Origin of the sequence: Massilia genomosp. 1, from assembly GCF_011682185.1 — a bacterium.
GTDB classification, from domain to species: Bacteria; Pseudomonadota; Gammaproteobacteria; order Burkholderiales; family Burkholderiaceae_D; genus Telluria_A; species Telluria_A rubra.
Genome location: NZ_WHJF01000014.1, coordinates 1 through 57,671 on the forward strand (window position 1 = coordinate 1; position 57,671 = coordinate 57,671).

Below are 57,671 nucleotides of genomic sequence, written 5' to 3' on the forward strand. Positions count from 1 at the left end.
GCGAACCGTTCTAACCGCACGATCAAAAACAGCGCCGTGGCCGGCGCTGTCAAGACGCTAAAATCGCTCGGGGTAGGACCATCGTTTTACGTGAAAACCGGGCCATCAACTCGCGTGATCACACTCAATAGACGGGCCATTATACGAGGAAGGAATTGTCGTAACGCTATCTTTTGCGGTCGGCCGGCGGCTGCGCGCGGGGTAGCGCGGCCCTGTACCGCCGGTATCGGAGCGCCATCCTTCTTGCGCGCCGGCTCAAAAATATTCGGGATGCTCGCGCAGCAGGTTCTGCTCGTGCCGGTTCACCGCTTTGAACAAGTCCAGCGCGGGCGCCATGCGCCGTCCCGCGTCCCAGCTGCGCCAGGCGCGCGGCGACTCGTAGGCCAGGTGCAGGGCGTCGCCCATATCCTTGTAGGCTCCGGCGAGCCCCGGATTGACGCGCAGGACGCTGGCGTACAAGGGCAGCGCGCCGCGCACGTCGCCCAGCTTGGCGCGCATGTTGGCTTCGAACAGCATCACGATGTGCTGTTTGCGCGTGGTGGACTTGCGCAGTTCCTGCATCTGCGCGACCGTCGTTTCCAGCTCCGCCCTGGTCTTGTACCGTATCGCGCGATAGGCCTGGATCGTCGGATCGGCCCGAAACAGGGCCATTTGTTCCGCGCTCGGCTTCACCTGCACGCCGCTGGTGAAACTCCACTCGGCCATGCCGAGCAGGGCGTCGAAGATGCGCTTCTCGGCGAACGCTTGCGCAATCTCGGCCTCGAACGCCTGCTTGACGGCCGCCGATGCGGGCGCCGCATTCGCCTGCGCCTTGTCGAGCAACTGGTCGATCTCGTTGCCCTGTGCGGTGCGCGCCGTGTACGGCTTGAGGTCGTAGCTGGCCGGGGCGCTGTGCACGAGCGCGCTGATGGTATAGGTGCGTGCTTCGCTGTAGCCAATCTGCTTGTGATGCATGACGAAGCCGGCCGGCACCCGCTTTTCGCCCGACAGGCGCGCCAGCACCAGCGCATGGCCGCCGAAACGGTAGCGCATCATGCGCTCGAACTGGGCCGCGTCGCTGGCGCTGATGCTGGTGCCGCCGGCCGGGATGCGCGCCAGCGGGTTGCCGTCCACCGCCAGCACGGTGGCGCCGGCCTCGGTCGATTCGGACAGCTTGCGCCCGGCCGCAGTGAGCGACAGATTATGCTCGTCGAAGACCGGGTCGAACACCGGCCCGACCCCGGCCTTGCGCAGGTTCTCGCCGAGGACGGCGCGGTGAAGCAGTTCCGGCTTGCGAAAGCCGATGCCGTCGAACAGCGAATAGTCGACATAGCTGGCGCTGGCCAGGTCGACCCGATAGCGGCGTCGCTGCGCAAAATCGTAGATCATCGATTCGCCCGCCGCGCTCACCGACACATAGCGTTCGCCCAGCACCACCTTGTACTGCTTGATGTCGTCCGGCGGCGGGTTGTCGCCATGCGTGGCCACCGTGAATTTGGTGCTCACGCTCATGTCGAAACTGAGAACGGCCAGGGCCGGCGCGGCGGCGGCGCACAGGGCGCCGGCCAGGGCCAGGCGCAGCAGGAAATGGGGGGCGGTTCGCTTGAACATGATCGGCTCGGATAAATGGCGGGGGGACGATTCTAGGCGAAACCGCCGGCCGCAAAACGATGATCCGCTTTCTGCTACTTTTCGATCCCGCCGGTATCGCGAGCTTATACCGCACAGAATATATCGGGTATTTTCCCTTGAATCTTTCCCGGTTTGTGCTTACCTTGTGCTATGCCAAATAACTGATACACTTGGTTCTACACGAGATAAAGTTGCTCGGGTACAAAATTGAAGGAGTTGAATCCCATTAAACCTATTAATCGATTGGCAATTTTGCGGACGTAACAGCATCACATCGTCCGTGCGGTAATAGAGCTGTTCCTCTGCGCTGCCAAGCGTACGAACCGACAGTAACAAGAAGTGCCATTATCATTAGGAGTGTGTGTATGAATCTCACAATCAGTGGACATCATCTTGAAGTAACGCCAGCCATCCGTGAATACGTACAGAGCAAGCTTGAGCGCGTAAGGCGCCATTTCGATCAAGTGATCGATATCGCAGTCATCCTCACCGTCGATAACCTGACGGAAAAAGAAAAACGTCAAAAGGCCGAGATCAACCTGCGCCTGTCGGGCAAAACCGTGTATGTGGAAAGCCTGTCGCACGATCTCTACGCCGCCATCGATGCCCTGGTCGACAAACTGGATCGCCAGGTCATGAAGTACAAAAACAAGGTCCAGGACCACAATCACCAGGCCATCAAGCACATGCCTGAAGAAATGCCTGAAGAAGAGACGCCGTCGGCCGCATAAGCAGGCCCCGTCCCATTCGTCAAAGGGCGCCCGCGTGGCGCCCTTTTTGCATCCATGCGCGATAAAATAGCGCTCCTTCCTTCTTCCGGCCAGCCCCATGAGCGAATTCGTCCAGACCCGCATTGCCAATCGTACCGGCGTGATTACCCTCGACCGTCCCAAGGCCCTCAATTCGCTGTCGCTGGCGATGGTGCGCGACCTGGCCGCGATCCTGGGCGCATGGCGTATTGACGCCGCCATCGACGCCGTGGTCATTGGCAGCAGCAGCGACAAAGCGCTGTGCGCCGGCGGCGATATCCGCTTTTTCCACGATTGCGGCCATGCCACGCCGATGGGCGGCAGCGCCTTGCTGGAAGATTTTTTTACCGAAGAATACGCGCTCAATCACCTGATCCATTTTTATCCCAAGCCGTATATCGCGCTGATGGATGGCGTGGTCATGGGCGGCGGCATGGGCATTGCCCAGGGCGGGCCGGAATGCCGCATCCGCATCGTCACCGAAAAAACCAAGATGGCCATGCCCGAGGTGAATATCGGCCTGTTTCCGGATGTGGGCGGCAGTTATTTTCTGGCGCGCGCGCCCGGGCAGCTGGGCCAGTACCTGGGCCTGACCGGGCTGACCATCGGCGCGGCCGACGCCTTGTATGCGGGCTTGGCCGACCTGTTCGTGCCGCAGGCGCGGATGGCCGAGCTCAAGGAGCTGATCGACGCCACCCCGGGCGCCGGTCTGCGCGCGGCCATCGCGGCGTTCGCGGCGCCGTTCGCCGTCGATGCGGGCGCGTCCACCCTGCAGGCGCAGCGTGACGGCATCGACCGCCATTTCGGCGCCGCCTCGGTGGCGGCCATCATGGCCTCGCTCGAAGGCGACGACGGCGAGTTCGCGCACAAGGCGCTGGCCGCGATGCGCCAGCGTTCCCCGCTGATGATGTGCGTCACGCGCGAACTGCTGCTGCGCGGCGCCGCGCTCGACGTCGCCGGCTGCCTGCGCATGGAACGCGGCGTGGTGCGCCACAATTTTGAACATGGCGAAGTGCTCGAAGGCGTGCGCGCCCTGGTGATCGACAAGGACAATGCGCCCCGGTGGAACCCGGCCAGCCTCGATCAGGTCGACGCGCCGATGATCGAGCGTTTCTTCGCGCCGGTGTGGCCGGCGGCGGCGCATCCGCTGCGCCACCTTGACTGAGCCCTGCCTCCGGACGAACGCGCTTGGCCGCACAAGCTGACCGGCGTGCTGTCGTTTGCCAGGCTCATTCGCCAGGGCCTGACGGTATCTGCAACTGGCAACATGACGCTTGACCTCGTGTGACAAATGTCGCATACTTGCCCCATCAGTCACAATGTGGAGCATTCCCATGTCAGCCATTCCTTCGGTTTCAGAACTGAGCCTGCTTAAAGTCCTCTGGAAAGACCAGCCCCTGAGCGCGCGTGAACTGCACGAGCGCGCCGTGGCGGAACTGGACTGGTCGTTTTCCTCGACCCGCAAGACGCTCGAACGCATGCTCGACAAGCAGATGGTGGCGCAAGACATGCAGCACGGCGTGCAGGTCTACCGCGCCCAGCTCGACAAGGTGAGCACGCTGGCCGCCTTCGCCCGCGACTTCGGCCGCCGCGTGATGGAAATCGACGCGCCGCTGCCGGTCAATATGTTCACTGGCAGTAAACTGGTCGACCGGCAGGAGCTGGCCGAACTCGAACAGATGCTGCAAGACTGGCCCGACGCGAAGGACTGAGCATGTTGAACGCGATCGCCTTTTCCTTCCTCAAAGCGAGCATCACCTGCGGCATTGCCGCCGCTGTCATCCTGGCGCTGCTCACGCTTGCCACGCGCGTCTGGCCGGTGCTGGCCGGGCACCGTTCGGTGTGGCTCTGGTCGCAGGCCGCCATTGCCTGCGCTTTCGTGCTGGCGCTGCTGCCGCAAAGCGCCAGCTACAGCGTGCTGCCCGCCATCGAGATCGCGCGTCCCGCACCGGCGGCCACGCAGTCTTTCGCGCAGCCGCAGTCCGATGCGTACGAAGCCGATGGCCTTGACGACGACATCGACCCGCTCGAACTGCTGGCGCAAGCCTGGCTGGCGCTGTATGTGGCCGGCTTGCTGGCCGGCGGCGCGCGCTGGGTGCATGCGCAGCGCGGCCTGCGCGCCTTGCTCGCTCATGCCCATCCGCTCGATACGACGGCATTGGCGCAGCACGCCGGCTTCGATGGCGAACCGGTGGCGGCCTTGCTGCGGCGCGGCCTGAGGGTGTGCGAAACCGAGGCGTCCATCTCGCCCATGCTGGCCGGCCTGGCGCGTCCGTACCTGCTGCTGCCGCGCCATCTGCGCAGTTTCAGCGACGAGCAACAGCGCCTGATTGTCGCCCACGAGCTGACGCACTGGAAGCGCCATGACCCCCTGTGGCTGCACGCCAGCATGCTGCTGCAAACGCTGTTCTGGTTCAATCCCCTGTTCGCGGTGTTAACCCGGCGCCTGAACTGGGCGCAGGAACTGGGGTGCGACCACGCCGTGCTGGCCGGCCGTCCCGCGCAACAGCGCAAGCAGTACGCGGCCGCGCTGGTGGCCCAGTTGAAGGTTCAACTAACGGTACAGCAGGACCGCCTTGGCGCGGGCATCGCCTTCGTTCACGGAACTCCCGCCTCGCTGCGCGCCAGGGTCGGCCTGATCCGCGAGCAGGGCTTGCGCGCACCCGGCTTGCCGGGCAAGGCCGCGGTGGCCACTGCGCTGGCCTCGGTGCTGGGCGCGAGCCTGTTGCTGCAGCCGGCGTTTGCGTGGCGCGCGGCGGAACCCGGCGTGTCCGCGCCGGCGGCCAGCGTCGTGGCGCCCGCCGCCGGCGCACCGCAGCAGTGGCAAATGCCGCTCGAGCGCGTGCGCGTGACCAGCTTTTACGGCGCCGCGCGCAAGAACCTGGAAGGCGGCCATCACGGCATCGACTTCGCCGCCCGCACCGGCGCCCCTATTCTGGCCGCCGCCGGCGGCACGGTGCTTGCATCGACCGCGCAGTACGAGGGCGGGCCGCAGTACGGCGACGTGGTCCTGATCGAACACGCCAACGGCGTGCGCTCGCTGTACGCGCACCTGGGCGTGCGCTCGGTCGAAGCGGGCCAGGTGGTGCGTGCCGGCGAGACGATTGGCCTGGTCGGCGCGACCGGCAAAGTCACCGGCCCGCACCTGCATCTGGAAGCTTTCAGGGATGGTGAGCGCATCGACCCGCAGCAAATGTTGACTGGCCTCGACGCGCTCGCGACCTCGCAGGCGCTGCGCAAGCGTCCCGCCAGGCTCTAAACACCCCCCCTCTGGTCAAGCGCGGTTTTCCGTGCGGCGCAGCAGCGCCGTGCGCGCGCTCGTCCCTACACGACACTGAAGGAAACCCATGCAGATTCGTCCGTATGCCTGCGCTTGCGCGCTGGCTTTATCGTTACCGGCGCTGGCCGAGGACGTCATTCCCAGGATCGAGATAGCCGGTGCGCGTTACGACCAGCGCAGCGAGGAAACCGCCGCCAGCCTGGTGGTCGGGCGCGAAGAGCTGATGCGCCACGGCGACCGCTCGCTCGGCGACGCGCTCAAGCGCGTGCCCGGCATCACCATCGGCGACGGTGGCGGGCGCACCAGCGACATCCGCCTGCGCGGCCTGGGCAACGGCTATACGCAAGTGCTGCTCAACGGCGTGGCCGCACCCAGCGGCTTTTCGCTCGAATCGCTGGCGCCGGAACTGATCGAGCGCATCGAGATCGTGCGCGGCGCGTCGGCGGCGACCAGCATGCAGGCCATCGCCGGCAGCGTGAACATCGTGCTGCGCAAGTCGGCCACGCGCCTGCGTTCCACCATCAAGGCCGGCCTGGACACGCAACACGGCCGGCGCTCGCCGAGCCTCTCCGGAGAGGTGAGCGGCAAGAGCGATGCGCTTTCTTACTCGGTGCCGGTCAGCCTGTCGTATGCGCCCGTGCCGGCGCCATCGAGCGAAGAAGAAATGGCGCCCGGCCTGCGCCGCAGCACGCTTCTGAACGAAATCAACACCACGCGCCTGGCCAGCCTGTCGCCGCGCGCCAACTGGAAGCTTGCCAACGGCGACAGCATCGGCTTGCAAGCCTTTATCAGCAACAGCCGGCGCGCGACCGACGCCTGGGCGCTTGAAACCACCCACATCGGCGCGCCGACCCTGCACCCGCAACGCGCCGCTGTGTTCAATATAGCGGCGATATGGCTGCGGACCGACCTGGAATGGGCGCGCAGCCTGGGCGAGGGCGCGCGCCTCGAAGCGAAGGGCGGCATCCACCGCAGCCGGCGCGAATCGGACTTCGGGTTCGGCGACATGATGAACGGACGGCGCGCGCCGGCGCTGAACATCGTCACCGCCGACCTGCGCGAGGGCGGTTATCACCTGGGCGCCACCTGGACGCGGCCTTTGGGCGGCGGCCACGCGCTCAGCGCCGGCTGGGATGGCGCCCACACCACGCGCAGCCAGACCCGCGTGGGCAGCGAGCGCGATAGCTTCGACGAGGCGCCGCAGTTGAGCGAGAACCGCTATCGCGGCGTGATCGACCGCTTCGGCGCCTTCGCGCAGGACGACTGGGAAATCAGCCCGGCGTGGTCGCTCTCGGCCGGCGCGCGCTGGGAAACGCTGCGCACCTCGGTCGCGCAAGCCGGCGTGGCGGCGCTCAGCCAGCGCAGCGCGATTCCCGCGCCGCTTCTGCAGGCGCTCTACAAGCCGGCCCCCGGCCACCAGCTGCGCGCGGGGCTGGCGCGCACCTACAAGGCGCCCACCATGGGCAGCCTGATCCCGCGCCGCTACACGGTCGACAACAACAACAGCCCCACCAATCCGCACAACGAGGGCAACCCCGCGTTGCGGCCCGAAAAAGCCTGGGGCCTGGACATCGGCTACGACCGCCAGGTCGGCAAGGATGGCTTGCTGGCCGCCAGCGCGTACCTGCGCAAGATCGATGACGTGACGGTGGGGCGCTTGTTCCAGGATGGGACGCAGTGGGTATCGACGCCGGCCAACCAGGGCAGGGCGAGCGCGCGCGGCATTGCGCTCGAAGCGAAGCTGCCGCTGCCCGGTTTTGCGCAAGCATCATTCAATGGCAACGTGGCGCGCAACTGGTCGCGCATCGACAAGGTGGCGGGGCCGGATAACCGGCTGGCGGACCAGTCGCCCTTGACGGCCAGCGTGGGCATCGACGTGCGGACGGCGCTGGCGTTCGGCGCCAGCTTCACCTACGAGCGCGGCGCGCGCACGCGCTACGCACCCGAATGGAGCGAAGCGAACGGCGGCACGCGCCTGCTCGATATGTATGTCTTGTGGGGAGGGGGCAAGCAGACGCGCTTGCGGGTCGGGCTGGGCAATGTGCTGGACCGGCCGCGCGTATCGCAATCGACCTATGGCAGCCGCAGCACCCGGCGCGAACTGATGCCCGGCACGGCGTTGCGCATCACCTTCGAACACGATGTTGAACGGCCCAAGTGAGCCGATGAAGTCAGCTCCTTACTCAGGACTGTTCGCGGTGCCGCAGCACGACTCGTTCGGTCGGGCTGAAATAGGCGGCCAGGCGTTCGGCCATGTACACCGAGCGATGCTGGCCGCCCGTGCATCCGAGCGCCACGGTCAGGTAGCTGCGGTTGTCGGTCTTGAACGACGGCAGCCACTTCTCGACGAAGCTGCGGATATCTTCCAGCAGGTCGGCGGCGCTGGGCTGCGCGTCCAGAAAAGCGATGACCGGCGCGTCCATGCCGGTGAGCGGGCGCAGGGTCAGGTCGTAATAGGGATTCGGCAGGGCGCGCACGTCGAACACAAAGTCGGCGTCGAGCGGCACGCCGAGCTTGAAGGCGAACGATTCGAAGAACAGCGTCAGTGGCGCGCGCTCGATCTCGACCAGTTCCTTGATCCACGCGCGCAGCTTGTTGGCCGACAGGTCGGACGTGTCGATCACATGGCCAAGCTGCTCGATGGCCGACAGGCGCTCGCGCTCTTCGAGAATGCACTCGATCAGCGTGCGGCGCGAGGCCGGGTTTTCGTCGGGGCGCAGCTGGTGCGACAGCGGATGGCTGCGCCGCGTTTCGGAAAAGCGCGCCACCAGCGAGTGCGTGTTCGAGGTCAGGAACATGACCTTGATGTCGTGTCCCTGGTCTTTCAGCAGGCGGATATTGGCGGGCAGTTCGACCAGCGACCGGGCGCTGCGCGCATCGACCGCGACGGCGGCGCAAGCGGTGCCGTCGGCGATGAGCGCGTCGATCAGGCTCGGTAACAGGGCGGGCGGAAGATTGTCGACGCAGTAGTAGCCTGCGTCTTCGAGGACATTGAGGGCGACCGACTTGCCCGATCCGGAAATACCTGTAATGAGTACGATGCGCATAGGCCCGATGATACCCCATGCGGGTGGGCTTTGCTCAAGCACTATGCATCATTCTCACGAGGCAACAGGGATTTTACAACGGTCGTGGTGCTTACCTGTGCATACAGCTAGGGTTTAATCTGAACTCATCGCCTGGTGAAGCAGGCAATTCACGGAGCATCGCTCCGTGCCTGCGGAACGGTGTACTCTTGCAAGAGTACACTCCGTAAACAGGCCTAGTCGGAACTCATCGCCTGGTGAAGCAGGCAATTCACGGAGCACCGCTCCGTGCCTGCGGAACGGTGTACTCTTGCAAGAGTACACTCCGTAAACAGGCCTAGTCGGAACTCATCGCCTGGTGAAGCAGGCAATTCACGGAGCATCGCTCCGTGCCTGCGGAACGGTCTGCCCTTGCAAGGGCAGACTCCGTAAACAGGCCTAGTCTGAACTCATTGCCTGGTGAAGCAGGCAATTCACGGAGCATCGCTCCGTGCCTGCGGAACGGTGTACTCTTGCAAGAGTACACTCCGTAAACAGGCCTAGTCTGAACTCATCGCCTGACGTTGCCGTTCCATGAATTCCTGTAAGGTGTCGATGCCTCGCAGTTGAAGGATCGTATTGCGTACTGCCGCTTCGAGCAGCACCGCGATGTTGCGGCCTGCGGCCACGGGGATCACGACTTTGCGGATCGGCAGTCCAAGCACATCCTCGGTCGGGAACAGGAACGGCAAGCGTTCGACTTCTTCTTCCAGCGCGCTGCGGCGCACCAGATGGACGATCAATTTCAGGCGCATCTTGCGCCGCACGGCCGTCTCGCCGAAGATCGCCTTGATATCGAGCAGTCCCAGTCCGCGCACTTCCAGCAGGTTTTGCAGCAGCGCCGGGCAGCGTCCCTCGATCATGTTCGGGGCGATGCGCGAGAACTCCACCGCGTCGTCGGCCACCAGGCCGTGGCTGCGCGAAATGAGTTCCAGTCCCAGCTCGCTCTTGCCCAGGCCCGAGTCGCCGGTGATCAACACGCCCACGCCCAGCACGTCCATGAACACGCCATGCATGATGATCCGCTGCGCCAGTTTCTTGGACAGGTACACGCGCAAAAAGTCGATCACCTGCGCGGCCGGCAGCGGGGTGGAAAACAGGGGGATATTCTGCTCGTCGCAGATGGCCAGGATATCGGGCGGGGTATCGAGCCCCTGCGCGATGATCAGCGCCGGCGGCCCGCCGGAAATGAGTTCGCCAATCACATGGCTGCGCGAACCCGATTTGAGGCGGTGGTAGTAGGTCAGCTCCTGATGCCCGAACACCTGGATGCGGCCGGGGTGGATCAGGTTCAGGTGGCCGACCTGGTCGGCGGCCGAGGCGACATCGCCCGAAATGAGGCGCTCGCCGCCCGGAAAGCCGGCGAACCAGCCCAGCTGAAGACTTTCGCGATTGTCGTCGTACAGCCGTTGGATGGTCAGCGGAGTTTGCAGCATGAACGGGTCTTCAGAAAAGTGAGGGCGCCAATGCGCCCGACACCTTGAAGTTTAACCCAGTGCTTGCAGGCTTGGTTGCCAATTGATGATGCGCGAGTGAACCGATTTGGGGTCTGGATCGGTCGCCAGCGCTGTGCGGAATCCGTCGTCCGAAAACATCTCGGCGATCTCGGACAAAATCTCGAGGTGCTGCTGGGTCACGTGGTCGGGAATGAGCAGGAAGAACAGCAGGTTGACCGGCTGGCCGTCGGGCGATTCGAACGGAATCGGTTCGAGCAGGCGTACAAACGCGGCCAGCGGCGACTTGAGGCTCTTGCTACCCTTGATGCGGCCGTGCGGCACAGCCACGCCATGGCCGAGGCCGGTAGAACCGAGGCGCTCGCGCGCAAACAGGTTGTCGGAAACGGTCGAGCGGGCGATTCCGCAGTTGTTCTCGAAGATCAGCCCGGCTTGCTCGAAAGCACGCTTTTTGCTGGAGACTTCGAGATCAAGCAACACGTTCTCGAGCGATAAAATTTTGCTAAGGTTTGTCATAACGCTGAGTATTGATGCGAGGCACAAGGGTGCTTGCGAGCCAGAATTATAGGCCTGTTTTTCAGCTGTGTAATCGGAATTCGTCGTCGATTCATGTCAAGTTCGCATTGACATATCGCAAGTGGAATAGCGATTCACGCAAGACGGGAAAACCGAGACCAAGCCGGGTGTCGAAAATTTGAATTTCCGGCACGAAATTGAGGATTTTGCACACAAATGCTGGTCCTTGATGCAGTTCGCCATTTTTCATGTGCTTGCTGCCCGTTTTTTCAGCGCCCGGGAACGAGTCCGCGATTGTTGTTCAATCATAAAGTTGGTGGCTTTCGCCTGTCGCCCGAAAAGCACACTCGTTCCCTTGCCGACCAAGGTATTCCCGCAGGGTAATGCCGTCAAGCGTGTACGCGGGGGAAAACCGGGCCCCTTGCGCTGCCTCAAACATCACTGGCGCGCGGTGCGCAGATTGGGTGGACGACCCGAGCTGAAGTTGCTGCGCCATGGGTTGATGTCCAGTCCGCCGCGCCGCGTGTAGCGCGCGTACACGGCCAGTTTTTGCGGCGCGCACTGGCGCAGGATGTCGGTAAAAATGCGTTCGACACATTGCTCGTGGAATTCATTGTGTTCGCGAAAGCCGATCAGGTATTTCAGCAAGCCGCCCTGTTCGATTTGCGGGCCGACGTAATGGATTTGTACGCTGGCCCAGTCCGGCTGGCCGGTGACCAGGCAGTTCGACTTGAGCAGGTGCGACACCAGTTTTTCCTCGACCGGCGCGCCGCCCGTGGCGGCGGTGAGCAGGGCGGGCGAGGGCGAATAGTGATCGATCTCGACGTCCAGGCGGTCGAGCAGCATGCCATCGAGCTCGCCCATTTTGACGGTGTCGAAGGCGTGCGGTTCGGTCAGCGTGATGTGGACCGGCGCGCCGAAGCCGCCGGCCAGGTCTTCGCGCAGCAGGGCCAGCAAGGCGTCGCTGCTGGACAGGCGCGTCTGGTTGAAGGAGTTCAGGTACAGCTTGAAGGATTTCGATTCGACGATGTTGGGCGACTCGGCCGGCACCGTGATCGTGGCGATCGCCACCTGCGGCTTGCCGCGCATGTTCAGCCAGGAGATTTCGTAGGCGTTCCAGATATCGACGCCGAAGAAGGGCAGGGTGCCGGTGAGCTGGAGCTCATCGCGCTTGCCCTGGCGCGGGATCGGGAACAGCAAGTCCGGCGCGTACTGGGTTTGGTAGGCGGAGGTTTTGCCCAGGGGGGACAGGTCGGCGGTGTTGGTCATATATATTTAGTCGATAACGTAAGCTCCGTCGCTCCCGCGTAGGCGGGAGCCCAAGTTCGTTTAGCCGTCTGCAACTGCGGAACGAACTTGGGTCCCCGCCTTCGCGGGGACGACGGAGCGTGGTGCGGGGGCATGCCGGGTGCGACGATGACGTCTCGTCGGCACGTGCATCACCCCAAAAACATCTTATACACCGGATTGGCGCTTTCATCCCAATGCCGGTAGCCGAGCGTGGTGAGGAACTGGCGGAATTGTTCCATTTCTTCCGCCGGCACCTGCAAGCCCACCAGGATGCGCCCCACATCGCCGCCTTGATTACGGTAATGGAACAGCGAGATATTCCAGTTCGGCGCCATGCTGTCCAGGAAGCGCATCAGCGCGCCCGGACGCTCGGGGAATTCGAAACGATACAGCAGTTCGTCATGGGCCAACGCACTCTTGCCCCCCACTAAATGGCGGATGTGCAGCTTGGCCAGTTCATCATGGGTCAGGTCCAGCGTCTTGAAGTCGCTCTGCTCGAAGGTACGCGCCAGCACGCCCGATTCGCCGCGGCTGGCAATCTGCACGCCCACGAACACATGCGCCTGCGCCGCATCGCTGATCCGGTAATTGAACTCGGTCACATTGCGCGGCCCGATCAGCGCGCAGAAACGCTTGAAGCTGCCGCGCTGCTCGGGAATGGTCACCGCGAACACCGCCTCGCGCGCTTCGCCCAGCTCCGCGCGCTCGGCCACGAAGCGCAGGCGGTCGAAGTTCATGTTGGCGCCGCAGGCAATCGCCACCAGCGTTTCGCCGCGCACCGGGTTCTTGCTCATCGCCGAACGCTCGATATACGCCTTGGCCCCGGCCACAGCCAGCGCGCCGGAAGGCTCCAGGATCGAGCGCGTATCCTGGAACACGTCCTTGATCGCCGCGCAGATCGCATCGGTATCGACCAGGATGATCTCGTCCACATACAACTGCGCCAGGCGGAAGGTTTCTTCGCCCACCAGGCGCACCGCGGTGCCGTCGGCGAACAGGCCCACATCGGGCAGGGTCACGCGCTCGCCGGCTTTCAGGCTGCGCGCCATCGCGTCCGAATCGGTCGACTGCACGCCGATGATCTTGATGTCCGGGCGGATCTGTTTCACATACGCGGCCACACCGCCGATCAGGCCACCGCCGCCGATGGCGACAAAGATCGCGTGGATCGGTCCCGCATGCTGGCGCAAAATTTCCATGCCCACCGTGCCCTGGCCGGCGATGACGTCCGGGTCGTCGAACGGGTGTACAAAGGCGAGATTCTGTTCTTTTTCGAGCGTGAGCGCGAAGTGATAGGCGTCGGTGTAGGAGTCGCCGTGCAAAATGATTTCCACATTGGCGCCGCCGAAGGCCTTGACCGCATCGACCTTCACGCTCGGCGTGGTGGTGGGCATGACGATCACCGCGCGGCAGCCGGTCTTGGCGGCCGACAGGGCCACGCCCTGGGCGTGGTTGCCGGCCGAGGCGCAAATCACGCCGCGCTTGAGCTGTGCCGGCGCCAGGTTGGCCATCTTGTTGTACGCGCCCCGCAGCTTGAAACTGAATACGCTCTGCATGTCTTCACGCTTGAAGTAAATCCGGTTCTCCATGCGTTGCGACAGGATCGGCGCGAATTCGAGCGGCGTTTCGGTGGCGACGTCGTAGACGCGGGCGGTCAGGATTTTCTTGAGGTAGTCGATAGTCATAGTCTGCAAACAAAGTGATTCTGGGCCGGAAAATCCGGAACGCGATGCTGTTGACGCTGGACTGTGTTGTCGGCGGATGACCGAGGCTTGCAGTGCGATGCGCGGTTCCGGGTGGCGGGCTCGGCGTATCGTGTCGTTGCAATAGTTTTTCCTCATTATAATGGACGGCTTCAGCAGTCATCAAAGTGCCTCCATGATCGAATCCGCTGTCCTCTGGCTGCTCAAATTGCTGGCCGCTCCCGCGGTCGGGCTCAGCTCGGTCTTCGTGATTGCGTTTATCTCGGCCACCTTGCTGCCGCTCGGGTCGGAGCCGGCGGTGTTCGCCGTGATCAAGGCCAATCCGGGCATGTTCTGGCCGGCCATCCTGGTGGCCACCCTGGGCAACACGCTCGGGGGAGCGCTCGATTACTTCATCGGTTACCGCGCCAAGGTGGCGTTTGCAAAAGAGCGCAAGTCGCGCTGGTTCGCCTGGCTGGCGCGCTACGGCGCCAAGACCATGCTGCTGTCGTGGGTGCCCGGGATTGGCGACCCGTTGTGTACGCTGGGTGGCTGGCTGCACCTGCCGTTCTGGCCGAGCCTTGGCTATATGGCGATCGGCAAATTCGCCCGCTACCTGACCATGACCAGCGCGCTGTTGTATGTGCCGGACAGCTTCTGGAAGGGACTCGGCGAGTCGCTGTCGAACTTCTGGCACATGCTGTTCTGACGCCTACAAACTCGTTTCCAGCACAATCCGCAGCAGCGCCACCGACGAGGCGCGTCCCACGCGCGTGTTGCCGCCGTCGGCATCGGCATACCCGCTGCCGCTGCGGCGGTCACGGTGCAGCGCATTGGCCACCGACACGCGCAGCTGCGTTTTCGCAGCCATCTTCCACACGCCATACACATCGAGCACGCGCACCGGCCCCGTATCGCTGCGCAGGTAGCGGCTCATTTGCGTGGCCCCGCCATATTGCAGGTTCAGGTTCAGCCCCGCCGTGTACTGCGCCGCGATACGCGCATCGACGCCGATATTGGCAGTGACGCGCGCCTGGTCGCCCAGCCGGTTATCCGGCCCCGGCAGCGCGTCCAGGCGCGACCAGTTGCGCGCGGCGTTGGCGCGCAGGTCCATGTCCGGCGCCGCCGGCAGCACGCTGCGCAGCGGGAAGCGGGCATCGAATTCGAGTCCCGCCACCTTGGCCTTGCCGTTGTTGAAGGGCGTGGAGATCCATGCGCCGTTTTCCTGATACAGCGCCTGCACCGTCACCGCATCGATCCGGCGCGCATAGGCCGACACGCTGACCACGCCGCTCTTGCCGAAGTAGGATTCGTAGGCCGTGTCGATCCCCCACGCCAGTTCCGGCTTAAGTGCCGGATTGCCGCGCACGTCCGGATTGGTCGGCCCGTTGGCGTTGTTGACCGTATAGCGGCGCGGCACCAGGTTGCGGATCGTCGGCGCCTTGTAGGTGCGCGAGAGCGAAAAACGCAGCTGGTCCTTGCCGTCCAACTTCCACAGCAACTGCGTGATGGGGCTGAGCACCGACGACTTGCTGCTCACTTCTTCCAGTGCGCGGCCGCGGGTAGCCGTGTCCAGCCCTTCCCAGCGCAGGCCCAGGTAAGCCTGCAGGCGCGGCGAGACGGTCCATTCGTCCTGCGCGAACAGGGCCAGGCGGCCGACCACCGCGCGGTAGTCTTCGTCGAGCTGCGACAGGTACGCGCCGGTGGCGGTGCTGTCGTTCTGGCGCCGCGATTCGGAGCGCCGGGTGCGACCGCCTTCCCAGCCGATGCCGATGTCGTGGCCGGGAACGAGCGGCGCCAGGTATTTTCCGCTCACGATGGCGCTGTCTTCGAGCGCGTCCGACAGCACCTTGCGCGCCAGCGTGCGCGACGCGCCCGCGCCCTGGAACAAATAATCCGATTCGCGCTTGTTGTGATTGAGGCCCGCCTTGACCGTCAGCTTGCCCCCGGTGCCGACATTGCGCGCCAGGGTGATGTCGCTGCGGGCGGAGACGAAGTTCCCTGTCAGCCCGAAATTGTTGACCGGATAGTCGGTGCTGGCCCCGGCGAACGTGGTTTCTACACTGTTGCCATGGTTGGACGCGCGCGACAGGTCGATGAAGGTCTGCCACGCCACACTGCCCCCCTGCGCCAGGGTCCAGTTCAGACGCGGCGTGAGGTTCAGGCGCGCCGTGCGGAACGAGATCGTATCGCGCAGTTCGCGCCGCGCGGCTGGCGTGCCTTCCGCGCCGGTGACGGTCTCCAGCGTCCGGTCACGGATGTCGGAACCCGTACGCGCCATCTCGGCCGCCAGCGAATACGCCAGGTCGCCGGCACGCTCGCCCCATTGCATCGACACTGACGGCTCGCCCCGCCCCGCCAGCAGGTTGACCCCTGATTTCACGTCGCGCTGATTGGGCGCGTTACCCTTCTTGAGGATCACGTTGATGGTCCCGGCGATGGCTTGCGAGCCCAGTTCCGCCGTGGCCGTGCGCACAATGTCGATCCGCTCGATCATCGCCGGGGCGATGCTGTCGATCGAAAACCCGGCCGCCACCGGGTCGCCGTTGACCAGCAGCTGGGTGTAGCCGGCGCCCAGCCCGCGCATGCGGATTTCGCCGCCGCTCAGCGAGACGCCACTCTGGCGCTTGAGCACAGCCGACAGCGAGGTGTCGCCGTACTGCGCTATCTCGTCGCGCCCCACCACGATGCGCGCGGCGGTGTCGTCGCGCCGCACATTGGCGCTGCCGGCACCGTTGATTTCGACCTTGGCGATGGCGCCGCCGGCATCCTGGGCGTGCGCGGCGTGACTGAAGGAAGACAGCAGGGCAAGCGCCTGCGCGGACAAAACGAGAGAGTATTTCATGAACGATCAAGTGGTTGAGAGGAGCGACGATTGTGTCCGCTCGGCCTGCCGCGCAATACCGGTATGTGACGAGTCGCCGGAACTGGATGACGAAGGCCGCAGCATGCCAGAAAAATGGCCGGGTGGCGCTGGTATACTTTGCATCGATGATCACCGCACAGAACCAGCCCCCGCAAACCAGCCTGCCCAAGGCTTTCGTCACGATCGTGTTGATTTGGACGGTGCTGTGTGCGATCGGCGCCGCCGGCAATCACAGTGACGACCTGCAACGCGCCGACGTCAGCAGGTCCTACATGCTTATGTTCTGGCTGTGGTGGCGCGAGCACCTGCTGCTGATGACGATGAGCTTTGCCTGCTACGCCTTGTTTACCCTGCGCCCGGCGGTGCTGGGCAGCGTGCCGCGCATCCTGGTCGCCTACCTGCTGGCCGCAGCCCTATTTACGCCGTTCGAAATGCTCAATGGCGCCATGCTCACACAATTCGATGGCGGCACGCTGACCGGACTGGCGCCGCTGCTCCAGGCCGCGCTGGCGCGCTCGGGAATCGGCCAGTTCATGGCGCTGGTGTGGGTCACGTTTACGTTCGTGGCCGTGGTGGCAGCGTGCAGCTGGCGCGAAGGGCGACGGCGCGAGCAGGCCTGGATGCGCGCGCAGAGCGACAATCTGAACCTGCGCCTCGAACTCGAGCAGCAACGCTTGCTGGCCCTGCGCGGGCAGCTCGAACCGCATTTTCTGTTCAACGCGCTCAACGCCATCAGCGCGCTGGTCCGCTCCGACGACAAGCGGGTGGCGCTGGACGGCATCAACCACTTGAGCGCCCTGCTGCGCTATGCGCTCGAGGCCAGCGCGCGCGATCACGTCGGCCTGCGCGAGGAGCGCCAGTTCCTGGACGATTACCTGGCCTTGCAGCGCCTGCGCTACGGTGCGCGCCTGCACGTGCGCATCGATGGCGACAGCGAGGCCGTGCTGGGCGCCGACATCCCGCCGCTGCTGCTGCAACCGCTGATCGAAAACGCGCTGCGCCATGACCTGGATTGCCACGACAGCCCGAGCGACATCCGCGTCGTTTTTGCCGCCGATGCCGGCCGCCTGGCGATCCACGTGTCGAACCCCGCCAGCGCCGCGCGCTCGGCCAATCCGGGCCTTGGCCTGGGGCTGCGCCACGTACGCGAGCGCCTGGATCTGGCGTATGGCGACCGCGCCTCGCTGCAAACCGGCCCGCAGGACGGCCGCTTCGTGGTCGATATCCGCATGCCGCTGCACGCGCCCGAGCCATGACCGTGCGCGCACTGATCGTCGACGACGAGGAACCGGGCCGCGTCAACCTGCGCTACGCCCTGGCCGACCATCCACGCTGGCAGGTCGCCGGCGAGTGCGCCAGCGCGGCCTCGGCCCAGGCGCTCGTGAATGCGCAGGATATCGACGTGGTCTTCCTCGACATCCAGATGCCGGGCGACTCGGGCCTGGTGCTGGCGCGCGCGCTGGCCGCCATGGTCAATCCGCCGCTGGTCATTTTCGTCACCGCGCATAACGCTTTTGCGCTCGAAGCATTCGAGGTGCATGCCCTCGATTACCTGCTCAAACCCGTGCATGACGCGCGCCTGGCCGCTGCCCTGGCGCGCGCCGAAGCGATGCTGGAGCTGCGCCAGCGGCCGGCCTACGGCGCCGCGCTGCGCGCCTGGGCCGACGCCGGCGCGGCGGAGCAGTACTGGCGCCAGGTGAGCGTGCGCTCGGTCGGGCGCATCGAGTGCATCGAACTGGCCGACGTCGACTGGATCGAAACCTGCGGTAACTACGTCAACCTGCACCTGGCCATGCGCAGCGTGATGCACCGGCTGCCCCTGAGCCGCCTGTTGTGCCATCTCGACCCGGCCCATTTTCTGCGCGTGCATCGCAGCGCCGTGGTGCGCGCCGGCCAGACCGCGAACCTGGAGGTGGTGGGCGACGGTGCGTATCGCCTGACCCTGCGCACCGGCGCCTTGGTCCCCGTCAGCGAGCGCTATGTTGACGCGCTGCGCAAGTCGATGGCTGAGCGTTGATTCAGTATTTCATATTGGAAATTCAAGAATGGGCTGAATTTTGATCGCCATAAGGCTGATCAGATTCTCTAAAATATTGTAATTTTCTCAAATTGCCATCGTTTTGTTTGCGCGCATTCCCCTCGCCGTCTATGCAAAAGCGATGGCCCTTCCTGCGTGGTGCAGCGCAATACGCTAGAATGAACTCCCTTAGGGTCAGTCCACATAGTCCACCAATACATGAACGCCCCCGCACAAATCCAAGCACTCCTGGCCGAAACGCCAAACGGTCACGCCGCGACCCGCCTGCGCGAAATCCCCTATAACTACACCTCGTTTTCGGACCGCGAAATCGTGATCCGCCTGCTGGGCGAGTCGTCCTGGGAGCTGCTCGACGAATTGCGCGGTTCGCGCCAGACCGGCCGCTCGGCGCGCATGCTGTACGAAGTGCTGGGCGATATCTGGGTGGTGCGGCGCAATCCCTACCTGCAGGACGACATGCTGGACAACCCGAAGCGGCGCCAGGAACTGATCGACGCGCTGCATCACCGCCTGGCCGAAGTCGACAAGCGCCGCGCCGGCGTCGATGAGGACGGTGGCGACCCCGCCGCCTTCGAAGTGGCGCGCGCGCGCAGCGCCAACGTGGAAAAGCTGCTCAAGGCGGCGTCCAAGGCGGTGGAAGACTTCGGCAACGAATTCCGCCAGACCTGGGACCTGCGCAAGCGCACCACCAAGGTCCTGGGCCGCTACACCGAAAAGCACAACATCTGCTTCGACGGCATGAAGCGCGTCGCCCACGTGACCGACGCCACCGACTGGCGCGTCGAATACCCGTTCGTGGTGCTCACGCCCGACACCGAAGACGAAATGGCGGGCCTGGTCAAGGGCTGCATCGAACTCGGGCTGACCATCATCCCGCGCGGCGGAGGAACCGGCTACACCGGCGGCGCCATTCCGCTCACGCCCATGTCGGCGGTCATCAACACCGAAAAACTGGTCACCCTGGGTGAAGTCGAAATGACCATGCTGCCCGGCGTGGACCATGAATATGCGACCATCCATTCCGGCGCCGGCGTGGTCACCAAGCGCGTCTCCGACGCCGCCGAAAAGGCCGGCTTCGTGTTCGCGGTCGATCCGACGTCGGCGGAAGCATCCTGCATCGGCGGCAACGTCGCCATGAACGCCGGCGGCAAGAAGGCGGTCTTGTGGGGCACGGCGCTCGACAACCTGGCTTCGTGGAAGATGGTCGACCCGAACGGCGACTGGCTGGACGTGACCCGCATCGGCCACAATCTGTCGAAGATCCACGACGCGCCGACCGCCACCTTCAAGCTCGAATGGACCCACCCGAACGTGCGCGGCGAAGCCAGGGACGCGCCGTTCAAGACCGAGATGCTGGTCATCGAAGGCAAGCGCTTCCGCAAGGAAGGCCTGGGCAAGGACGTCACCGACAAATTCCTGTCCGGCCTGCCGGGCATCCAGAAAGAAGGCTGCGATGGCTTGATCACGTCGGCGCGCTGGATCCTGCACAAGATGCCGAAGTACGCGCGCACCGTCTGCCTCGAATTCTTCGGCCAGGCGCGCGACGCGATTCCGTCGATCGTCGAAATCAAGGATTATCTCGATGGCTTGCCGGCCAAGGGCGGCCCGTCGTTCGCCACCATCCGCCTGGCGGGCCTGGAGCATCTGGACGAGCGCTATCTGCGCGCGGTCGGTTACGCCACCAAGTCGAAACGCGGCGTGCTGCCGAAGATGGCGCTGTTCGGCGACATCGTCGGCGACGACGAGAACGCGGTGGCGCAAGCCGCTTCGGAAGTGGTGCGCATCGCGAACACCCGCGTGGGCGAAGGCTTTGTCGCCGTCAGCCCGGAAGCGCGCAAGAAGTTCTGGCTCGACCGCGCCCGCACGGCGGCCATTGCGCGCCATACCAACGCCTTCAAGATCAACGAAGACGTGGTCATTCCGCTGAACCGCATGGGCGAATACACCGACGGCATCGAGCGCATCAACATCGAACTGTCGATCAAGAACAAGTTGCAACTGACCGACGAACTGCGCGCGTTTTTCGCCGCCGGTAACCTGCCGGTCGGTAAAAGCGACGACGCCTCGGGCGAATCGATCGGCGACGAAGAGATGCTGGGCGACCGCGTGCAGCAAGCGAGCGAACTGCTCGGCGCCGTGCATGCGCGCTGGACCTGGCTGCTGGCGCAACTCGACCAGCCGCTGGCCGGCGCGCGCGACGCCCTGCGCGCCATCGGCCTGGACCGCCTCGACGTGGTGTTCGACGAGCGCCTGGCGCAGCAGCCCGACGCCACCCTGTTCGACGTGGTGCAGGATCGCACCGTGCGCGTCTCGTGGAAGCAGGAGATCCGCGCGCAGCTGCGCCAGATCTTCAACGGCGCCGCCTACAAGCTGATTCTCGACGAATCGACCGCGATCCACCAGAAGGTGCTGCGTTCGCGCGTGTTCGTGGCGCTGCACATGCACGCCGGCGACGGCAACGTGCATACCAACCTGCCGGTCAATTCCGACGACTACGCCATGCTGCAGGACGCGCACGAAGCCGTGGGCCGCATCATGAAACTGGCGCGTTCGCTCGATGGCGTGATCTCGGGCGAGCATGGCATCGGCATCACCAAGCTCGAATTCCTGACCGAAGAAGAAATCGGCGAATTCCGCGACTACAAGCTGCGCATCGATCCGGAAGGGCGCTTCAACAAGGGCAAGCTGCTCAACCTGCCCGAGTTCGGGGCCGACCTGCGCAACGCCTACACGCCGTCGTTCGGCCTGATGGGCCACGAGTCGCTGATCATGCAGCAGAGCGATATCGGCGAGATCGCCAACAGCATCAAGGATTGCCTGCGCTGCGGCAAATGCAAACCGGTATGCACCACCCACGTGCCGCGCGCGAACCTGCTGTATTCGCCGCGCGACAAGATCCTGGCGACGTCCTCGCTGATCGAAGCGTTCCTGTACGAAGAGCAGACCCGGCGCGGCGTCTCGGTCAAGCACTGGGAAGAATTCGAAGACGTGGCCGACCACTGCACCGTGTGCCACAAGTGCGTCACGCCATGCCCGGTCAACATCGATTTCGGCGACGTCTCGATGAACATGCGTAACCTGCTGCGCAAGATGAACAAGAAGACCTTCCGGCCGGCCAATGCGGCGGCGATGTTCTTCCTCAACGCCACCGACCCGGTGACCATCAACGCCACGCGCCAGGTCATGGCCGGCTGGGGTTTCAAGGCGCAGCGCTTCGGCCACAACGTGCTGAAAAAATTCGCGAAAAAGCAGACCCGCGCGCCGCTGCCGACCACCGGCAAGGCGCCGGTGCGCGAGCAGGTGATCCACTTCATCAACAAGAAAATGCCGGGCAACCTGCCCAAGAAAACCGCGCGCGCGCTGCTCGACATCGAAGACGACAAGATCATCCCGATCATCCGCAACCCGAAGGTGACCACGGCCGATACCGAAGCGGTGTTCTACTTCCCCGGTTGCGGGTCGGAGCGGCTGTTTTCGCAAGTGGGCCTGGCCACGCAGGCCATGCTGTGGGAAGTGGGCGTGCAAACCGTGCTGCCGCCGGGTTACCTGTGCTGCGGCTATCCGCAGCGCGGCGCCGGCCAGTACGACAAGGCCGACAAGATGATGACCGATAACCGCGTGCTGTTCCACCGCATGGCCAACACGCTCAATTATCTCGACATCAAGACCGTGCTGGTCTCGTGCGGCACCTGCTACGACCAATTGGCCACCTACGAGTTCGACAAGATCTTCCCTGGTTGCCGCATCATGGACATCCACGAGTACCTGCTCGAAAAAGACGTGAAGCTCGAAGGCGTCAGCGGCACGCGCTACATGTACCACGAGCCTTGCCACAATCCGATGAAGCTGCAGGATTCGGTCAAGACCGTCAACGCGCTGGTGTCGACGGTGGACAACGTCAAGATCGAAAAGAACGACCGCTGCTGCGGCGAGTCCGGCACCTTCGGCGTGTCGCGTCCCGACATCGCCACCCAGGTGCGCTTCCGCAAGGAAAGCGAGATGGAGAAGGGCGCCGACAAGCTGCGCGCCGACGGCTTTACCGGCGATGTCAAGATCCTGACCAGCTGCCCATCGTGCCTGCAAGGCCTGTCGCGTTACAACGACGATGCCGGCACCACCGCCGACTACATCGTCATCGAAATCGCGCGCCACAAACTGGGCGAAAACTGGTTGCCCGAGTACGTGGCCCGCGCCAACAACGGCGGCATCGAGAGGGTACTGGTATGAGTTGTGAACTGTGCGAACTGGCGGTCGAACCGATCTGGCGCGACGACAAGCTGTCGATCATCCTGGTCGACGACGCCGCCTATCCGGGTTTTTGCCGCGTGATCTGGAACGATCACGTGAAGGAGATGACCGACCTGGCGCCGTCGGACCGCCTGCTCCTTACCGACGCGGTGTGGCACGTGGAACTGGCGCTGCGCGATGTGATGAAGCCCGATAAGATCAACGTCGCCAGCCTTGGCAACATGACGCCGCACCTGCACTGGCACGTCATTGCCCGCTACGCCGACGATGCGCACTTCCCCAATCCCGTGTGGACGGTGGCGGTGCGCGCAACCGAAGAACCGACCCTGGCGGAGCGCCGCGCGCTGCTGCCGAAACTGGCGGACGACATCGTCCGCCGCATGGAAAAACCAGCATGAACCCGACCGCACTGACCGTCCACCAGAAGTCCCGCGTACTCGATATCGCCTTTGACGACGGCAGCAGTTTTTCGATTTCGTTCGAGCTGCTGCGCGTGTACTCGCCGTCGGCCGAAGTGCGCGGCCACGGGCAAGGGCAGGAAGTGCTCCAGCTGGGCAAGCGCAATGTGGGCGTCACCGCGCTCGAACCGGTGGGGAACTACGCGGTGCAGCCGACCTTCTCGGATGGCCACAACACCGGCCTGTTCTCGTGGGATTACCTGTACAAGCTAGGTAACGAGCAGGCCGCCTTGTGGGCCGATTACCTGGCGCGCCTGCACGCCGCCGGTTTCGACGGCGACGCCGGCCGCGAACCGGGTGCCGAGCTGCCGGGCGCCGTCAGCGTACACAAGGGCTGCGGACACGCTCACTGATCGCGTCCGCCTGGCCCCCGGTGCTGGCATTGTCCTGGCGCGCCTTGTGCGCAGGCCAAGCAAGCGCGTGCCCGCTTAAGCGGCCAGCGCCTGCGGCGGCACGCCGGCCGACTGCATTGCGCCGGCGCGCGCATAGATGGCGGCCGCCACCGGCGAGCTCAGTTTCACCACAAGGCGACGCCGGTCGGCGGTCGGGAGCTGCTCGTTGAGGCCTTCGAAGATCTCCAGCGGTCCCAATTCCTGGGCCTTGAGCTGCACGCCCAGGGCATCGAGCGAGGGATATTCCGCCAGCGTGGCGAGGACGTCGTCGGGATCCATGCCCGCGTGGATGACGATCAGTTTCGGCTCCAGCCGCGACCAGGTATCGACCGTCAGTTTGAGCTTGCGCCTGGTGTTGTCGAGCAGTGCCGCCTGCACGGACTCGCGCCATGCCACGTGGTTCATTTCCAGCGCGTGGTCGAGCTGCTGGCCGTGCAAGGTGTCGGCGGCGCCCTGGGCGGCGGCGTGCGCTTTGATTTCGGCCAGGGTCGGAGCGGCCTTGAGCTGGTAATCCATGCGCGCCGAATGCACGCGTTCGAACAGCACGATCAGGTTGTTCACGTCGAGCGCGCGTCCTTCCGCGGTGGAGGCAAACGCTTCGACCGCCGCGCGCCACGACGGGTTGGGCTTCGGTTCGACCGTCAAGGTGGCCACGCGCATGGCGCGCGCACCCGGCGCGCCGCTCAGCACCCCCACCGTGCCGCTGCCGGAGAGCTTGAGGAATTCGACGAACGGGCGCATGCCGCGTTGCAGGCCGACCAGGCCGACGATCTTGCTGTCCGGGTGCTGGCCGATGATGTACACGCGCTCGTTTTCGTCGGACGCAAAGGTGCCGATCAGTTTCATGCGGTGGTTGGTCATCCCGGACCACAGTTTTTTCATCTCGGCGTAGGCCGGGGCGTCTTCGTCGCCGATGTATTCACGCCCCAGCGGCTGCACGCGCAGGCGCACGCGCGCCGTTTGCTCGACCAGGTAGGGTGCGTACAGCTTGAAATCGCCGGCCAGCCTGCTGACTTGACTGCGCTGCAGGTAGAGGTAAGCAGCCACTCCGGCGCCGGCCACGATCGCAAGCACCGCAATAATCATCAGAAAAGTCAACATGCTCATTCGCTAACAAAACAGGGGGAGACAGGGTAACATCAATCATCCCCCAAAAACCGCCAGCGGCCCAGCGCTCAACTTGATTATTGCGCAATTACAACATTAACCTTGGCCTCGCGCAGCACGCGGGCCAGGGCCTCGGGCGGTTTGGCGTCGGTGAACAGCACGTCGATCTGCGAGGCGTGCGCCATGCGCATCAGGGCCTGGCGGCCGAACTTGTCGTGGTCGGCCACCAGCCACACGGCGCGCGACTGCTCGATGATGGCCTGCGCCACCTTGACCTCGCGCGGGTCGAAGTCGCGCAGGGTGCCATCGGGCTCGATGCTCGAAATGCCGATGATGCCGATATCGACCTTGAACTGGCGGATGAAATCGATGGTGGTCTCGCCGACGATGCCGCGATCGCGCCCGCGCACCACGCCGCCGGCCAGGATCACTTCGCAGCCCGGGCTGTCGCACAGGATGGCCGCCACATTGAGGTTGTTGGTGACCACGTGCAGTCCCTGGTGATGCACCAGCGCGCGCGCCACTTCTTCGGTGGTGGTGCCGATATTGATCAACAGCGAACAGTGCGACGGCACCTGCGCCGCCACCGCGCTGGCGATGCGGCGCTTGGCGTCCACGTTGAGCACCTGGCGGTCGCTGTAGTCGATGTTCTGGACCGACGAAGGCAGGCCCACGCCGCCGTGGTAGCGCGCCAGCAGGCCCGCTTCTTCCATCAGCTTGACGTCGCGCCGCACGGTTTGGGGCGTCACTTCGAGCTGCTGCGCGAGCGCTTCGAGCGAGACCGTCACCTGCTGGCGCACGGCGTCGAGAATGCGGCGCTGGCGTGGATTGAGCGTCATGTGGGCTCCTGTAAAAGCGTCAAATTTATCACAAACGAACAAAAACGAAAACAAACACATAAATTGTTGTTTCATTTTTTTCGTTCTTGTCGTATTGTTTATCTTTGCAGTGTTTCCAACATCCCCAATTGAAGCGAGAGCGACATGGACAAGGCGGGCAATATCGCGTGTGATGTACTGGTGGTCGGCGGCGGCGTGAATGGCGCCGGCATCGCCCGTGACGCGGCCGGGCGCGGCCTGTCCGTGGTCCTGTGCGAGAAGGACGACCTGGCCTCGCACACCTCGTCGGCGGCCACCAAGCTGATTCACGGCGGCCTGCGTTATCTGGAGCAGTACGAATTCGGCCTGGTGCGCAAGGCACTGATCGAACGCGAAGTGCTGCTGCGCGCCGCCCCGCACATCATGTGGCCGATGCGCTTCGTCACCCCGGTCGACAAGGGCCAGCGCCCGGCGTGGATGATCCGCGCCGGCCTGTTTTTGTACGATCACCTGGCGCGGCGCGAACTGCTGCCCGGGTCCGAAGGCATCGACTTGCGCCGCCATGCGGCCGGTACGCCCCTCAAGCCCGACTTTACGCGCGGCTTCGTGTATTCCGACGGCTGGGTCGACGATGCGCGCCTGGTGGTGCTCAACGCGATCGACGCCGCCGCCAAGGGCGCGCACGTGTTTACCCGCACCGCCTGCGAGTCGGCGCGGCGCCAGGGCGAGCGCTGGGAAGCGCGCTTGCGCCGCGCCGACGGTTCGGCCATCGATGTCAGCGCGCGCTGCATCGTCAACGCCGCCGGGCCCTGGGCCTCGCGCTTCTTGCAGGGGACCAACCCGGGGCCGGCCGACAAGTCGGTGCGCCTGATCAAGGGCAGCCATATCGTGGTGCGGCGCCTGTTCGACCACCCCTACGCCTACATCTTCCAGCACCCGGACGGGCGCGTGGTGTTCGCCATTCCGTACGAGCAGGACTTTACCCTGATCGGCACCACCGACCTCGAATACCACGGCGACGCCGGCAAGGTCGAAATCGACCAGGCCGAAATCGACTACCTGTGTACGCTGTCGAGCCGCTACTTCAGCAAACCCATCACCCCGGCCGACGTGGTGTGGAGCTACTCCGGCGTGCGTCCGCTGCTCGACGACGAGTCGAGCGACGCCTCCGATGTCACGCGCGACTACACCTTCGAGCTCGATGACAAGGGCGCGCCGATGCTCTCCATCTTTGGCGGCAAGATCACCACCTTCCGCAAACTGGCCGAGCAGGCCGTCGACCTGATCGCGCCAAGGCTGGGCAACAGCCACGGAGCATGGACCGTCAACGCCTGCCTGCCCGGCGGCGACGTGCATGGTCCGCTGCCGGACAAGCGCAGCGTGCTCGAATTCGACCGTTTCGTGGCCGACCTGCAGAAGCAGTACGCGTGGCTGCCGGCGGCGCTGGTGGCACGCTACGCGCGCGCCTACGGCACCCGCATCCACCTGGTCATCGACCAGCGCAGCAGCATCGCCGCCATGGGCGCGCAGATCGTGCCCGGCCTGTTCGAGGCCGAAGCGGTGTACTGGATCGATCATGAATGGGCCACCACCGCGACCGACATGCTGTGGCGCCGTTCCAAACTGGGCCTGCATTTGCCCGCCGATGCGGCCATCGCAGTCGATGCCTGGATCACCGAATTTCGCAAGTAGAACAAGCAAATCCCGCGACAGGGATGCAGTAAAAGACGAGAAAAGGGGCCTCGAAAAACCGTAGCGAGCGATGCCAGTTTTGTCCGAGAAGCGCAGCCGTACGAAAGTACGGTGAGCATCGCAGGGCGAAAATGGCAGCGCGCAGCAGGTTGGTCGAGGCCCCGACAACAGGAGACGAAATGCAGCTGTCATTGGAAAACGTGAGCACGAAGTATGGGGCGCAGGATCACCTGTACCCCATGTCGCTCGAACTGGTACCCGGTACCATCAACGTCCTGCTGGGCACCACCCAGGCCGGCAAGACCTCGCTGATGCGGGTCATGGCGGGCCTGGACCGGCCCACGCACGGCAAGGTGATCGCCGGCGGCAAGGACGTGACCGGCCTGCCGGTGCGCCAGCGCGACCTGGCGATGGTGTACCAGCAGTTCATCAACTACCCATCGTTCACGGTGTTCGATAACATCGCCTCGCCGCTGCGCATCAAGCGCGTGCCCGAGGCCGAGATCCGCACCCGCGTGGCGGGCATGGCCGAGCGCCTGCATATTTCGGCGCACCTCGACAAGCTGCCGGCGCAACTGTCCGGCGGCCAGCAACAGCGCACCGCGCTGGCGCGCGCGCTGATCAAGGAATCGGCCCTGCTGCTGCTCGACGAGCCGCTGGTGAACCTCGACTACAAGCTGCGCGAAGAATTGCGCAAGGAGCTCGGCGCCCTGTTCGCGGAAGGCAAAACCACCGTCGTCTACGCCACCACCGAGCCGCTCGAAGCCTTGCAACTGGGCGGCCACACGGTGCTGCTGCACGAAGGGCGCCTGTTGCAGCATGGCGCCACGCTCGATGTGTTCAACGCACCGAACTCGGTCCAGAGCGCGCGCACCTTCAGCGACCCGCCGATCAACCTGATTAGCGCCACCGTCGGCCCTGATGGCATGGCCCGGGTGGCGGGCGAGCTGTCGATTCCCCTGAACGACGCCCAGCGCCGCCAGGCCGCCCAACATGGCGAGGTGGTGCTCGGCCTGCGCGCCCACAGCCTGCGCGTCGCGCCCCTGCGTGCCGACGATTTTCCGATCCAGGCCCAGGTCGAACTGGCCGAGATCAGCGGTTCCGAAACCTATGCCCACCTGCAGCGCGGCCCGATCGGGCTGGTGGCGCAACTGACCGGCGTGCATAACCTCGACCTCGGCGTGCCATGCACCGTGTACCTGCGCCCGGACGACTTGTTCGTGTTCGCACCCGGCGGCGCCTTGCTGTTTGCGCCGCCGCAGATCCAGGAGGCAGTGTAAATGGCCCGCATCGAACTGCCCGACCTGGCGCATGCCTACAAACCGAATCCGCAAAGGCCCGAAGACTACGCCCTGCGCCCGATGAACCTGACCTGGGACGACGGCGGCGCCTATGCGCTGCTCGGCCCATCCGGCTGCGGCAAGACCACGCTGCTCAACATCATTTCGGGCCTGGTGCGCCCGTCGCACGGACGCGTGATTTTCGACGGCAAGGATGTCACCGACCTGCCGCCCGAAGCGCGCAACATCGCGCAGGTGTTCCAGTTCCCCGTCATTTACGACACCATGACGGTGTTCGACAACCTGGCTTTCCCGCTGCGTAACCGCGGCTGGAAAGAAGCCGAGGTGCGCAAGCGGGTCGAACACATCGCAGGCATGCTGGAACTGTCCGCCGACCTGAAACAGCGCGCCAGCGGCCTGGCGGTCGACGCCAAGCAAAAGATCTCGCTCGGGCGCGGCCTGGTGCGGCCGGACGTGGCGGCGGTGCTGTTCGACGAGCCGCTCACGGTGATCGACCCGCACCTGAAGTGGCTGCTGCGCCGCAAGCTCAAGGAAATCCATCACGAGCTCAAACTCTCGCTGATCTACGTCACCCACGACCAGGTCGAAGCGCTCACCTTCGCCGACAAGGTGGTCGTGATGACCCAGGGCGAAGTGGTGCAGACCGGCAGCGCGCAGGAACTGTTCGAGGAGCCGGCGCATACGTTTGTCGGCTACTTCATCGGCAACCCCGGCATGAACCTGCTGGCCTGCCCGGTGCGCGATGGCCGCGCCTACCCTGGCGCGGACGGCATTGCGCTGCCGGCCAAGGCACAAGGCGCGCTGGCCGGCGGCGCGGCCGTTACCATCGGCATCCGTCCGGAATTCGTCGAATGCGCCGCCGCCCAGGCAAGCGACACCGTGGCCGCCACGGTTGCCAGCGTGCGCAACATGGGCACGCACTTCATGGCCGATTTTTCCGTGGGCGGCCATACCGTGACGGCCAAGCTGCGCGCCGCTCCGGCGCGCGCCGGCGAAGCGGTGTGGCTGCGCTTTCCGCCCGAGCGCACTCTTTACTACGTCAACGACAAGCGGGTGGCCTGACATGAAAACTTATAACAACCGCGCCTGGCTGCTGGTGCTCCCGGTGATCATCTGCGTGGCCTTTTCGGCCGTGCTGCCATTGATGACGATCGTGAACTACTCGGTGCAGGACATTCTCAGCCCGACCAACAGTGTTTTTGTGGGCACCGAATGGTTCAAGATGATCATGCGCGACAGCGAGCTGCATGGCGCGCTGGTGCGCCAGCTGGGCTTTTCGATGGCGGTGCTGCTGATCCAGCTCCCGCTCGGCATCCTGATCGCGCTGACCATGCCGGCGGCCGGCTGGCGCGCGTCGCTCGCGCTGGTGCTGATCGCACTGCCGCTCTTGATTCCTTGGAACGTGGTCGGCACCATCTGGCAGATTTTCGGCCGCGACGACATCGGCTTGATGGGCAATACCATCAACCGCATGGGCATCAGCTACAACTACACCGGCAGCGTGGTCGATGCCTGGGTGACGGTATTGGTGATGGATGTGTGGCACTGGACGCCGTTGGTGGTGCTGCTGGCCTACGCCGGCCTGCGCTCGATCCCGGACGCCTACTACCAGGCGGCGCGCATCGACGGCGCTTCGCGCTTTGCGGTGTTCCGTTACATTGAACTGCCGAAGATGCGCAACGTGCTGATGATCGGCGTGCTGCTGCGCTTCATGGACAGCTTCATGATCTACACCGAACCGTTCGTGCTGACCGGGGGCGGGCCTGGCAACGCCACCACCTTCCTGTCGCAGTACCTGACGCAAAAAGCCGTGGGCCAGTTCGACCTGGGTCCGGCCGCCGCGTTCTCCTTGATTTACTTCCTCATCATCCTGCTGTTCTGCTTTGTGCTGTACAGCTGGATGCAACGTCTCGGCACGGGAGAGTCCAAATGAAGCGCATCTCCACACCGCTGCTGGTGTTTTACCTGGTGCTGGCGATGCTGCCCATCTACTGGATGCTGAACATGTCGTTCAAGACCAACGAAGAAATCACCGGGGCGCTCACCTTGTTCCCGCGCGAATTCACGCTGGCGAACTACCGCACCATCTTCACCGATCCGTCGTGGTACAGCGGCTACATCAACTCGATGATTTACGTGATGATGAACATGGTCATGTCGGTGTCGGTGGCGCTGCCGGCCGCGTATGCGTTCTCGCGCTATTCGTTCATCGGCGACAAGCACCTGTTTTTCTGGCTGCTGACCAACCGCATGACGCCACCGGCGGTATTCCTGCTGCCGTTCTTCCAGCTCTATTCCACGGTTGGCCTGATGGACACCCACCTGGCCGTGGCGCTGGTGCATATGCTGTTCAACGTGCCGCTGGCGGTGTGGATACTGGAAGGCTTCATGTCCGGCATTCCGAAAGAGATCGACGAGACGGCCTACATCGACGGCTACAGCTTCCCGCGCTTCTTCTTCAAGATCTTCCTGCCGCTGATCAAATCGGGCGTGGGCGTGACCGCCTTCTTCTGCTTCATGTTCAGCTGGGTAGAGTTGCTGCTGGCGCGTACGCTCACTTCGGTGGACGCCAAGCCGATTACCGCCATCATGACGCGCACCGTGTCGGCCGGCGGCATGGACTGGGGCGTGCTGGCGGCGGCCGGGGTACTGACCATCGTGCCGGGCGCGCTGGTGATCTGGTTCGTGCGCAATCATATTGCCAAGGGCTTTGCGATGGGGAGGGTGTGAGATGGAAAACCTGTTTTCATGGATGGCGTGGTCGCCGCCGGTGGCGATTTTCTTCAGCTGCATCGGCCTGATGCTGGCCGGGATGACGATCTGGCAGGTGCGTTCGCCGTCGATCGAACGGCGCGGCTTTCTGCCGATGGCGACCACGCGCGGCGACCGTTTGTTTATTGGCCTGTTGACGGCCGCGTATGTTAACCTCGCATGGGCGGGCCTCTCCGATTTGCATCAGGGATTTGGCGCGGCGATCGGGTTTGTGGTGTTGTTGATTGTGATGCGCCGGGGCTGACCTGCTAAGTAAGTGTGCAGAAATTATTGTCATTTATAGCGAACAGAAGCGGATGCCTTGCAAGGCGCACGCCGCGACGCAGTGCGTGTACTGCTAGGAGTCTGCGCGGCAGAAGGAGTCGAGGCGAAACGGGTGGGAAAAGAACCCAATTCACGCCCACTTTTGAGGTCTGTAGCCGTAGCTACAGACCGAGAAATGGGCGGGAAGTGGGACTTTTCTCCACTCGTTTCGACCGACGAGCTTCTGCCGCGCAGACTCCTAGCGGTGGGCAACGCAGCAAGGCGCCGCTTATGGAAGCTAGAAATGACAAGAATTTATGCGCACTTACTTAGCTGCGCACGGGTGGGGTACTTTCTTAACGATGTACATATAAAAAAGGCGGAGACATGAAACTGAAAATGACACTGATGGCGGCGGCATTGCTGGCCACGGCGAGCGCTTGGGCCGACACCAAGGAAGCCGAAAAATGGATTGGCCAGGAATTCCAGCCTTCCTCGCTGTCGAAGCAGCAGCAGCTCGACGAAATGAAATGGTTCATCGACGCCGCCGCCAAGCTCAAGGCCAAGGGCATCAAGGAAATCAGCGTGGTCTCCGAAACGATCGATACCCACGTCTACGAGTCGAAGGTGCTGGCCAAGGCCTTCGAGGAAATCACCGGCATCAAGGTCAAGCACGACATCATCCAGGAAGGCGACGTGGTCGAGAAGCTGCAAACGTCCATGCAGTCCGGTAAAAGTATTTACGACGGCTGGGTCTCGGACTCGGACCTGATCGGCACCCACTATCGCTACGGCGCGATCATTCCGCTGTCGGACTACATGGCCGGCGAGGGCAAGGCCTTCACCAACCCGGGCCTGGACCTGAAGGACTTCATCGGCGCGAGTTTTACCACCGCGCCGGACGGCAAGCTGTATCAGCTGCCCGACCAGCAGTTCGCCAACCTGTACTGGTTCCGCGCCGACTGGTTTGCGCGCAAGGACCTGAAAGACAAATTCAAGGCCAAGTACGGCTACGAGCTGGGCGTGCCGCAGAACTGGTCGGCGTATGAAGACATCGCCGAATTCTTCACCAACGATGTGAAGAACATCGACGGCAAGAAGGTGTTCGGCCACATGGACTACGGCAAAAAGGACCCATCCTTGGGCTGGCGTTTCACCGATGCCTGGCTGTCGATGGCCGGCGCCGCCGACAAGGGCATTCCGAACGGCTTGCCGGTCGACGAATGGGGCATCCGCGTGGCGGCCGACAAGTGTACGCCGGTCGGCGCGGCGGTCGCGCGCGGCGGGGCCACCAATTCGCCGGCGTCGGTGTTCGCGCTGACCAAGTATGTCGACTGGATGAAGAAGTACGCGCCGCCGCAGGCGGGCGGGATGACGTTCTCGGAGTCCGGCCCGGTGCCGGCGCAGGGCGAAGTGGCGCAGCAGATTTTCTGGTACACGGCGTTCACCGCGTCGATGATGAAACCGGGCCTGCCGGTGGTGCAGGCGGACGGCAAGCCGAGATGGCGCATGGCGCCGTCGCCGCATGGCCCGTACTGGAAAGAGGGCATGCAGAACGGTTACCAGGACGTCGGCGCGTGGACGTTCTTCAAGTCGACCCCGCCGGACCGGCGCGCGGCGGCGTGGCTGTACGCGCAGTTCGTCACGTCCAAGACGGTGTCGCTCAAGAAGTCGATTACCGGCCTGACCTTCATTCGCGAGTCCGATATCAAGCACGAGTACTTCACCAAGAACGCGGATAAATACGGCGGCTTGATCGAGTTTTACCGCAGCCCGGCGCGGGTGGCGTGGAGCCCGACCGGCAACAATGTGGCTGATTATCCGAAGATGGCGCAGCTGTGGTGGAAGAACGTGGCCACCGCGGTGAGCGGCGAGAAGACTCCGCAGGCGGCCATGGATAACCTGGCCGAGGAGATGGATGCGGTGATGGCGCGCCTGCAGCGCGCGGGGATGCAGAATTGCCCGCCGAAGCTCAATCCGAAGGTCGATCCGGCCACGTATTTGAGCGACAAGGCCGCGCCGTGGAAGAAGCTGGCCAACGAGAAGCCGAAGGGCGAGACGATTGCGTATGACGTCTTGCTCAAGGCGTGGAAGGAAGGGCGGGCGCGTTAAGCATTCGCGTTTTCGACCCTAGACCCCAAAACCGTCGTTCCCGCGAAGGCGGGAACCCAAGTTCGTTGACCCGCCTGTGGCTGCGGAACCAACTTGGGTCCCCGCCTTCGCGGGGACGACGAGCTAACAGCGACCCCCAGCATGACCAAATTCATTCTCGCCATCGACCAGGGCACCACCAGTTCGCGCGCGATCCTGTTCGACCGCGCCGGTCACATTCACGGCGCGGCGCAGCAGGAGTTCCGCCAGTTCTTCCCCCAGCCCGGCTGGGTCGAACACGACGCCAACGAGATCTGGCAATCGCAACGCGCCGTCATCGACGATGTCCTGCGCACCAATAAGGTGCCGGCCACCGACATCGCCGCCATCGGCATTACCAACCAGCGCGAAACGACCGTCCTCTGGGACCGCGCCACCGGCGAACCGGTCGCCCCCGCCATCGTCTGGCAGGACCGCCGCAGCACGCCCTGCTGCGAAGCGCTGCGCGCGGCCGGCCACGAAACGCTGTTCCAGCAAAAAACCGGCCTGGTGCTGGACGCCTATTTCTCCGGCCCCAAACTGAAATGGCTGCTCGATAACGTCCCCGGCGCCCGCGCGCGCGCCGACAAAGGCGAACTGGCCTTCGGCACCGTCGACAGCTGGCTGATCTTCAAAATGAGCGGCAAGCACCTGACCGACCCCAGCAATGCAGCGCGCACCCTGATGTTCAACATCCACACGGCGCAGTGGGATGATGAACTGCTGGCCCTGCTCGACATTCCGGCCGGCCTGTTGCCAGGCGTGGTGGCCAGCAGCGGCGTGGCCGCGCACACCGACGCCAGCCTGTTCGGCGTGGCGCTGCCGATTGCCGGCATCGCCGGCGACCAGCAGGCCGCCACCTTCGGCCAGGCTTGCCACAGCCCCGGCATGGCCAAGAATACCTACGGCACCGGCTGCTTCATGCTGATGCACACCGGGCAGGCGGCCAAGATGTCGCAGAACAAGTTGATCAGCACGATCGGCTGGTCGCTCCCGGGCCAGACCGCGAATCGGATTGACTACTTGCTCGAAGGCAGCGTCTTCATGGCCGGCGCCGCCATCCAGTGGTTGCGCGACGGCCTCGGCATCATCGCGCACGCCGACCAGGTCGAGGAACTGGCCCTGGCCGTGCCCGACAACGGCGGCGTGCTGTTCGTGCCCGCCTTCGCCGGCCTCGGTGCGCCGCACTGGGACGCCTACGCGCGCGGCACCATGGTCGGCATGACGCGCGGCACCAACAAGTCGCACATCGCGCGCGCCACCCTGGAAAGCATCGCCCTGCAAAGCGCCGACGTGCTCGACGCCATGCAGGCCGACGCCGCCATGCCGCTGACCCAGTTGCGCGTCGACGGCGGCTGCGCCCGCAACGACCTGCTGATGCAGTTCCAGGCCGATATCCTCGGCGTGCCGGTGGTGCGCCCGGTGGTGACCGAAACCACGGCGCTGGGCGCGGCCTTCCTGGCCGGGCTGGCGGTGGGGTTCTGGGCCTCGCAGGAAGAAATCGCCGCCCAGTGGCAGATGGAGCGCCGCTTCGAGCCCGCCATGGCGCTCGATGAGCGTGTGCAACGGATGGGCGAATGGCGCCGCGCGGTGGAGCGCTCGCGCGCCTGGAGCCAATAGGAAACGCATCGCGTGCCGCTGCCGTTCGTCGCTTGTATAATGCACGCAGACAAACGGCAGCCCTACTATGACAAACAGCACACATTTCGGTTACAAAACGGTCTCCGAGGACGACAAGGTCCACGAAGTGGCCAAGGTGTTCCATTCGGTCGCGTCGAAGTACGATGTGATGAACGACCTGATGTCGGGCGGCTTGCACCGGCTCTGGAAAACCTTCACCATCGCCAACGCGGGCGTGCGCCCGGGCTTCAAGGTGCTCGATATCGCCGGCGGCACGGGCGACCTGGCCAAGGCGTTTGCCAAACAGGCCGGCAAGACCGGCGAAGTCTGGCTCACCGACATCAACGAATCGATGCTGCGCGTCGGCCGCGACCGCCTGCTCGACAAGGGCCTGATCACCCCGACCCTGCTGTGCGACGCCGAAAAGCTGCCGTTCCCCGACAATTACTTCGACCGGGTCAGCGTGGCTTTTGGTTTGCGCAACATGACCCACAAGGACCAGGCGCTGGCCGAAATGCGGCGCGTGCTCAAGCCAGGCGGCAAGCTGCTGGTGCTGGAATTTTCCAAGGTCGCCGCGCCCCTGCAAAAGCCGTACGACGTGTATTCGTTCTCGGTATTGCCGTGGCTGGGCCAGAAAATCGCCGGCGACGCCGACAGCTACCGCTACCTGGCCGAGTCGATCCGCATGCATCCAGACCAGGAAACCCTCAAGACCATGATGGAAACGGCCGGCCTGGAGCGGGTCCAGTATTTCAATTTGACGGCCGGGGTGGCGGCGTTGCACACCGGTATCAAATTCTAGGAATCGTACGATGAAAAAATTTGTTGCAAACATGGTTTTTGCCCTGAGCGCGTTCAGCGGCGCGGCCATGGCCCAGCAGGCGCCGGCTGCGGCGCCCGCGTCGGCCCCGGCGTCGGAATATCCGCCCACGGTCTACATCGGCGGCGCGGTCATGTTGTTCGGCCTGGCCGGTTTCTTCGGTTACCGCAGCAAACGCCGCCGCGACGCCGCTGCCAAACCGGCAGCCGCGCCCGTCAGCGCCAAGCCGGCCATGCCGCCCGGCGTCGACACCGGCGCCTTGCTGCGCCAGGCCAAGGCCACCTTCATCCGCATGCAAAAGACCTGGGACAAGGCCGACGCCAACGACCTGCGCCAGTTCACCACGCCGCAGGTGTACGCCGAGCTGCAACCGCAAATGCAGGCACCCGGCGCCAGCGTGACCGAAGTGGTGGCGATCGAGTCCGAACTGCTGGGCGTCGAGACGGTCGGCGACAGTTACCGCGCCACGGTCCGCTTCAGCGGCCAGATCCGCACCGCGCCCGGCGCCGCGCCCGAAGCGCTGGCCGAGGTGTGGAATATGTCCAAGCCGGTCAAGGGCGGCGGCGACTGGAAGCTGGCCGGCATCGGGCAGCTTTCCTGATTATTCTTTCTCAAAGTAACAGTGCCGGCGGAAAAGTGCCCGCCGAACTGGTAAGATCAAAACCGCCTTGTTCCCCGGCGGTTTTGTTTTTTAAGCGTACGCACATGTCACCACCGAACTCGTTTAGTCCCCACTCCGCGCTGATCGCACCCGTCATCGCCGCAATCAATCACTTGCTGGCGCAGGAAGCCTGGGCCAGGGAGGCGCTGGCGCCGCACAGCGGCAAAGTGGCCTGCATCGACGCCAGCGGCATGGCGCTGCGCCTCCTGGTCACGCGCGACGGCATGCTCGAGGCCGCTCCCGCCGAGACGGGAGAGCTCGCCAACGTCACCATCCGGATCAAGCTGGCCGACCTGCCGCTGATCGCCCAGAACCGCGAGCGCGCCTTTTCGTACGTCAAGATCGAGGGTGACGCCGAGTTCGCCAATACGATTTCGCAACTGAGCAAGGGCTTGCGCTGGGAAGCCGAACACGACCTCGAACGCCTGGTCGGCCCGATCGCCGCCATCCGCCTGGCCGGCGGCGCCAGGAGCGTGTTCGACGGTGCGCGCGTCTTGCACGGCAAGGTAACTGAGAACCTGGCCGAGTATTTTCTCGAAGAACAGCCCATGCTGGTGCGCCCAAGCGCCGTCGACGCCTTCGGCGCCGATGTGAGCCGCCTGCGCGACGATGTCGAACGCAGCGCCAAGCGCCTCGCGCGGCTCGAACACAAGCTGGCGCACCCAAGCGCCGCACCGGATGCGCTCAATGCCGCCGGGCAACAGAAAACGGATATGTAATGGTATTGAAATTCCTGCGCCTGCTTAAAATTCTCCGGGTCGCGGTCAAGTACGGCCTCGATGAAATCGCCATCTCGGGCCTGAAAGTGCCGCGCACGGCCAAGCTGATCGACAATGTGATTTTCTGGCGCGATATTTCGGCCCCGCGCGGCGTGCGCCTGCGCATGGCGCTGGAAGAACTGGGACCGATTTTCGTCAAGTTCGGGCAGGTGCTCTCGACCCGGCGCGACCTGATGCCCTTCGATATCGCCGACGAGCTGACCCATCTGCAAGACCGGGTGCCGCCGTTCAGTTCCGACCTGGCCATTGCCCAGATCACGCGTTCGCTGCGCGCCCACCCGGACCAACTGTTCGCCAGTTTCGACCGCACGCCGGTGGCGTCGGCGTCGATCGCCCAGGTCCACTTCGCCACCCTGAAAGATGGCAAGGAAGTCGCCGTCAAGGTGCTGCGCCCCGGCATGAAAAAATCGATCGACGAAGACGTGGCGCTGATGCACATCGCCGCCGAGTGGATCGGGCGCATCTGGGCCGACAGCAAGCGCCTCAAGCCGCGTGAAGTGGTCGCCGAGTTCGACAAATACCTGCACGACGAGCTCGACCTGATGCGCGAGGCCGCCAATGCCAGCCAGCTGCGCCGCAACTTCGCCGGCTCGAACCTGCTGATGGTGCCCGAGATGTACTGGGATTACTGCGCCAGCAGCGTGATCGTGATGGAACGCATGCACGGCATTCCGGTGTCGCAGATCGACCGCCTGGCGGCCGAGGGCGTGGACCTGAAAAAGCTCTCCAGCGATGGTGTGGAAATTTTTTTCACCCAGGTGTTCCGCGATGGCTTTTTCCATGCAGACATGCATCCGGGGAATATCCTGGTCTCGGTGGCGCCGGCCACCTTCGGGCGCTACATCGCGCTCGACTTCGGCATCGTCGGCACCCTCAACGATTTCGACAAGGATTACCTGTCGCAAAACTTCCTGGCCTTTTTCCGGCGCGATTACAAGCGCGTGGCCGAAGCGCACATCGAATCGGGCTGGGCCCCGCGCGAAACCCGCGTCGACGAGCTCGAATCGGCCGTGCGCGCCTGCTGCGAACCGATCTTCGACCGCCCGCTCAAAGATATTTCCTTCGGGCAAATCCTGCTGCGCCTGTTCCAGACCTCGCGCCGCTTCAACGTCGAAGTCCAGCCGCAACTGGTGCTGCTGCAAAAGACCTTGCTCAATATCGAAGGCCTGGGGCGCCAGCTCGACCCCGATCTCGACCTGTGGAAGACTGCCAAGCCCTACCTGGAGCGCTGGATGGGCGAGCAGGTCGGGGTGCGCGGCATGGTCGAGCGCCTGAAAGCCGAGGCGCCGCGCTACACCCATATCCTGCCGCAATTGCCGCGCCTGGTGCATCGCGCCTTGCAGCAAGCCGCCGAGCCGTCCACCGTCAACCAGGACCTGCTCAAACTGCTGGTGATCGAACAGCAGCGCACCAACCGCCTGCTCTCGCTGGCGCTGGGCGGCGCCGCGCTGATCGTCGCCGGCGCGACGGTGGCGCTGGTGTACGGGCGCTGGGCCCATCTGTTCTGAGCATGAATGACTTCGCCAGCCGCGATCCGCAAGCCCCCGCCTTCTGGGACGAGCGTTTCGCGCGCGGTGTCACGCCCTGGGACCGGGGCGCGGCGCCGGCCGCGCTGCGCGCCTTTGTCGAGCGCGCCGCGCGCCCGCTGCGCACCCTGATTCCCGGCTGCGGCGCCGCCTACGAACTGGCCTGCCTGTGCGAGGCCGGGTGGGATGCGGCCGCCATCGATTTTTCGCCGGTGGCGGTGGCGGCCGCCAAAGCGGCGCTCGGGCCGTGGAGCGCGCGCGTGGTCGAGGCCGATTTTTTTACCTATGCTCCGCCAGACGCGCTGGAATTGATCTACGAGCGCGCATTCCTGTGCGCCTTGCCGCGCGCCATGTGGCCGCGGGTGGCCGCACGCTGGGCCGGCTTGCTGGCGCCGGGCGCCTTGCTGGCGGGATTTTTCTTTTTTGACGATGCGGCCAAGGGGCCGCCGTTCGGCATCAGCCAAGCCGCGCTCGATGCGCTGCTGACGCCGTCATTTCGCTGTGTGGAAGATGCTGCCGTGGAGGATTCGATTGCCGTGTTCGCCGGCAAGGAGCGCTGGCAGGTGTGGCAACGCAAGTGAACCGTTCCCCCTGAGGGAAAGGGCGTGATGCGCGCGCGGCGCGCATCACGCAGTACTCGCTTACTTCGATGCGGCCGGGGTTGCCGCTGCCGGCTCCGCAGCGGGAGCCGCCGGGGCTGGCGCTGGCGCAGCCGCTGGCGCAGCCGGGGCGCTGCCCGACATGACCGGGGTGGACGGATCCACCTTGATCACGATCTTGGCGTCGGCCTTGAGCTTGTCGAGGTAGTTTTTCATGTTGCTGCGCTGTTGCTGCTGCTTGATCTGTTCCTTGACCTGCTCGAACGGCGGCGGTGCGATCGGGCGCGAATCTTCCAGCATGATCACATGGTAGCCGAACTGCGACTTGACCGGCTCGTCGGTGAACTTGCCTTTTTCCAGCTTGGCCACGGCCGCGCCGAACTCGGGCACCATGCTGGCCGGATTGAACCAGCCCAGGTCGCCGCCGTTGACTTTCGAGCCCGGATCCATCGACTTTTCCTTGGCCAGGCCGGCGAAGGCCTTGACGTCTTTTTTCAGCTTGGCGATGATGCTTTTCGCGTCAGCCTCTTCCTTGACCAGGATGTGGCGCGCCTTGTATTCGTTGCCGCCGGCCGAGGTGACCATCTTGTCGTAGTCGGCCTTGACCATCACGTCGGTCACCGGATTGGCTTTCATCCAGTCCTGGATGAAGGCGTTGGCCGTCATCGACTGCTTGATCAGTTCCAGCTGGCGCGTGACGTCCTCGCTCTTGTCCAGGCCCTTCTTGATGCCTTCGTTGGCCACCAGGGTTTGCATGGTCAGGTTGTCGATAATGGCCTTGCGCAGCTCAGGGGTGTCCGGCTGGCCCTGGGCGGTGCGTTCCTTGACCATCATGTCGACCGTGGCGGTCGAAATCACGGTGCCATTGACGGTGGCGGCGACGCCGGCAGGCACGGCGGCCGATGCCGCGGGCGTATTCGCCGCAGGAGCGGCAGCGGCCTTGCTTGCATCTTTTGGACCGCAGGCGGCCAGAGCCAGCGCCGAGGCAGCGCCGATGAGCAGAACACGAGACTTAATCAACATCGTTCAATTTCCTTTTTCAAGTTAGCCCGGCGCATGCCGCGCAGCAGGCACGCATCTTACCATCCCCGTGGCTGGGCATTTATGCTTGCGATCTTGAAAAAGCTTATAATTCAGGGTTTTGACGATTTTTGCGGAGTATTCAATGCCGATTTACGCCTACCGCTGCGATGAATGCGGTTTTGCCAAGGATGTATTGCAGAAGATCTCCGACCCGGTGTTGACGGTCTGTCTGTCCTGTGGCAAGCCTTCTTTCAAGAAGCAATTAACCGCCGCCGGCTTCCAGCTCAAGGGAACCGGCTGGTATGCCACCGATTTCCGCGGCGGCGCCGCGCCGTCGAAAGGGACCGCCAGCGGTCCGGCCGAGGGCGGCCCAGCCGCGTCGCCTGGCGCGTCGCCTAGCGCGTCGCCTGGCGCGCCGGCTACGCCTGCGGCCGAGTCGTCCACGGCGGCGGCCCCGGCCAAGCCGGCGGCCACCCCCGGCAGTACGACCTGAGCCAAGGGACGCGCCGCGTCCCGTCAATCACCGAGAGCCGAATGCGTAAATATTTCATTACCGGACTGCTGGTCCTGGTCCCGCTGGCGATCACCCTGTGGGTCTTGAACCTGGTCATCAGCACCATGGACCAGTCGCTGCTGCTGGTGCCGGCCCACTGGCGTCCGGCGGCCCTGTTCGGACGCGACATTCCGGGCCTGGGCACGATCCTGACCATCGCCATCGTGTTCCTCACCGGCTTGCTGGCCAATAACCTGGTCGGCAATTACCTGGTGCGCCTGTGGGAACGCCTGCTGCACCGCATTCCCGTGGTCAGCTCGCTCTACGGCAGCGTCAAGCAAGTCTCGGACACCTTGTTTTCCTCGTCCGGCAATGCCTTTCGCAAGGCCGTGCTGCTGCCGTATCCGCATGCCGACAGCTGGACCATCGGTTTCCTGACCGGGGTGCCGGGCGGCGACGTCAAGAACCACCTGGTGGGCGACTTCGTCAGCGTCTACGTGCCGACCACGCCGAACCCGACCTCGGGCTTTTTCCTGATGCTCGAACGCAGCAAGGTCATCGAACTCGACATGAGTGTCGACGCGGCCCTCAAATACATCGTCTCGATGGGCGTCGTCGCCCCCGAGCATTTGCCAACCAAAGAGAGTGCGGTGCTTGTTTCCGCGCCCGTTGAATAACCAACCTAGACTGAAAACACTATGTCCTCCATGCGTACAAACTACTGCGGCCTTGTCACTGAAGAACTGCTGGGCCAAACCGTCAGCCTGTGCGGCTGGGTACACCGTCGCCGCGACCACGGGCAACTGATTTTCATCGACCTGCGCGACCGCGAAGGCCTGGTCCAGGTCGTCTGCAATCCGGAGCAGGCGGAGATGTTCAAGGTCGCCGAAGCGGTGCGTAACGAATACTGCCTGCGCGTGACCGGTGTGGTCACCGCGCGTATCGGCAACACGGTCAACAGCAACCTCAAGTCGGGCAAGATCGAAATCGTCGCCAGCGCCGTCGAAGTGCTCAACGCCTCGGTGCCGGTGCCGTTCCAGCTGGACGACGACAACCTGTCGGAAACGACCCGCCTGACCCACCGCGTGCTCGACCTGCGCCGTCCGCAGATGCAGAACAACCTGCGCCTGCGCTACAAGGTGACGATGGAAGTGCGCAAGTACCTCGACAACCTCGGCTTCATCGATATCGAAACGCCGATGCTGACCAAGTCGACCCCGGAAGGCGCGCGCGACTACCTGGTGCCGTCGCGCGTGAATGCCGGCAGCTTCTTCGCGCTGCCGCAGTCGCCGCAGCTGTTCAAGCAGTTGCTGATGGTCGCCAACTTCGACCGTTACTACCAGATCACCAAGTGCTTCCGCGACGAAGACCTGCGCGCCGACCGCCAGCCTGAATTTACCCAGATCGACTGCGAAACCTCGTTCCTGACCGAACAGGAAATCCGCGACCTGTTCGAAGACATGATCCGTATCGTCTTCAAGAACACGCTCGACATCGACCTGCCGAACCCGTTCCCGGTGATGGATTTCGCGACCGCGATGGGCCTGTACGGTTCGGACAAGCCGGACATGCGCGTGAAGATGGCATTCACCGACCTGACCGAGGACGTCAAGGATGTCGAATTCAAGATCTTTGCCGGCGCCGCCAACATGGTGGGCGGCCGCATCGTGGGTCTGCGCGTGCCGCAGGGCGGCAGCATGGCCCGTTCGGAAATCGATGCCTACACCCAGTTCGTCGCCATCTACGGCGCCAAAGGCCTGGCCTACATCAAGGTCAACGAAAAAGCCAAGGGACGTGACGGCTTGCAGTCGCCGATCGTCAAATCGCTGCACGACGCCGCGCTCGCCGCCATCCTCGAAAAAACTGGCGCGCAAGACGGCGACCTGATTTTCTTCGGCGCCGACAAGGCCAAGGTTGTCAACGACGCCATCGGCGCGCTGCGCGTCAAAATCGGCCATTCCGACTTCGGCAAGAAAGCAGGCCTGTTCGACGACGTCTGGAAGCCGCTGTGGGTGGTGGACTTCCCGATGTTCGACTACGACGAGGAAGCGGACCGCTGGACCGCGACCCACCATCCGTTCACGGCGCCGAAAGACGGCCACGAAGACATGCTCGAAACGAACCCTGGCGCGTGTATCGCCAAGGCTTACGACATGGTCTTGAACGGCTGGGAACTGGGCGGCGGTTCGATCCGTATCCACCGTGAAGAAGTGCAGAGCAAGGTGTTCCGCGCACTGAAGATCGACGCCGAAGAAGCCCAGCTGAAATTCGGCTTCCTGCTCGACGCGCTGCAATACGGCGCGCCGCCGCACGGTGGCCTGGCTTTCGGCCTGGACCGCATCGTGACGATGATGACCGGTTCGGACTCGATCCGCGACGTGATCGCCTTCCCGAAAACCCAGCGCGCCCAGTGCCTGCTGACCAATGCCCCGTCCGAAGTCGACGAGAAGCAACTGCGCGAACTGCACATCCGCTTGCGCAACGCCGAACCGAAGATCGTTTAAACTGAAAAGCACGGTTCGCCGTGCTTTTTTTTCGTCCCGATCCTGGCCTTGGTTTTTATAACGATTCATGCCCGCTAAAATCCCGGAATCCGTCCTCGTCGTCATCCACACGCCCGCGCTGGAGGTGCTGCTCATCGAGCGCGCCGACAAGCCGGGATTCTGGCAGTCCGTCACCGGCTCGCTCGACGCGCCCGATGAACCCTTGCTCTCTACCGCCGCGCGCGAACTGTTCGAAGAAACCGGGATCGTGGCCGACGGCGGGCGCATCGCGCTGTGCGACTGGCATTTGTCGAATATTTATGAGATTTACCCGGTCTGGCGGCATCGCTACGCGCCGGGTGTCACGCACAACACCGAACATGTGTTCAGCGTGTGCGTGCCGCGCGAGACGCCCATTGTGTTGAGCGCGCGCGAGCACTTGCAGCATGTCTGGCTGCCTCACGTGGAGGCAGCCGACCGCTGTTTTTCATCGTCCAACGCGGAAGCGATTTTGCAGCTGCCGCGCCGGGTGGCGCGTCGGCTACCGCGCCGGCTGAACGACGCGTCCTGAGCGGCAGGACAGCGTCGCCTGCGCTTTATGCGAACTGCGTGGCGTGGCCGATCAGCGCTACATCGACCTGCGCCGGCGGCGTCTCCAGCCACGCCGCGCTGGCCGGGACCGGGGTGGTATCGGCCAGCAGCTCGGCCTGGATGCGCGCCAGGTCCCAGCTGACGCCATCGGCGAACTTGATCTGTTGCAGCGGATTGGCCGGATTCGGCGTGCTCGTTAGCGACAGGAAGTTGTAGACCGTCAGCTGGTCGGTGCCGCCGGCAATCTTGATGATCAAGCTGGTTCCCGACTTGCCCAGTTGCAGATCGGCGCCGGCGATTCCAGCGTCGAATTGCAGGGTGTCGATGTCGCCCGCTGCCGTGCCGTTGTTCGCGGACAGGATGTCCTTGCCATCGCCCTTGCCGAACAGGTAAGTGTCGTTGCCGCTGCCGCCGACGATCTGGTCGTCGCCGCCGCCGCCCCGGATCGTGTCGTTGCCGGCCTTGCCGTTGATCGTATCGTTACCGCCCTGGCCGCTGATGACGTCGGCCTTGACGGTGCCGCTGATCTCCTCGGCGCCGCTGGTGCCGGCGTACAACACGCTTTCCATCTTTGCCAGGTTCCATACAGTGCCATCGGCGAAGCGAATTTCTTGCAGCGGGTTACCGGCGTTGGCGGTATCGTCCTGGGCCAGGAAACCGTCGGCGCGGACCTGATCGCTGCCGCCAGCGATCTTGATGAGCAGATGGCCGGCCAAGGTCGCCAGCGTGATGTCCGCTGCTGCAATGCCCGCCTTGAACTGCAGCACGTCGACCTTGCCGGGCGAATGCTCATAGGTGGGCATCAGCTTATCTGCGCCGTCGCCGCGGCCGAACAGATACGTATCGCTGTCGCCGCCGCCTTTGATGGTGTCGTTGCCCAGGCCGCCATCGATGGTATCGTTGCCTGCGTTGCCTTCCAGGAAATCATCTCCGGCCAAACCGAACATGATGTTGGCGTTCGCGGTGCCCGATACGCGGTCCGCACCGGCGCTGCCGCCGTACAGCTGCGATTCGATGTTGGCCAGGTCCCAGGTGGTGCCGTCGGCAAACTGGATCTGCTGCAGTGCATTGATGTCGGTGCTGGTATCGCTATTGGGCATGAATTGCTCGATCGTCACCTGGTCGGCGCTGCCCTTGATCTTGATTACCAGTTCACTGTAGGGTGACGCTTCAAGCAGCACGTCACCCGGCAGCACGCCTTGCTTGAACTGCAGCGTGTCGATGCCGCCGCGGTAGGAGAGGGTGATCTGGTCCGCGCCATCGCCTTTGCTGAACAGGAAGGTATCGTTGCCGTCACCGCCGTTGAGGGTGTCGTTGCCGCTACCGCCATCGAGGGTGTCGTTGCCGCCGCGGCCTTCGAGCCTGTCGGCGCCGCCCAGCCCATTGATCAGGTCGGCGCCGCTGGTGCCGTTGATGGTGTCGGCGGCGTCGCTGGTGGCGAAGAGCCGGGCGGTTATGGCGGCCAGGTCCATGGTGGCGCCGTCCTCGAACCTGATCTGTTGCAGTGGATTTGAGGCATTACTGGTGCTGTCATTATTCAGGAAGCCAGCAACGGTGATGAGATCGGTGCCGCCCTTGATGCCGATCAACAGATTGTCCAGGCTCCTGCTGAAGACCAGGTCGCTGGCGCCGATGCCGGCTTTGAACTGCAGCGTATCGATCTTGCCCGGGGCGGTATCGCTGAGCGCCCGGATGGTGTCGCGACCATCGCCTTTGCCGAACAGATAGGTATCGCTGCCGGTCCCGCCATCGATCACGTCATCGCCAATGCCGCCGTCGAGCGTATCGTTGCCGGCTTTGCCGTCGAGCCTGTCGGCGCCGGCCTGGCCGGTGATCAGTTCGCCCTTGATGGTGCCGTTGAGCGTGTCGGCCTCCTTGCTGCCCGCATACAGCACTGCCTCGATGTCCGCCAGTTTCCAGGTCGTGCCATCGGCAAACCGGATTTGCTGCAGCGGATTGAGCGAGGTTCCGGTATTGTCCTGGAACAGAAAACTATCGACAGTCACCTGATCGGTGCTGTCCCTGAGCTTGACAATGATGGCGCCGCCCTGTGCGTTGTTGCCGGTAACAACGATGTCGCCGGGCAGCACGCCCGCCTTGAACTGCAGCGTGTCCACCGCGTCGGTTAACTGGCCACCTGCCCCTGACAGCGTGTCCTGCCCGTCGCCTTTGCCGAACATATAGGTATCGTTGCCTTGCCCGCCGGCGAGGCTGTCGTTGCCGACGTTGCCGTCCAGCGTGTCGTCGCCCGCATCGCCTTGCAGCGAGTCATTGCCGAGTCCACCGAACAGGCGGTCATTGCCGGCGCCGCCGGACAGGCGGTCCGCACCCGCGCCGCCGTCGAGCAGGTCGTCGCCGGCTTTTCCTTCCAATATGTCGTTTCCACCCTGGCCGCTGATGGTGTCGGCATTCAAGCTGCCGAGGACTGTGTCGGCGTCGTCGCTGCCGCGAAACAGAGCCGCTTCGATGGCTGCGGTATTCCAGCTGGTGCCATCGGCAAACGTGATGACTTGCACCGTGCTCCAATTGTTCGCGCTGGTATCGTTGTGCATGAAATCGTCGACGGTGATCAGGTCGCTGCTCGCTTTGAGCCTGATGAACAGATCGCCGTAGAGGTTGTTGGACAGGGAGATGCCGTCTGTCAGCACGCCCGCCTTGAACTGCAGGGTATTGATTTCACCGGCTGCTTGCATGGAACTGCGTTCGATACTGTCCCTGCCGTCGCCTTTGCCAAACAAATAGACATCGTTGCCTTCCGATTCCCTCAGCACGTCATCGCCAGCGCCGCCGTCCAGGGTATCCGCGCCGGCGCCACCGTTGATGGCATCCTTGCCTGCGCCGCCCAGAAGCAGGTCGTTGCCAATGCCGCCGTTGAGATTGTCATCACCCGTTCCGCCGTCGAGCATGTCGTTGCCCTCGTCACCCGACAAGCTGTCGTTGCCGGCGCCGCCGAGCAACTGGTCGTTGCCAAGCCCGCCGATGAGGGTATCGGCATCGGCGCCCCCATCGATCGTATCGTCGCCGCCCTTGCCATCGAGCTGGTCATCGCCGCCCAGGCCGCCGATCACATCGCCCAGATACGTGCCGGCGCGCACATCGGCGCCGTCGCTACCCGCGTACAGCCTGGCCTGGATCTCGGCCAAATTCCAGCTTGTGCCGTCGGCAAAAACGATCTGTTGCAGCGGATTGGCGGTGTTGGTAGTGGAGTTTCCATACAAAAAACCATCGACCCGGAACTGGTCGCTGGTGCCGGCGATGTTGATCAGCAAGGAGCTGCCGCTCATGTCGAATGCCAGGTCGGACGGCAGCACGCCGTCTTTCAGGCGCAAGGTATTGACTTCGCTCATCGGACGCACATCGCTCATGTAGACGATGTCGCGGCCGTCGCCACGGCCGAACAGGTAGGTATCGTCGCCCAGGCCGCCATTCATGAAGTCGTTGCCGGCGCCGCCGTCGAGGATGTCGTTGCCGGCCAGGCCGAACAACTGGTCGTTGCCGGCCAGGCCGTTGAGCACGTCATCGGCCGCCCCGCCGTTGAGTGTATCGTTGCCGGCTGTACCGTTGACAGCGGTGGCGAGGTTGGTGATTGCAGTATTGCTCGTGGTCGTAGTCGTCGTCGTGTTCAGGGGCATGGTCTCTTTCGGGCAGTGGGGAGGTCGGCTATTCGGTATGGATTTGCACACGCGCCATCAGCGCGAATTTGCTACCGCGCTAATATTGTGTACATAAAGAAATAATATCATCAAGGCATGTCTGACAAGTTCAAATTTGAGAAAAATATAAACACAGCAACACATGGTGTTATCGCAAGAAACAGATATACAAACGCAAAATCATTCGTTCATTTTTATGTGCGCCCGCGCTAGGCTCGGCGTATGAAAAACGACCTTCCCGAACCGGCCAGCGCGCGGGCGCCGCACTGGAACCTTGGCCCCGTGATCGAGCAGCTGCGCGTCTCGCGCGAGGCCACGCATAACATCCGCCACCACGGGCGGGTGCGCGAATTGCCCTCGCGCGAGGCGCTCACCGTGATCGTCAACGGCCTGTCGGCGGCGCTGTTCCCGACCCATTACGGACGCCCCAACCTGACCGACGACAGCATCGACTACTTTGTCGGCGACACCCTCACCACCACCCTGAACCGGCTGGTCGAGCAGGTACGCCGCGGTTTGCTGTTTTCGGCCGCGCCGGATCTTGCCGGCGACGAGGAACTGGAGCAGCAGGCAGCGGCCATCACGCGCGACTTCGCCGCCGCCCTGCCGGGCATCCGCGCGCTCTTGGTGTCGGACGTGCAGGCCGCGCTGGCGGGCGACCCGGCCGCCACCTCGGTGGCCGAAATCATGCTGTGCTACCCCGGCACCATCGCCATCCTGTACTCCCGCTTCGCGCACCGCCTGCACCAGCTGGGCGTGCCCTTTTTGGCGCGCCTGGTGTCGGACATCGGCCACTCGCTGACCGGGATCGACATCCATCCGGGCGCGCGTATCGGCGCCAGTTTTTTCATCGATCACGGCACCGGCGTGGTCATTGGCGAGACGGCCATCATCGGCCAGCGCGTGCGCCTGTACCAGGCCGTGACGCTGGGCGCCAAGCGCTTTCCGGCCGATGAAAACGGGGTCCTGATCAAGGGCGTGGCGCGCCATCCGATCGTCGAGGATGACGTGGTGATCTACGCGGGGGCGACCATCCTGGGGCGGATTACCATCGGCGCCGGGTCGACCATCGGCGGCAATGTGTGGCTGACCGACAGCGTGGCGCCGGGCAGCACGGTGTCGCAGGCGCAGATGCGCAGCGACTAAGGCATTACTCAGCGCATTACTCAGCGCATTACTCAGATCATGTGCGCCGCTTCCAGGCGGTGCAGTATCGCCGCCTTGAGCGCCGCTTGGGCGCTGTCGCCGCGCACGCGCGGGCGCGCCAGCGGCACCGCAAATTCAGCCGCCACCGGGCCAGCGGCGACGTCGAGCAGCAGCACGCGGTCGCTCAGGTACAGCGCTTCGTCGATGTCGTGCGTGACCAGCAGCAGTGTGAGCGCATGTTCGCGCGCCACGCGCATCAGCAAATGCTGCAGCTTCATGCGGGTAAACGCATCGACCGCCGAAAACGGTTCGTCCAGCAGCAGCACGCGCGGGCGCGTGAACAGGCCGCGCGCGATCGCCACGCGCTGCGCCTGCCCGCCCGAGAGCTGCTTGGGCAGCGCGCCGGCATAGCCTTCCAGTCCCACTTCGTCCAACAGGCGTTCCACCGCGGCGGCGTTGCCCGCGCCCGCTCCCTGGCCGAAGGCGATGTTCTGGCCCACCGTCAGCCAGGGGAACAGGCGCGGTTCCTGGAAGATCACGCCGATGTCGCGCCGCACGCCCGCCTGCGCCACGCCATCGAGCAGCACCTGGCCGCGAAAGTCGCGGTCCAGCCCCGCCGCGATCGACAGCAGGGTGCTCTTGCCGCAGCCGCTGGCGCCGATCAGGCTGACGATGTCGCCCGCGTGCAGCCGCAGCCGCGTGTCGCGCAACACCTGGCGTGCGCCGTGGCGCTTGTCGGCGATGTGGACCTCGAGCAGTGCTGTCATGCGGCGTCCCGCTCGACATGGTTGTCGCGCCAGGCCAGCAGATGTTTTTCAAACAGCTGCATCACGCTGTCGCTGGCTTTGCCCAGCACCGCCAGCAGCACGATGGCGGCGAGGACGATGTCGGCGCGGCTGGTTTCGCGTCCGTCCGAGAGCAGGTAGCCGAGGCCTTTGCTGGCGGCGATCAGTTCGGCCGCCACCATGAACATCCACGCCAGGGAGAGGCCATTGCGCAGGCCCGTCATCAAGGCCGGCAGCGCGGCAGGCAGCAAGACCCGGCGCGCCAGCGCTACCCGGCCTAGCTGGTACAGCCGCGCCACCTCGACCAGCTTGCGGTCGACACCGCGAATGCCGGAGACGACGCCCATGTAGACCGGGAAAACGGCGCCGATTGCGATCAGCACCAGCTTGGGCAGCTCGTCGATGCCGAACCACAGCAGCAGCAAGGGCACCCAGGCCAGCGAGGGAATCGCGCGCAGCGCCTGGAAGGTCGGATCGAGCAGCGCTTCGGTGCGCCTGCTCAACGCCACCGCCGCGCCCAGCACCACCGCGAGGCTGGCGCCGGCCGCAAAACCGGCCAGTACGCGTACACTGCTGGCCGCCACATGCGCGGCCAGCCCGTTCTGCGCCAGGTAGAGCAGGGTGCGCAGGATCTCGCTCGGCGCCGGCAGCAGGTTGGCGGGAATGAGGCCGCTGCGCGCACCCGCTTCGGCGGCCAGCAGCAGGGCGCCCGGCGCCACCAGGCCGAGCGGCATGCGCAGGGCCGGTCCGCGCGCCGGTACCGGCAGGTCGAGGGAACGGGTGGTCATGGCGTATGCGCGCGCAATGAACGCTTGTGCGAAGCGCGTGTCGACCAGGTCCGCGATGACTTTGTCGAGGTCCGTGCCCGGCTTGGCCAGCGCTTCGTCGCGCAGGATCGGGGCCGCCAGTTGCAGCGCCTTCACATGTTCGGCCGATGGCTGCGGGTTGCTGAAGTCGCTGCGCAGCTTGATCTGCAACAGCGCCACCGGCAGCGATACCCTGGCTTCTTCGGCCAGGATGCGGGCGGCCTCGGTCTGGTTGGCACCGACCCATTTGCGGGCGCGTTCATAGGCTTTGATGACGCGCGCCGTCTCGTGCGGGCGCGTCGCCAACAAGTCGTCGCGCACATTCAGGAAGCCATAGGTGTTGAAGGCCACGTTGCGGTAAATGAGGCGCGAGCCGCCTTCCAGTTCGCTCGCCGCCATGTGCCGATCGAGCCCGGCCCAGGCATCGACCCGGCCCTGTTCCAGCGCCGCGCGCCCGTCAGCGTGCTGCAAGCCGACGTGTTCGATGTCGCTGCGCTTCAGGCCCGCCGTCTTGAGCGCGCGCAGCAGGAACAGGTAGGGATCGGTGCCCTTGGTGGCGGCGACCTTCTTGCCTTTCAGGTCGGCCAGGGTGCGGATCGGCGAGTCCTTGCGCACTACCAGCGCGGTCCACTCGGGACGCGAAAAGATGTACGGCGCGCGGATCGGATTGCCGTTGGCCTTGGCCAGCAGGGCGGCCAGGCCGGCGCTCGAACCGATGTCGATGCTGTTGGCGTTCAGGTATTCGAGCGCGCGGTTGCTGCCGGCGCTGCGCTGGCGACACCGGGAAGGACCGACAGGGCGGCAAGTTGCAGGAGGTCGCGGCGTTTCATGGAGTCCTTGAAGTGGGTCAGGCAGCCGACTGAAGCGGCGGATCGATACGGACCTGGCGGCCGTGGTGGCTGGCCGGCAGGCGCGCGCCCTTGCCGGTCAATTGGTGGCGCAGGGTGGCGCCGACGCTGTCGCCGTTGCTGCGGTAGCGGCCACGGCGCTGCAGCTCCGGCACGACCAGCTCGACGACGTCGCGCATGGTTTCATGGGAGATGGCAAAGGCGAGGTTGAAGCCATCGACGCCGGTTTGGTCCATCCATGTTTCGAGCTGGTCTGCCACTTCGCCTGGCGAGCCGACCAGGATCGGGCCGCGTCCTCCGAGGCCGATGAAACGGGCCGCTTCGCGCACCGTCCATGTGCGCGACGGGTCGGCCGCGCTGAGCGAGGCGAGGGCGGAGCGGCCGGCTTCGGTCTCGATATAGTCGATGGTGGCGTCGAGCGGGATGCGGCTGAAGTCGACGCCGGTCCAGCCGGACAGCAAGGCCAGGGCGGCATCGATATTCACATGGCGCTGGTAGTCCTCGTATTTGGCGCGCGCTTCGTCGGAGGTGGGCGCGGTGACGATCAGCGCCTGCGCGTAGACCAGCAAGGCGTCGCCATCGCGGCCGGCGGCGCGTACGGCGGCGCGCGTGTCGTCCACGTAGCGCTTGACCACCTTGATGCTCGGGCCGCTGACAAAGGTCGCTTCCGCGTGGCGCGCCGCGAACGCCATGCCGCGCGGCGAGGCGCCGGCCTGGTACAAAAAGGGCGTGCGCTGCGGCGATGGTTCGCACAGGTGGATGCCGTGTACCTTGTAGTGGCGGCCTTCATGGTTGATCGGGTGGACTTTATCCGGGTCGGCATACACGCCGCGCGCCTTGTCGCGCACCACGGCGTCGTCTTCCCAGCTTTTCTCCCACAGCTTGTAGACCACGTCCAGGTATTCGTCGGCCAGGTCGTAGCGTTCGTCGTGGGCCAGCTGCTGTTGCAGGCCCAGGTTGCGCGCCGCGCTGTCGAGATAACCCGTCACGATGTTCCAGCCGATGCGCCCGCGCGTCAGATGGTCCAGGGTCGAGATGCGACGCGCAAAGGTGTACGGATGTTCGTACGTCAGGGCGGCCGTGACGCCGATTCCCAGGTGACGCGTGGCGCCGGCGATGATTGGCGCCAGTGCCAGCGGATCGTTCAACGGCGCCTGCACCGCGTGGCGTAGCGCCGTGTCGGCGCTGCCCTGGTACACGTCGTACACGCCCAGCACATCGGCCAGGAAAATGGCGTCGAAGCGACCCGCTTCGAGCAGCTGCGCCAGTTCGACCCAGTAGTCGGCGTCGAGGTAGCGGTGGCTGTCGTCGCGCGGGTGGGTCCACAGCCCGGGCGACTGGTGGCCCACGGTGTTCATCTGGAACGCGTTGAAGCGAATCGGCTTGGCCATGCTATTTGGCTGCCGCTTGCAGGGCCAATTGGTAGTCGGTCTTGGCGTAGCCGGCGAAATGCTTGTTGGTCACCGCCAGGAACTCGGGCGAGCGGTAGGCCGCCGCCAGGTCCTTGGCGAACTGCTTTTGCTTGTCGGCGCTGCGCACCGCCACCAGGTTGATGTAGTTCGGCGAGATTTTTTCGGTGATCAGCGCTTCCGTCAGTTTCAGGCCCGATGCCAGTGCATAGTTCCCGTTCACAAACGAGTAGTCCACGTCTTGCAGCGAGCGCGGAAGCTGGGCCGCTTCCAGCGGCACCAGTTTGATTTTCTTCTGGTAGCTGGCGATGTCTTTTTCCGACGCGCGCACCGGGTCGAATTTGTCGCGCAGCTTGATCCAGCCCAGTTGGTCGAGCAGCACCAGCGCGCGTGCCTGGTTGGTCGGGTCGTTCGGCAGCGCCACCGTGCTGCCGTCCTTGACGTCGGCCAGCGATTTGTGCGTCTTGCTGTAGATGGCGATCGGCGCGGTCGGAATGGTCACCAGGTCGGTCAGCGCCAGTTTGTGCTCGGTCGCGAACTTGGTCAAATAGACGATGTGCTGGAACACGTTGGCGTCGAGCGAGCCTTCGGCCAGCGCAAAGTTGGGCTGGATGTAATCGTTGAACTCGATCAGCTTGATCTTGTAGCCCTGTTTTTCGAGGATCGGTTTGATCCCCAGCTTGATCTGGTCCGCGTACGGGCCGGCGCTGGTGCCGATGACGATTTCTTTCGGGTCCTTGGCGGCGCTGGCGGAGGTCGCTATGGCGAGGCCGGCGATGGCGGCAAGAATGGTACGGCGTGCAATGAACATGGTGTCCCCTGTATAAAGTGAGTCAATTAGCGCTGGTCGATGCGGCGCGCAATGCGGGTGCCGGTGAACTGGATGGTCTGCACCAGCACCACCAGGATGGCGACGGTGATGAGCATGATGTCGGTTTCGAAGCGGTAGTAGCCGTAGCGGATCGCCAGGTCGCCAATGCCGCCGCCGCCCACCACGCCGGCCACCGCCGAATACGATAAAAAGCTGATCGACAGCACGGTCAGGGCCAGCACCAGGCCGGAACGCGCTTCCACCAGCAGCACGCGCGTGACGATCTGGAATTCGGAGGCGCCCATGGCGTGCGCCGCTTCGATCACGCCGCGCGGCACATCGCGCAGGTTTTGTTCCACCAGCCGCGCAAAGTAGGGAATGGCCGCGAACGAGAGCGGCACGGCGGCCGCCAGCGGGCCGATCGAGGTGCCGGCGATGAGGCGCGTGAACGGCACCAAGGCGACGAGCAAAATGATGAAGGGGAAGGAGCGCACGGTGTTGACGATCCAGCCGAGGACCAGCGCGAGCGGGCGGTTTTGCAGCGACTGGCCGTCGGCCACCAGAAACAGCACGACGCCGAGCGGGCCGCCCAGCACCACGGCGGCGGTGAGGCCGATCGCCAGCATGGTCATGGTCTGGCCGAGCGCCACCCACAGTTCGGGCAGCAGGGTGACGATATTGTCAAACATGTTCGACTCCTTTCCATGCGCTGGCGGCGAAACCTTCGCTGCCGTAGTAGGCCAGTTCGCGCCCCAGCGCGGTGATGCGCGCGCTGCTGGTGTCGGCCAGCGCGAATTGTTCGGCCAGGGCGCCGTCTTCGATCACCGCGACCCGGTTGCAGATGGCGCCCAGCACCGACAGCTCATGGCTGACGATGACGATGGTCACGCCCAGGCGCACATTGATGTCGCGCAGGGTGTCGAGCAGCGAGCGGGTGGTTTCGGCGTCCAGCGCGGATGTCGGCTCGTCGCACAGCAGCACGTCGGGCCGGCTGGCCAGCGCGCGGGCGATGGCGGCGCGCTGCTTCTGGCCGCCGGAGAGCTGGGCCGGATAGTTCTCGGCCTTGTCGGCCAGACCGACCAGCTCCAGGCATTCGAGCACGCGCGCGGCCAGGCGCGGCGCGTTCAGGGTGCCGTGGATGCGCAGCGGGAAGGCGACGTTCTCGTACACGTTGGCGTTTTGCAGCAGGTTGAACTGCTGGAAAATCATGCCGATGTTCTGGCGCGCGTCGCGCAGTTCGCGCTTGCCGAGCGCGGTCAGTTCGCGCCCGGCCACGGTGATGGCGCCTCGGTCGGGGCGTTCGAGCAGGTTAATCAGGCGTAGCAAGGTCGACTTGCCGGCGCCGCTTTTGCCGATCAGGCCAAACACGTCGCCCTTGTCGACGGTGAGAGTGACGCTCTTGACGGCGTCGAACGTGCCGCCGCGCGGCAGGGCGAAGGATTTGCTGGCGCCGTCGATGCGGATCAACGGTTCGGCGGGAGTGGTGTGCGTGCTCATGGTGTCAGGAATAGGCGGTCGGTTCGGGAACGCTGCCGTCGAGGACATAGCGTCCAAGGTCGCGCAGCTTGTAGTCGATCGGGTCGTGCAGGGTGTGTACGCGCACGTTGCGCCAGAAACGGTCGTAGCCGAATTTGGCCGAGGTGGCGCGCGCGCCGGTCAGCTCGAACATCTGGCTGCTGATTTCGATGCCGGCGCGGTGCGACAGGGCTTTCGCTTCGGCCACGGCGACCGCCACTTCGCCGCGTTCGCGCGCGCTGAGCAGGGCGCCCTTGTTAAAGGCGCGTTCCAGCTCATGGGCCGCGTGGTCGGCCAGCACCTGCGCGGGGCGCAGCAGCAGCCACAGTTGGCCGTAGCGGTGCTGGATGAGCGGGTCGTCGGCAGCGCTGTCCACGCCGGACGCGAACCACGGGCGCGACTGCTCGCGCGTGTACTCGCGGGCGCTATCGAAGGCGCCGCTGGCGATGCCCAGGTACAGATTGGCCATGATCAGCTGCGCCACCTGCGAGCGCAGGGTCGCTTGCGCGGTGGGGGCCTGGCCGGGCGCTTGCAGCACGTACTGCGCCGGCAGGTACACCTGGTCGAAGTGGACGTTGCCGCTGTCGGTCTGCTTCTGGCCGAAGGCGTCCCAGTCGGCCTGCACGCGCACGCCCGCCTGCGCGGTCGGCAGCACGCCGATCAGCGCTTCGCCGGCGGCGGCGTCCCAGGCCGACACGGTCAGCCAGTCGGAACCGACCGAGCCCGATGAAAAGCTCTTGACGCCATCAAGGGTAAAGCCGTCGGCGCCGCGCCGCGCCGTGGTGCGCTGGTCGAGGGGATTCAAGGCATTACCCCAGAACAGGCCCTGTTCGGAGGTAGCTGTCAAGAGGTGGCGCTGTTGCTGCGCGCTGCCGTACAGGCGAATCCCGGCCAGTTGCAGGTGATGGAAGCCGAACACGTGGGCCAGCGCGCTGTCGGCGCGCGCCAGGATGCGGATTGCCTCGTACACGACAGGCCACGGGGCGCCCTGGCCGCCGAATTCGGTGGGGATCGACAAGGTCAGCAAACCCGATGCGCGGATCCATTCGCGTTCTTGGGCCGCGTGGCCGCCGTCGCGGTCGCGCTGCACCGCGCTTGCGGCAAGGCGCCCGGCGAGGGCGCTGGCGACCCCCAGCGGATCGCTGGCGGGAACACCGGCGGTGGTATCGGAAGCGGGGCGGAACAGGGTGGCTGACATGATGGAACAAGCCTTGATGGACAGTCGAGGAGGCCAGTATTGCACCGGGGATGGGGCGGCGTGAACGAAGATATCCGCCCTTCCTTATGCGAAAACCGATGGAACGAAAAGCGCATATCGAAGCGCAAAAGCATTCGTTCCGATTTGCGCGTGTGGGCCGTAGCCTGTGTCCATTCGTTTGTTTGACCTCACACCGGATCGGAAAAATCATGAGTGTACTTTTGCTGGGCGGGAGCCCGTCGGTATCGTCGAGCGGCGCCAGGCTGCTGCAGCACGTGGGCGACAAGCTCGCCCTGCATGGCCATCGCTGCCACACACTCCAGGTGCGCGATTTGCCGGCGCAGGCGCTGCTGCATGCGAGCTTCGACGATCCGGCCATCGTGCGGACCACGGCGCTGCTGCAGGGCGCCGACGCCATCGTCATCGCCACGCCGGTGTACAAGGCCTCTTGCACGGGCATCCTGAAAGCCTTCCTCGACCTGCTGCCGCAAGATGGCCTGGACGGCAAGCTGGTGCTGCCGCTGGCTACCGGCGGCAGCCAGTCGCACATGCTGGTGCTCGATTACGCCTTGCGGCCGGTGCTGGCGTCGCTCTCGGCGCGCTTCATCCTGCCGGGGATTTATTCCACCTCCGACCAGTTGCGCTGGAACGCCGCCACCGGCTTGAGCCTTGATGCGCCGATTGCGGCGCGTGTGGCGCGCGGTGTGGAGCAGCTCTCGTCCGAGCTGTTCGCGCTGCCGCAGCGCCGTCAGCAAGCGCAGCACGCCCGCCATTCCCTGGCCGCCTGACCATTCAAAAGAGAGAGCATCATGACTTCGCATCTGGAACAACGCAGCGCGCGCCGCCGCACCCTGGGAATGCTGTTCGCCGCCGCCGTGGCCGGCACCTTGCCCGGCGCCGCCAGTGCGCAAAGCGCGAAGGAGGTGCGCATCGGTTACCAGAAATACGGCACGCTCACCTTGCTCAAAGGGCGCGGGACGCTGGAAAAGCGCCTGGCCGCCAAGGGCGTGACGGTCAAGTGGACCGAGTTCCCGGCCGGCCCGGTACTGCTCGAGGGCCTCAATGTCGGCAGTATCGACTTCGGCACGGTGGGCGAAGCGCCGCCGATCTTCGCGCAGGCAGCGGGGGCCAACCTGGTCTACGTGGGCAACGAGCCGCCGTCGCCAGGGTCGGAAGCGATCGTGGTGCCCAAG

Annotated in this window: 49 protein-coding genes and 1 pseudogene (1 of these 50 running past the window's edge); 31 read left to right on the forward strand and 19 right to left on the reverse strand. The window is 64.4% G+C overall.

Annotation, left to right across the window (positions count from 1 at the left end; genetic code table 11):
* Nucleotides 1-255: 255 nt before the first annotated feature.
* Nucleotides 256-1,590, reverse strand: a complete 1,335-nt coding sequence (locus F1735_RS07475) for a hypothetical protein (RefSeq protein ID WP_167236349.1) — start codon at nt 1,588-1,590, stop codon at nt 256-258.
* A gap of 386 nt (nt 1,591-1,976) precedes the next feature.
* On the opposite strand from F1735_RS07475, the gene hpf reads away from it, so the two are divergent.
* From hpf to F1735_RS07500, 5 genes are all read left to right on the forward strand, one after another.
* A complete protein-coding gene (hpf, locus tag F1735_RS07480; RefSeq protein WP_167236350.1) occupies nt 1,977-2,342 on the forward strand; it encodes a ribosome hibernation-promoting factor, HPF/YfiA family in 366 nt (121 codons plus the stop codon).
* Nucleotides 2,343-2,439: 97 nt separating this feature from the next.
* On the forward strand, nt 2,440-3,525 hold the full coding sequence (locus tag F1735_RS07485) for an enoyl-CoA hydratase/isomerase family protein (RefSeq protein WP_167236351.1): 1,086 nt from the start codon (nt 2,440-2,442) through the stop codon (nt 3,523-3,525).
* Nucleotides 3,526-3,694: 169 nt separating this feature from the next.
* Nucleotides 3,695-4,072: a BlaI/MecI/CopY family transcriptional regulator gene (locus F1735_RS07490; RefSeq protein ID WP_167236352.1), complete on the forward strand. Its 378-nt coding sequence runs from the start codon at nt 3,695-3,697 to the stop codon at nt 4,070-4,072.
* Nucleotides 4,073-4,074: 2 nt separating this feature from the next.
* Entirely contained in the window at nt 4,075-5,619 is a 1,545-nt protein-coding gene (locus F1735_RS07495; protein ID WP_167236353.1) for a M23/M56 family metallopeptidase, read from the forward strand.
* Nucleotides 5,620-5,707: 88 nt separating this feature from the next.
* Nucleotides 5,708-7,801 carry a TonB-dependent receptor plug domain-containing protein gene (locus tag F1735_RS07500; RefSeq protein WP_167236354.1) on the forward strand — a complete coding sequence of 698 codons (2,094 nt, stop codon included), beginning with the start codon at nt 5,708-5,710 and terminating at the stop codon, nt 7,799-7,801.
* 22 nt (nt 7,802-7,823) lie between these two features.
* On the opposite strand, the gene rapZ is transcribed toward F1735_RS07500, so the two are convergent.
* From rapZ to ilvA, 5 genes are all read right to left on the reverse strand, one after another.
* A complete protein-coding gene (gene rapZ / locus F1735_RS07505) occupies nt 7,824-8,687 on the reverse strand; it encodes an RNase adapter RapZ (protein WP_167236355.1) in 864 nt (287 codons plus the stop codon).
* A gap of 518 nt (nt 8,688-9,205) precedes the next feature.
* The gene (gene hprK / locus F1735_RS07510; protein ID WP_166870929.1) at nt 9,206-10,141 is read right to left on the reverse strand and encodes an HPr(Ser) kinase/phosphatase; all 936 of its coding nucleotides are present in this window, start codon (nt 10,139-10,141) and stop codon (nt 9,206-9,208) included.
* Nucleotides 10,142-10,192: 51 nt separating this feature from the next.
* Nucleotides 10,193-10,675: a PTS sugar transporter subunit IIA gene (locus F1735_RS07515; protein ID WP_099873918.1), complete on the reverse strand. Its 483-nt coding sequence runs from the start codon at nt 10,673-10,675 to the stop codon at nt 10,193-10,195.
* A gap of 438 nt (nt 10,676-11,113) precedes the next feature.
* A complete protein-coding gene (queF, locus tag F1735_RS07520) occupies nt 11,114-11,944 on the reverse strand; it encodes an NADPH-dependent 7-cyano-7-deazaguanine reductase QueF (protein WP_166890013.1) in 831 nt (276 codons plus the stop codon).
* Nucleotides 11,945-12,114: 170 nt separating this feature from the next.
* The gene (gene ilvA / locus F1735_RS07525) at nt 12,115-13,650 is read right to left on the reverse strand and encodes a threonine ammonia-lyase, biosynthetic (protein WP_167236356.1); all 1,536 of its coding nucleotides are present in this window, start codon (nt 13,648-13,650) and stop codon (nt 12,115-12,117) included.
* A 193-nt stretch (nt 13,651-13,843) separates the two neighbouring features.
* Here ilvA and F1735_RS07530 point away from each other — a divergent pair, with 193 nt between their 5' ends.
* Nucleotides 13,844-14,356 carry a YqaA family protein gene (locus F1735_RS07530; RefSeq protein ID WP_167236357.1) on the forward strand — a complete coding sequence of 171 codons (513 nt, stop codon included), beginning with the start codon at nt 13,844-13,846 and terminating at the stop codon, nt 14,354-14,356.
* A gap of 3 nt (nt 14,357-14,359) precedes the next feature.
* Here F1735_RS07530 and F1735_RS07535 read toward each other — a convergent pair whose 3' ends face one another.
* Nucleotides 14,360-16,492, reverse strand: a complete 2,133-nt coding sequence (locus F1735_RS07535) for a TonB-dependent receptor plug domain-containing protein (protein ID WP_167236358.1) — start codon at nt 16,490-16,492, stop codon at nt 14,360-14,362.
* Nucleotides 16,493-16,578: 86 nt separating this feature from the next.
* Between F1735_RS07535 and F1735_RS07540 the strand changes: the two genes are divergently transcribed.
* The 5 genes from F1735_RS07540 (at nt 16,579) to F1735_RS07560 (ending at nt 23,610) form a co-directional block, all read left to right on the forward strand.
* Nucleotides 16,579-17,769 (forward strand): sensor histidine kinase, encoded by a 1,191-nt coding sequence (locus F1735_RS07540; protein ID WP_229505669.1) that lies wholly within the window; start codon nt 16,579-16,581, stop codon nt 17,767-17,769.
* Nucleotides 17,766-18,530, forward strand: coding sequence for a LytR/AlgR family response regulator transcription factor (locus F1735_RS07545; RefSeq protein ID WP_167236359.1), 765 nt, complete (start codon nt 17,766-17,768; stop codon nt 18,528-18,530). Before F1735_RS07540 ends, F1735_RS07545 begins: the two co-directional genes overlap by 4 nt.
* Nucleotides 18,531-18,749: 219 nt before the next feature.
* On the forward strand, nt 18,750-22,778 hold the full coding sequence (locus F1735_RS07550) for a DUF3683 domain-containing protein (protein ID WP_167236360.1): 4,029 nt from the start codon (nt 18,750-18,752) through the stop codon (nt 22,776-22,778).
* A complete protein-coding gene (locus F1735_RS07555) occupies nt 22,775-23,197 on the forward strand; it encodes an HIT family protein (protein ID WP_167236361.1) in 423 nt (140 codons plus the stop codon). The genes F1735_RS07550 and F1735_RS07555 overlap by 4 nt, the downstream gene beginning before the upstream one ends.
* Nucleotides 23,194-23,610 (forward strand): gamma-butyrobetaine hydroxylase-like domain-containing protein, encoded by a 417-nt coding sequence (locus F1735_RS07560; protein WP_167236362.1) that lies wholly within the window; start codon nt 23,194-23,196, stop codon nt 23,608-23,610. Before F1735_RS07555 ends, F1735_RS07560 begins: the two co-directional genes overlap by 4 nt.
* Before the next feature lie 75 nt (nt 23,611-23,685).
* Here F1735_RS07560 and F1735_RS07565 read toward each other — a convergent pair whose 3' ends face one another.
* Both F1735_RS07565 and F1735_RS07570 read right to left on the reverse strand, forming a co-directional pair.
* Complete coding sequence (locus tag F1735_RS07565) at nt 23,686-24,750, reverse strand: hypothetical protein (protein ID WP_167236363.1); 1,065 nt, start codon at nt 24,748-24,750, stop codon at nt 23,686-23,688.
* Between the two features lie 83 nt (nt 24,751-24,833).
* Complete coding sequence (locus tag F1735_RS07570; RefSeq protein ID WP_167223650.1) at nt 24,834-25,595, reverse strand: DeoR/GlpR family DNA-binding transcription regulator; 762 nt, start codon at nt 25,593-25,595, stop codon at nt 24,834-24,836.
* Nucleotides 25,596-25,739: 144 nt separating this feature from the next.
* On the opposite strand from F1735_RS07570, the gene glpD reads away from it, so the two are divergent.
* The 13 genes from glpD to F1735_RS07635 all read left to right on the forward strand — a co-directional run bounded on the left by glpD (nt 25,740) and on the right by F1735_RS07635 (nt 39,699).
* Nucleotides 25,740-27,266 carry a glycerol-3-phosphate dehydrogenase gene (glpD, locus tag F1735_RS07575; protein WP_167236364.1) on the forward strand — a complete coding sequence of 509 codons (1,527 nt, stop codon included), beginning with the start codon at nt 25,740-25,742 and terminating at the stop codon, nt 27,264-27,266.
* 179 nt (nt 27,267-27,445) lie between these two features.
* Entirely contained in the window at nt 27,446-28,546 is a 1,101-nt protein-coding gene (locus tag F1735_RS07580) for an ABC transporter ATP-binding protein (RefSeq protein WP_167236365.1), read from the forward strand.
* A complete protein-coding gene (locus F1735_RS07585; RefSeq protein WP_167236366.1) occupies nt 28,547-29,629 on the forward strand; it encodes an ABC transporter ATP-binding protein in 1,083 nt (360 codons plus the stop codon).
* 1 nt (nt 29,630) lies between these two features.
* A complete protein-coding gene (locus F1735_RS07590) occupies nt 29,631-30,500 on the forward strand; it encodes a carbohydrate ABC transporter permease (RefSeq protein ID WP_166890059.1) in 870 nt (289 codons plus the stop codon).
* Nucleotides 30,497-31,297, forward strand: coding sequence for a carbohydrate ABC transporter permease (locus F1735_RS07595; protein WP_166890062.1), 801 nt, complete (start codon nt 30,497-30,499; stop codon nt 31,295-31,297). The genes F1735_RS07590 and F1735_RS07595 overlap by 4 nt, the downstream gene beginning before the upstream one ends.
* A 10-nt stretch (nt 31,298-31,307) precedes the next feature.
* A complete protein-coding gene (locus F1735_RS07600; protein WP_167236412.1) occupies nt 31,308-31,583 on the forward strand; it encodes a DUF2160 domain-containing protein in 276 nt (91 codons plus the stop codon).
* A gap of 386 nt (nt 31,584-31,969) precedes the next feature.
* Nucleotides 31,970-33,694: an ABC transporter substrate-binding protein gene (locus F1735_RS07605; RefSeq protein WP_167236367.1), complete on the forward strand. Its 1,725-nt coding sequence runs from the start codon at nt 31,970-31,972 to the stop codon at nt 33,692-33,694.
* 141 nt (nt 33,695-33,835) lie between these two features.
* The gene (gene glpK / locus F1735_RS07610; RefSeq protein WP_167236368.1) at nt 33,836-35,332 is read left to right on the forward strand and encodes a glycerol kinase GlpK; all 1,497 of its coding nucleotides are present in this window, start codon (nt 33,836-33,838) and stop codon (nt 35,330-35,332) included.
* Nucleotides 35,333-35,399: 67 nt separating this feature from the next.
* Entirely contained in the window at nt 35,400-36,134 is a 735-nt protein-coding gene (gene ubiE / locus F1735_RS07615; RefSeq protein ID WP_167223660.1) for a bifunctional demethylmenaquinone methyltransferase/2-methoxy-6-polyprenyl-1,4-benzoquinol methylase UbiE, read from the forward strand.
* A gap of 10 nt (nt 36,135-36,144) precedes the next feature.
* Complete coding sequence (locus F1735_RS07620; protein WP_167236369.1) at nt 36,145-36,753, forward strand: Tim44 domain-containing protein; 609 nt, start codon at nt 36,145-36,147, stop codon at nt 36,751-36,753.
* Between the two features lie 104 nt (nt 36,754-36,857).
* A complete protein-coding gene (locus tag F1735_RS07625; protein WP_167236370.1) occupies nt 36,858-37,532 on the forward strand; it encodes a ubiquinone biosynthesis accessory factor UbiJ in 675 nt (224 codons plus the stop codon).
* Nucleotides 37,532-39,100: a ubiquinone biosynthesis regulatory protein kinase UbiB gene (ubiB, locus tag F1735_RS07630; RefSeq protein WP_167236371.1), complete on the forward strand. Its 1,569-nt coding sequence runs from the start codon at nt 37,532-37,534 to the stop codon at nt 39,098-39,100. The genes F1735_RS07625 and ubiB overlap by 1 nt, the downstream gene beginning before the upstream one ends.
* A gap of 2 nt (nt 39,101-39,102) precedes the next feature.
* Nucleotides 39,103-39,699 (forward strand): methyltransferase domain-containing protein, encoded by a 597-nt coding sequence (locus tag F1735_RS07635; protein WP_167236372.1) that lies wholly within the window; start codon nt 39,103-39,105, stop codon nt 39,697-39,699.
* A gap of 60 nt (nt 39,700-39,759) precedes the next feature.
* On the opposite strand, the gene F1735_RS07640 is transcribed toward F1735_RS07635, so the two are convergent.
* Nucleotides 39,760-40,740 (reverse strand): peptidylprolyl isomerase, encoded by a 981-nt coding sequence (locus F1735_RS07640; RefSeq protein ID WP_167236373.1) that lies wholly within the window; start codon nt 40,738-40,740, stop codon nt 39,760-39,762.
* Between the two features lie 142 nt (nt 40,741-40,882).
* Here F1735_RS07640 and F1735_RS07645 point away from each other — a divergent pair, with 142 nt between their 5' ends.
* The 4 genes from F1735_RS07645 to nudB all read left to right on the forward strand — a co-directional run bounded on the left by F1735_RS07645 (nt 40,883) and on the right by nudB (nt 44,287).
* Nucleotides 40,883-41,233: an FmdB family zinc ribbon protein gene (locus F1735_RS07645; RefSeq protein WP_167236374.1), complete on the forward strand. Its 351-nt coding sequence runs from the start codon at nt 40,883-40,885 to the stop codon at nt 41,231-41,233.
* A gap of 41 nt (nt 41,234-41,274) precedes the next feature.
* Entirely contained in the window at nt 41,275-41,910 is a 636-nt protein-coding gene (locus F1735_RS07650; RefSeq protein ID WP_167236375.1) for a DUF502 domain-containing protein, read from the forward strand.
* Between the two features lie 30 nt (nt 41,911-41,940).
* Nucleotides 41,941-43,737 (forward strand): aspartate--tRNA ligase, encoded by a 1,797-nt coding sequence (gene aspS / locus F1735_RS07655; protein ID WP_187364184.1) that lies wholly within the window; start codon nt 41,941-41,943, stop codon nt 43,735-43,737.
* Between the two features lie 67 nt (nt 43,738-43,804).
* The gene (gene nudB, locus F1735_RS07660; protein ID WP_167236377.1) at nt 43,805-44,287 is read left to right on the forward strand and encodes a dihydroneopterin triphosphate diphosphatase; all 483 of its coding nucleotides are present in this window, start codon (nt 43,805-43,807) and stop codon (nt 44,285-44,287) included.
* Nucleotides 44,288-44,312: 25 nt separating this feature from the next.
* Here the strand turns inward: nudB and F1735_RS07665 are convergent, their stop codons facing one another.
* Entirely contained in the window at nt 44,313-47,939 is a 3,627-nt protein-coding gene (locus F1735_RS07665; RefSeq protein ID WP_167236378.1) for a calcium-binding protein, read from the reverse strand.
* A gap of 243 nt (nt 47,940-48,182) precedes the next feature.
* Here F1735_RS07665 and epsC point away from each other — a divergent pair, with 243 nt between their 5' ends.
* Entirely contained in the window at nt 48,183-49,106 is a 924-nt protein-coding gene (epsC, locus tag F1735_RS07670) for a serine O-acetyltransferase EpsC (RefSeq protein ID WP_167236379.1), read from the forward strand.
* Nucleotides 49,107-49,138: 32 nt separating this feature from the next.
* Here epsC and F1735_RS07675 read toward each other — a convergent pair whose 3' ends face one another.
* From F1735_RS07675 to F1735_RS07710, 8 genes and pseudogenes are all read right to left on the reverse strand, one after another.
* Nucleotides 49,139-49,873: an ABC transporter ATP-binding protein gene (locus F1735_RS07675; RefSeq protein ID WP_167236380.1), complete on the reverse strand. Its 735-nt coding sequence runs from the start codon at nt 49,871-49,873 to the stop codon at nt 49,139-49,141.
* The gene (locus F1735_RS07680; protein ID WP_167236413.1) at nt 49,870-50,679 is read right to left on the reverse strand and encodes an ABC transporter permease; all 810 of its coding nucleotides are present in this window, start codon (nt 50,677-50,679) and stop codon (nt 49,870-49,872) included. The genes F1735_RS07675 and F1735_RS07680 overlap by 4 nt, the downstream gene beginning before the upstream one ends.
* A 6-nt stretch (nt 50,680-50,685) precedes the next feature.
* Nucleotides 50,686-51,465, reverse strand: a pseudogene (locus F1735_RS07685) (aliphatic sulfonate ABC transporter substrate-binding protein); the annotation flags it as partial.
* Nucleotides 51,466-51,544: 79 nt separating this feature from the next.
* A complete protein-coding gene (locus tag F1735_RS07690; protein ID WP_167236381.1) occupies nt 51,545-52,936 on the reverse strand; it encodes an LLM class flavin-dependent oxidoreductase in 1,392 nt (463 codons plus the stop codon).
* Between the two features lies 1 nt (nt 52,937).
* Nucleotides 52,938-53,765, reverse strand: a complete 828-nt coding sequence (locus F1735_RS07695; protein WP_167236382.1) for a MetQ/NlpA family ABC transporter substrate-binding protein — start codon at nt 53,763-53,765, stop codon at nt 52,938-52,940.
* A gap of 26 nt (nt 53,766-53,791) precedes the next feature.
* Entirely contained in the window at nt 53,792-54,454 is a 663-nt protein-coding gene (locus tag F1735_RS07700; protein ID WP_167236383.1) for a methionine ABC transporter permease, read from the reverse strand.
* Nucleotides 54,447-55,262, reverse strand: a complete 816-nt coding sequence (locus tag F1735_RS07705) for a methionine ABC transporter ATP-binding protein (RefSeq protein WP_167236384.1) — start codon at nt 55,260-55,262, stop codon at nt 54,447-54,449. The genes F1735_RS07700 and F1735_RS07705 overlap by 8 nt, the downstream gene beginning before the upstream one ends.
* Nucleotides 55,263-55,266: 4 nt before the next feature.
* A complete protein-coding gene (locus tag F1735_RS07710; RefSeq protein WP_167236385.1) occupies nt 55,267-56,478 on the reverse strand; it encodes an acyl-CoA dehydrogenase family protein in 1,212 nt (403 codons plus the stop codon).
* 209 nt (nt 56,479-56,687) lie between these two features.
* Here F1735_RS07710 and ssuE point away from each other — a divergent pair, with 209 nt between their 5' ends.
* Together ssuE and F1735_RS07720 are read left to right on the forward strand one after the other, a co-directional pair.
* Nucleotides 56,688-57,266 carry an NADPH-dependent FMN reductase gene (gene ssuE / locus F1735_RS07715; RefSeq protein ID WP_167236386.1) on the forward strand — a complete coding sequence of 193 codons (579 nt, stop codon included), beginning with the start codon at nt 56,688-56,690 and terminating at the stop codon, nt 57,264-57,266.
* Between the two features lie 21 nt (nt 57,267-57,287).
* On the forward strand, nt 57,288-57,671 hold the start of the coding sequence (locus tag F1735_RS07720) for a sulfonate ABC transporter substrate-binding protein (RefSeq protein ID WP_167236387.1). 588 nt of this gene lie beyond the right edge of the window; 384 of the gene's 972 nt are visible here — the first part of the coding sequence; its start codon is at nt 57,288-57,290; its stop codon lies beyond the right edge, outside the window.

Coding starts and splice junctions, on each gene's coding strand:
- F1735_RS07475 (WP_167236349.1), bottom strand. CDS start 1,590: ATGTTCAAGCGAACCGCCCCCCATTTCCTGCTGCGCCTGGCCCTGGCC.
- hpf (WP_167236350.1), top strand. CDS start 1,977: ATGAATCTCACAATCAGTGGACATCATCTTGAAGTAACGCCAGCCATC.
- F1735_RS07485 (WP_167236351.1), top strand. CDS start 2,440: ATGAGCGAATTCGTCCAGACCCGCATTGCCAATCGTACCGGCGTGATT.
- F1735_RS07490 (WP_167236352.1), top strand. CDS start 3,695: ATGTCAGCCATTCCTTCGGTTTCAGAACTGAGCCTGCTTAAAGTCCTC.
- F1735_RS07495 (WP_167236353.1), top strand. CDS start 4,075: ATGTTGAACGCGATCGCCTTTTCCTTCCTCAAAGCGAGCATCACCTGC.
- F1735_RS07500 (WP_167236354.1), top strand. CDS start 5,708: ATGCAGATTCGTCCGTATGCCTGCGCTTGCGCGCTGGCTTTATCGTTA.
- rapZ (WP_167236355.1), bottom strand. CDS start 8,687: ATGCGCATCGTACTCATTACAGGTATTTCCGGATCGGGCAAGTCGGTC.
- hprK (WP_166870929.1), bottom strand. CDS start 10,141: ATGCTGCAAACTCCGCTGACCATCCAACGGCTGTACGACGACAATCGC.
- F1735_RS07515 (WP_099873918.1), bottom strand. CDS start 10,675: ATGACAAACCTTAGCAAAATTTTATCGCTCGAGAACGTGTTGCTTGAT.
- queF (WP_166890013.1), bottom strand. CDS start 11,944: ATGACCAACACCGCCGACCTGTCCCCCCTGGGCAAAACCTCCGCCTAC.
- ilvA (WP_167236356.1), bottom strand. CDS start 13,650: ATGACTATCGACTACCTCAAGAAAATCCTGACCGCCCGCGTCTACGAC.
- F1735_RS07530 (WP_167236357.1), top strand. CDS start 13,844: ATGATCGAATCCGCTGTCCTCTGGCTGCTCAAATTGCTGGCCGCTCCC.
- F1735_RS07535 (WP_167236358.1), bottom strand. CDS start 16,492: ATGAAATACTCTCTCGTTTTGTCCGCGCAGGCGCTTGCCCTGCTGTCT.
- F1735_RS07540 (WP_229505669.1), top strand. CDS start 16,579: ATGACGAAGGCCGCAGCATGCCAGAAAAATGGCCGGGTGGCGCTGGTA.
- F1735_RS07545 (WP_167236359.1), top strand. CDS start 17,766: ATGACCGTGCGCGCACTGATCGTCGACGACGAGGAACCGGGCCGCGTC.
- F1735_RS07550 (WP_167236360.1), top strand. CDS start 18,750: ATGAACGCCCCCGCACAAATCCAAGCACTCCTGGCCGAAACGCCAAAC.
- F1735_RS07555 (WP_167236361.1), top strand. CDS start 22,775: ATGAGTTGTGAACTGTGCGAACTGGCGGTCGAACCGATCTGGCGCGAC.
- F1735_RS07560 (WP_167236362.1), top strand. CDS start 23,194: ATGAACCCGACCGCACTGACCGTCCACCAGAAGTCCCGCGTACTCGAT.
- F1735_RS07565 (WP_167236363.1), bottom strand. CDS start 24,750: ATGTTGACTTTTCTGATGATTATTGCGGTGCTTGCGATCGTGGCCGGC.
- F1735_RS07570 (WP_167223650.1), bottom strand. CDS start 25,595: ATGACGCTCAATCCACGCCAGCGCCGCATTCTCGACGCCGTGCGCCAG.
- glpD (WP_167236364.1), top strand. CDS start 25,740: ATGGACAAGGCGGGCAATATCGCGTGTGATGTACTGGTGGTCGGCGGC.
- F1735_RS07580 (WP_167236365.1), top strand. CDS start 27,446: ATGCAGCTGTCATTGGAAAACGTGAGCACGAAGTATGGGGCGCAGGAT.
- F1735_RS07585 (WP_167236366.1), top strand. CDS start 28,547: ATGGCCCGCATCGAACTGCCCGACCTGGCGCATGCCTACAAACCGAAT.
- F1735_RS07590 (WP_166890059.1), top strand. CDS start 29,631: ATGAAAACTTATAACAACCGCGCCTGGCTGCTGGTGCTCCCGGTGATC.
- F1735_RS07595 (WP_166890062.1), top strand. CDS start 30,497: ATGAAGCGCATCTCCACACCGCTGCTGGTGTTTTACCTGGTGCTGGCG.
- F1735_RS07605 (WP_167236367.1), top strand. CDS start 31,970: ATGAAACTGAAAATGACACTGATGGCGGCGGCATTGCTGGCCACGGCG.
- glpK (WP_167236368.1), top strand. CDS start 33,836: ATGACCAAATTCATTCTCGCCATCGACCAGGGCACCACCAGTTCGCGC.
- ubiE (WP_167223660.1), top strand. CDS start 35,400: ATGACAAACAGCACACATTTCGGTTACAAAACGGTCTCCGAGGACGAC.
- F1735_RS07620 (WP_167236369.1), top strand. CDS start 36,145: ATGAAAAAATTTGTTGCAAACATGGTTTTTGCCCTGAGCGCGTTCAGC.
- F1735_RS07625 (WP_167236370.1), top strand. CDS start 36,858: ATGTCACCACCGAACTCGTTTAGTCCCCACTCCGCGCTGATCGCACCC.
- ubiB (WP_167236371.1), top strand. CDS start 37,532: ATGGTATTGAAATTCCTGCGCCTGCTTAAAATTCTCCGGGTCGCGGTC.
- F1735_RS07635 (WP_167236372.1), top strand. CDS start 39,103: ATGAATGACTTCGCCAGCCGCGATCCGCAAGCCCCCGCCTTCTGGGAC.
- F1735_RS07640 (WP_167236373.1), bottom strand. CDS start 40,740: ATGTTGATTAAGTCTCGTGTTCTGCTCATCGGCGCTGCCTCGGCGCTG.
- F1735_RS07645 (WP_167236374.1), top strand. CDS start 40,883: ATGCCGATTTACGCCTACCGCTGCGATGAATGCGGTTTTGCCAAGGAT.
- F1735_RS07650 (WP_167236375.1), top strand. CDS start 41,275: ATGCGTAAATATTTCATTACCGGACTGCTGGTCCTGGTCCCGCTGGCG.
- aspS (WP_187364184.1), top strand. CDS start 41,941: ATGCGTACAAACTACTGCGGCCTTGTCACTGAAGAACTGCTGGGCCAA.
- nudB (WP_167236377.1), top strand. CDS start 43,805: ATGCCCGCTAAAATCCCGGAATCCGTCCTCGTCGTCATCCACACGCCC.
- F1735_RS07665 (WP_167236378.1), bottom strand. CDS start 47,939: ATGCCCCTGAACACGACGACGACTACGACCACGAGCAATACTGCAATC.
- epsC (WP_167236379.1), top strand. CDS start 48,183: ATGAAAAACGACCTTCCCGAACCGGCCAGCGCGCGGGCGCCGCACTGG.
- F1735_RS07675 (WP_167236380.1), bottom strand. CDS start 49,873: ATGACAGCACTGCTCGAGGTCCACATCGCCGACAAGCGCCACGGCGCA.
- F1735_RS07680 (WP_167236413.1), bottom strand. CDS start 50,679: ATGACCACCCGTTCCCTCGACCTGCCGGTACCGGCGCGCGGACCGGCC.
- F1735_RS07690 (WP_167236381.1), bottom strand. CDS start 52,936: ATGGCCAAGCCGATTCGCTTCAACGCGTTCCAGATGAACACCGTGGGC.
- F1735_RS07695 (WP_167236382.1), bottom strand. CDS start 53,765: ATGTTCATTGCACGCCGTACCATTCTTGCCGCCATCGCCGGCCTCGCC.
- F1735_RS07700 (WP_167236383.1), bottom strand. CDS start 54,454: ATGTTTGACAATATCGTCACCCTGCTGCCCGAACTGTGGGTGGCGCTC.
- F1735_RS07705 (WP_167236384.1), bottom strand. CDS start 55,262: ATGAGCACGCACACCACTCCCGCCGAACCGTTGATCCGCATCGACGGC.
- F1735_RS07710 (WP_167236385.1), bottom strand. CDS start 56,478: ATGTCAGCCACCCTGTTCCGCCCCGCTTCCGATACCACCGCCGGTGTT.
- ssuE (WP_167236386.1), top strand. CDS start 56,688: ATGAGTGTACTTTTGCTGGGCGGGAGCCCGTCGGTATCGTCGAGCGGC.